Raw genomic sequence first — 57,671 nt, forward strand, 5'->3', positions numbered from 1 at the left:
CGCTCTGGTCATTCGCTTTTATAGCTTTTTGCTTTCAGCTTTATGCTTTCGGCTTCTACAATATTTCCCGCAGTTCCTTCAGATGTCCAATCACATAAGTGGGCTGAAAATCCACTGGTGGCTTGGCAGGGTTAAAATACACCTGATCCATTCCTACTGTGTGCGCCCCTTTGATATCCAGCTCCATCGCATCTCCGATCATAATACTTTCTCCTGCATGTGTCCCGGCTTTGCCGAGGGCAAAGTCGAAAATTTCCCGGTAAGGCTTAAGACTACCGGCCAGTTCGGAGGTAATGATGTGTGTAAAGAAGTGATCAATTCCTGCATTTTTCATTTTCAACAATTGGGTTTCTTCAAACCCATTGGTGATCATGTGCATGGGATATTCCTTTGCTGCCAGGTATTCCAGCGTTTCTTTTGCTTCCGGAAATAATGCTTTTTTATACGGCAATATTTGCAGGAACTCTTCACTGATCTGTTGGGTCAGCTTTTCATCTCCAATCTTGAAATCCACCAGGGTAAGGCGAAAACGCTTGTCGCGCAATTCACGGCGGGTAATGAATCCTTTGCGGAAACGATCCCACAAACGCTCGTTGTGCTCCACATAGGAAACGGAAAACGCCTCAAAAGATGGTATTCCTCTACGCTCTAAAGCATGGCTGTTGTACAGCTCCAGCAAGGTTTCCTGTTCGTTGGTTTCAAAGTCCCAGAGGGTATGATCCAGGTCAAAGAAAAGATGTTTGTACCTCATGACGCCGCAAAGGTACAAAATACCTCCCAGAAGGCAGGAAGCGCGGCCTTATGTTAACAGTAAATTGCTTATTTTACTGCACTAATCAACGACACTATGAATGCAGTAATTACAGGCGCCAGCAAAGGCATTGGAAAAGCCATTGCGGAAAAACTGGCGCTGGAAGGCTTTAATGTGGCCATTTGTGCAAGAAATGCCGCCACCCTGGAAATGGCTAAAGCAGATATTCAACAGCAAAATCCGGCAGTAACCGTGTTGGCGGAAGTGGTAGATATGGAAGATAAATCACAGGTACTGGCCTTCGCAGAAAAAATTAAATTCACGTTCCCTGCTGTAGATATCCTTGTAAATAATGCCGGCATATTTGTGCCTGGTAGTCTCCATGAAGAAGCTGAAGGCCTGCTGGAAAAGTTGATGGCAGTGAATGTTTACAGCGCTTATCATCTCACAAGATCCTTATTACCCGCTATGATCAGCGAACGCAAAGGTCATATCTTCAATATGTGCTCTACGGCCAGCTATGCCGCCTATCCTAACGGAGGCTCCTATAGCATCACCAAATATGCCCTGCTGGGCTTTACCAAAAACCTGCGGAAAGAATTAATGCCACATAATATCCGGGTTACTGCGGTAAGTCCCGGTCCAACCCTTACCGCTTCCTGGGAAGGCTTTGATGCACCTCCTGACAGGCTCATGCCAGCGGAAGACATCGCCAGCGTGATCTGGTCTGCCTGGACCCTCGCCAAACAAACCGTTATCGAGGAAATTATGCTCAGACCTATGCTGGGCGATATTTAACACCTTCCTTATTTCGGAAATATGTTATTTAGAGATACACATTCAAGACATATTATCTAAATAACTAAATAAGAACATATTAAAATGTTTTAACTAACTTTTAACGGCGGCGTACAGCGCTTCAGGCGCGGCTTTGGTTAAATTTGTTGACATAATTATGATGTACAGATATAGCATAAGGAAGTGTATTTACTCCATTTTGTTTTGTTTAGGACTGGTTGCCTGCGCCTCCGCGCAAGAGTTCCGCTTTACGACTACTGTGAGCAATAACACCGTGACGCAGGACGAACCTTTCCAGATCCAATTTATGCTGGAAAATGGGGTGAACGTTGCCAGCTTTACACCACCCAGCTTTAAAGACTTTGAAGTATTACAAGGTCCTTCGCAAATGCAGGGACAATCCATCTTCAATGGCAAACGTTCTGAATATATTGCATTAAGTTACCTGCTACAACCCAAGCACGTGGGCAGCTTTACCATCGCCGGCGCACAGGCCCGCGTAAACGGTAACATCGTTAAATCAAACCCGGTTTTAATTGAAGTAAGAAAAGGCAATGCGCAGCCACAACAGCAGCAATCGCCTTCACCATCTGCCGGATTCCCGCCACACCGCGGACAAAGCGGTGGAGAAGACCTCCCGGAAGGCTTCCTGAAGAAAGGAGAAGATATCAATGAAAAACTGAAGAAAAATATTTTCCTGAAGGTAGATGTAGATAAAACCAATTTATACGAAGGCGAACAACTAACGGCCACGTATAAACTGTATACCCGTCTCCCAACGAATTCAAGCGTTACAAAAGTTCCGGCATTCAAAGGCTTCTCCGCTAAAGATATTGAACTGCCGAACCCACCACAGGCCACCGAAGAAAGGATCAACGGCATCCCATATAAGGTATTCACTATCCGCAAAACACTCCTGTTCCCACTACAGTCCGGAACCCTGGAGCTGGACCCGGTGGAAGTAGATAACCAGGTACGACTCGTGAAACTGGTAAGCAAAAAAGGAGGTAATCGCCCAAAAGATCCGTTTGAAGATTTCTTCAATGACCCGGCTTTTAAAGATCCCTTCTTTGATGACTTCTTTAACCGTCCCGAAACAGAATACCAGGACGTTCCGTACAAAATACAGAGCGCCCCGATTAAAATAAACGTGAAACCCGTTCCTGTTGAAGATCGCCCGGTGAGCTACAATGGCGCCGTTGGTAAATTCAACATGACCGCCGTTATCGATAAAAACAAATTAACAACTGACGATGCACTGACCCTTAAAGTTACCGTCAGTGGCCAGGGTAACGTAAACCTGCTCAACTCTCCTAAAATAGAGGTGCCTACCGGCTTCGACAAATACGATCCTAAAGTAACAGACAATATAGAAAAGAACAGCAACCCACTCTCCGGCAGCCGTACTTTCGAATATGTACTGATGCCGCAGGAAGCGGGTGATCATACTATTCCGGCAGTGGAATTCTCTTACTTCGATCCGGTAGCCAACAGCTATAAAACACTGCGCTCCCAACCATTCCCGGTACACATCGAGCAAGGCAAACATATTAAACAGGATAAACAGGACTTCAGCGCCGGCAAAAATGAACTGGTGAGAAACAGTACGGGTATACCCGATTGGACCCGGAATCATAGCTGGTTCCTGCTCAGCCCATGGTTCTACATCTTACTGTTGCTGCCAGTACTGATTGCTGCAGGCCTTATCTTCTACAAACGCAGAAAAGATTACAATACCACCAATGCTGCCATGCTGAAGCATCGCTACGCCAACAAAGTAGCACTGAAAAGACTTGAACTGGCTGCCCGTTACCTGAAAGAAGGAAAGGATAAAGCATTTTACGAAGAAACCTCCCGCGCCGTTTGGGGATACCTCAGTTCCAAACTGAAAATACCCATGGCCGATCTGAGTAAACAACTGGTACAGGATAAATTGAGCGCCCGCAGCATTAACGGTAGCAATACCCACGACCTGTTTAACCTGATAGATAACTGTGAAGTGGCCCTTTATGCGCCAGGGCAGGACAATCGCAAAATGCAGGGTACCTACGAACAGGCGGTGACCATTATCACTAACCTGGAAGGAGCATTGAAGAATTAACTACTTAATGAAAGGCGAAAATGCGGAACTACCCACATACTAAATCATTCTTTTTAGCAATAGCCTGGCTGCTGACAGCCATCGTTAGCCAGGCACAAACAACTCAAAGCAGCCCGCAGCAACGCTTTGAGCAGGCCAACCAGCTTTTCAGTCAAAGCAAGTATACCGAAGCTGCCAAAACCTATCAACAGTTGCTGGATGAAGGACATACTCAAAAAGAGCTGTACTTCAATGCCGGCAATGCCTGGTACAAAGCAGGCAAAAACGGGCAGGCGATATATAACTATGAAAAAGCATTGCAGTTGTCGCCCAACGATGCAGCTGTAAAACATAATCTCGCTATTGCCAACCAGAAAGTAAATGGCTTTGTAGAAGAATTGCCGTTGGTATTTTTCCAACAGTGGTGGCTACAGTTACAACATCTTCATAAAGCCAATGGATGGGCAATAGGCACGGTGCTGTTCTGGTGGTTGCTGATAGCTGGTATCTTACTCAATACTTATGTTCCCGGGTGGAAAAATAAATTCCTGCGCTGGGGCAACTATGCGCTGGGCGCTTTATTTGCGCTGTATCTGCTCATGGCTGTTGATACTTATCTTACCTCCAACAATCATCAATCTGGTATTGTGATGAACAGCAATATCAAGGCAAAAACATCCCCTGATGAAAACAGTCGTGATGCGTTTGAAGTAGGAGAGGGCATGAAAGTACATATTACCGATGCCACCGCAGATTTCTGTAAAATAGAGCTGGCAGACGGCAAAAACGGATGGATCAGTTGCGCTTATATCAAGCGTTTATAACCGTTCTATACGCAGGAGGAAGTCGTGTTTCTTTTCGCGGGCGACCGGAATGCTAAAACCATCGCACATAATTATTTCGCCGCCATCTCCTTTAATATACTTATCCATAAAGGACAGGTTTACCAGGAAGCTGCTATGCACCCTGAAAAAGCCTTTATCAGACAGCCATTCCTCCATTTCAGGGAGGGTGCGGCATACCATCACAGACATATCTGGGTTCTGTAAATGCAGCCGGGTTTGGCTACCGGCAGATTTGCAATAAATAATATTCCGGGCAGATACCATACGCAGTCCATCGAGGGTTGGCAGGGCCAGTCTTTCCTGCTGATGCAACTGCTCCTGCAGGAACTGCAGCAATGCCGCCACCTTTTCCCGGCTACCGGCACGGGCTTGCTGGCCGGCTTTCTCCACGGCCTGTTTCAGCTCTGTAATGTCAATGGGTTTAAGAAGATAATCCAATGCGCTGTGGTGAATGGCTTGCAGGGCGTACTGGTCGTAAGCAGTAATAAAAATCACGATAAAGTCGTGATGACTGCAGGATTCCAGTACTTCGAATCCGTCCATACCGGGCATTTCCACGTCGAGGAAAATCAGCTGAGGGCGTAGTTCATTAATAGCGGAAACGGCAGAAACACCGTTATTACAAACTGCCAGGACTTGCACGTGCGGGCAATATCTCTCCAGCATCATTTGCAATGCATCCCGACTATGTTTTTCGTCGTCCACGATAATGGTACGCATTTGAGTCAGATTATATGAGTGTTCCCGGTATTACAGATTGTAGGTATCTGCCAGTATGGTCGTTTTATTCAAAAAAAATCCATGTAGAAATTAAGCAATTACCTGCATATTACCAATTAAAGACTCAGCCCGCCAGGGATTGACGGGTGCCAACGTGTTGCATGCTGATAATGAGGCGGTTACCGGTAGGGCGCTGTTCGGCGTTATATACCTGTAAGGCTTTTATGCTGGCCTGCATATGGTATTTTTCGCTCATCATGTATAATCGTTCCGCGGCAATGTCAATCCCGGAGGCTTGCCGCTCGCCGGTGCTGTCCAGTACTTCTGTGATCAGGATACCATTGTCTTCCAACTGGATAAACAGCCGGTCTTTTTCTTTGCAGATGGTAATCACCAGTTCTCCGCCGGTTTTTTCGGGCCGTAGCAGAATACGGTGCCAGATAGCATATTGCACATATGGCTGGATGATCAGGGGAGGGATGAGCGTGAATTGTTTGTTGACCTCTGGTTGTACATTCAATTGGTATTTGAATTGTTCATCGAAGCGCAACTGTTCCAGCTGTATATACAATTCAAGGGCATCCAGCTCATCCTGCAGGGATATCCATTCTTTATTGAAATTGCCGATCATCAGCCGCATCAGGCGGGAAAACCGGGTCAGATACAGGGAGGCCATATCTGTACTGGTAGTAAGAATATAATGATGAATAGCGTTGAGGCTATTGAATATAAAATGCGGGTCCATTTGCGCCTGGAAGGCATGTAGTTCCAGGTTGATCAGTGCATGGTGTTTGGTTATTTCTTTCGCTGAGGCTCTCCTGATTTTTCTTTCCCGGAGGATAAAAAAGACGATTAGGGTAACGAGACTTAACAAAAAAAACAGCCAGAACGGCCACTCCGCCGCAAAGACTATTTCTAAGTAGTAATGTGCCACGTTTTAGGTTTACCGGAAGATTATCTTCTCATATAAGCGAAATAAATATCGGCTAATTAATCTCCGTAAGAAAGGGGGATTTACTACGAGGTAGAAATTTAAAGGAAAACGGGGAGAATGGGGTGAAAAGTGGCGGAATAGCTTTTAGCTGTTAGGCATTAGCTTTTAGTAAATTTTGCAGCTATCATGATAGGTTTGTTATTCGCTGCATTTACCAAAAGCTAACTGCTAAAAGCTCTTTTTATGCTTCTGTAAATTTATATCCAACACCTCTTACTGAGTGGAAGTAGCGGGAGTTACGGCTGTCTTCTTCGAAGTATTTCCGGAAGTTGAGAATAAAGTTATCGATGGTACGTGTGGTAGGGTATACGTTGTAGCCCCAAACCACCTGCAGTATCTTTTCACGGGTAACTACTTCTCCTTTGTTTTCGATCAGCAATTTCAACAACATGGCTTCTTTCTTACTCAGCTCATAGTGCTTGCCGTCTTTACCTACGCATTCCTGTGCGGCAAAGTCGATCATATTATCTCCGAAGCGGTATACATTGGGAACGCTGTCTTTATCCTGGATCTTCTTATTTTTTACAATGAGTTTTTCCACGCGCAGCAGCAGTTCTTCCAGGTTAAACGGCTTGGTCATATAGTCGTCGCCACCTTTTTTGAGTCCAAGTACCCGGTCGGCGCTACTATTTTTAGCGCTGAGGAACAGGATGGGTATTTCGTTATTTTGGATGCGGATATTTTCGCATACCGCGATGCCATCCATCTCCGGCAACATAATATCCAGTATAATGAGATCGAAATATTCGTTTTTAACTGCTTTCAGCGCAGCTGTGCCGTTGTCGACTGCTGTTACCTCATATCCTTCCAGCTCCAGGTTCAGCTTCAGCGCTTCCTGAAGATTTTCTTCATCCTCCACCAGCAGTATTGATGCCTTTGTCGCTTCCTTCATGTGTTATTGTTTGATGTTACATCGAATCCGGATTCTCTGGTATTCCTCAATTCGTTATCTAATTTACGCCGTTTGCACGGAATATTCAGGCAAGGTTATTTCAAAGCAGCTACCGGCAGGTGTATTATCCTTCACGATGATATTGCCACCATGTTGTTCCACTATTTTGGCGGTGAGGAACAGGCCCAGGCCAGATCCTTTGGCTTTGCGGGTGTTTTCATTTCCTACCCGGTAAAATTTCAGGAAGATTCTTGCTTTTTCTTCCTCCGGTATCCCCGGTCCTTCATCGATTACCTGCAACTTTAGGTTTCCGCCGCTTTCAAAGAGTTTTACAATGATGGTGGTATTCTTAGGTGCATACTTCGCGGCATTTTCCACCAGGTTACTCAGTATAATCTGCAACGTTAGTTTGTCGCCCTCAAGCCATACATCTGGTAAAATCTGGGCTTGTATCTGGTGGGTACCAATACGGCCGTCCAGGTCTTTGATGCTGTTGGTTACCAGTGCTGAAAAGTCGAGTGGTTCTTTATACAGCTGATACTTATGTGTTTCCAGTTGCGCTGCCAGCAGAATATTATTACAGAGCTGATCCAGGCGATTGGTTTCACGAATGGTATTATTAATGAGCTTCAACTGCTTTTCCTCATCCAGCCGGTGTTTCCGGATGGTTTCAAGATTGAGCTTAGCGGCGGCAATGGGTGATTTCAGTTCATGCGTTACTGCCATCATAAAGTTTTGCTGCTGCCGGCTGAGCTTCATATATTTCCACACGGCCCTATATACAAAGAGTGCGCCGAGTAAAATGATACCCAGGAAGATAACGCCTTCGCCCAGGTATTTGAAAGAGCGCATGTGCTCTTCCTTGTTAATCCGCTGTAGTTCCAGCTGATGTTCAACAGGCTGGGCTAGACTATCTACCCGTAAATAAAGATTTTTTCGTTCAAAGCCGCTGATCTGTTCACTTTGCCTGAACAGCAGAATGCCCCACCATACCAGGGCAGCGATGGTATATGCCAGTACTAAAAAATAAACGAGGGAAACAGATTTGCCCTCCTGCATTTTATGGAAAATCTTCTTCATCATTGCCTGGTACCGGCTTTCTCAACCCGCAAGCCAACATTCATCACATGGGGTAGCGGGTTTTGCCGCATATTCTGTTCAAAGGTAAACTTGTAAATACCTGGTTTATTGAGAATGGCGCGCTGTTGTATGAAAACCCGGTGTTCATAAATATCATCCAGACCAGAACCTGCCCATTTACCTGTTACATCGGCGAGGGGCAGCTCTACGCGTTGCTCCTTCACCGTACTATCGCCCGGCGTTTGCGTGCCTACCACCAGCCAGATATTGCTATAAGGATAGGCGTCTGTATGCCGGATATTGACGTAAATATTGTACAGGTTTGCGGTGTCTTCCGGTGTTATTTTTACTTCAAAAGACGGTTTATAATCATAGGACCACTCATGCCCCGGAATCTCCAGGTTCTTCTCATAAGTGTCTAATTTAGGCGGCTTGCAGGCTGCAGCCAATAATAACAACCCTGCTGTGGCCAGAAATAGTTTGTTCATATGGTATTCGCCTTACTATAAAACGTTTAAAACTTGTTCTTTGGCTTTTTCCAATTCATCCTTCATCAGCACCACCCATTGTTGTATCCCGGCATCATTGGCTTTGGAGCCGGTGGTATTTATTTCACGACCTATTTCCTGTAAAACAAATCCCAGTTTCTTGCCTTTGGCTGCATCTGTGTCTTTCAATATTTCCATGAAATAGCGCAGGTGATTTTCCAGGCGGGACAATTCTTCTGAGATATCAAGTTTTTCCAGATAGAAGATGAGTTCCTGTTCAAGACGGTTGCTGTCTACGTTTTCCTTGCCCACATGCTCTGCCAGCAAGCCTTCCAGGCGTTGACGGATACGGTCTTTACGCAACGGATCCAGTTCACGTACCTTTTGCATAGACGCGTCAATATTTTCTATGCGCTGTTTCAGATCCGCTTCCAGCATCTGTCCTTCATCAATACGATGAGTATCCAGATCTGTTAATGCCTGACGCAATGTGCTTTCCACATCTTTCCACTCTTCGTCTGTCATTTGCTCTGTAGCCGGGCTTACCACTTCCGGTAACTTCATCAGCACATTAAGCATATCACTCTGTGGTAAATCCAGTTGGTCGGCCAGCGTGGTGATAGACTGGTAATAATATTTTGCGAGATCAGTATTAATCACAACCGGTCGGGTAGCGCCATTCTGACGGATATTGATCGTTGCATCCAGGGTACCGCGTTGCAGGGTTTGTTGCATCAGGGTACGGATGTCGAATTCATAGGGTTTCAACAAAGGAGAAAACTTCAGATTCACTTCAAACTGCTTACCATTCAGCGATTTGATCTCCACTACGATACTAGTTTCGCCTCTTGTGCTTTCCGCCCTTCCGAAGCCGGTCATTGATTTCAGCATAATAGAAATTTGTAGGTGACAAACCTAGTTAAAAAAGCTGAAAGCGGAAAGCCTAAAGCAAAAAGCTATTGAAGCGAAGATCAGAGCAGATCTTCGCTTCAATAGCTTTTTGCCCGGAGCTTTATGCTTTCAGCTTTCTATAAATCTCTTCCCGGCTCAACTGGATGATATCTCCCGACTGCATGCCAGCGATGGTAATGTCTTCCATGCGGTAACGGACAAGCCTCAACGTAGGAAAGCCAACGGCCGCGGTCATACGTCTTACCTGCCGGTTCTTCCCCTCTGTCAGCACCATCCGGATCCAGGGGGCGGGGATGCTTTTACGAAAGCGGATAGGAGGGTTGCGGGGCGGCAACACGGGTTCTTCGGTAAAGATGGCTGCTTTACAACGTTTGGTACGATACAGCTTTCCATCCACATTAATCTGCACTCCCGCCTGTAGTTGGTGTATGGCTTCCGGAGTAACGGCGCCATCTACCTGTACCCAATATTCTCTTTCGTGAGCCCGGCTGGGCAGGAGCAGCCTTTGATTAAGCGCTTTATCATTGGTGAGGATAAGCAGGCCTTCACTGTCGTAATCCAGTCGTCCTACAGGATACACATCTGACGGCACTTTGAAATAATCTGCCAGGCAAGCCTTATTCCCTTCGGGGGTAAAGCGTGTCAACACCTCATATGGTTTATATATAATATAATAATTAAGCGCCACGAATACTTTGCTTTGGTTAAGGAGCCGTAAATTAGTACTTTTGCAAATTGATTATGGCTACATCGTTCCACAATCCTTCGTGCCAACACTGTAAGGATCGTTTTTCATCAATATTCTGCAAAGCGGAACTATGCAATCTGGAGCAAATTTCAGAGGCAAAGGTATGCTCTGTCTATAAAAAAGGACAGGTCATCTTCCACGAAGGAGCTTATCCCTTCGGCGTTTATTGTATTAACGATGGCAAAATCAAACTCTCCCACAGTGGCGACGATGGACGCGAACAAATTATCCGCCTGGTCAAAGCCGGTGATATCATGGGTTATAAAGCACTGCTGAGTAACGAACGATATACCGCCACCGCTACCGCACTGGAAGATTCTTCTATCTGCTTCGTACCTAAAGATCTGTTTCTCAGCGTACTACAGAAAGATGCGTCCCTTTCCTTTGAAATGATGCGCATCCTATCCAGTGAATTACGCAAAGCAGAACTGAGAATTACTCACCTGGCCCAGAAACCGGTAAGAGAACGTCTTGCAGAAACCATCCTCTTTATCAGGGAAACCTACGGCCTCGAAGCCGATGGCCAAACCCTCAGCGTACGCCTCTCCCGCGAAGAAATCGCCAACCTTGTAGGCACCGCCACCGAATCCGCTATCCGCCTGCTCTCCGAATTCAGGAAAGATGGCATGATAGAACTCGAAGGCAAAAAAATCCGCCTGCTCAACCTCACTGAAATTATCAGGACCGCCAACCTACAGGACTAACCACGTCCTTTCCTTTCGCTAACCCCATAATGGGCCAGCTAATGTGATAAATATCATATTCTTCCTTGACGCATGTCATTGTACCCCCTCGCGGCTACCGATACTTTTGTATCAGTAAAACATCTGCCATGTTCTCTTATGCTATCATCAATTTTCACAAACGCCCGCCCGGAAACCTGTGCCGTGTAATTGCCAATAAATTCCATTTTCCTACCTGCCGCTCTCACGGACATACGATGATCATCTCCCAACAAAATATTAACTACGTAATTATAAACTAATGGCTACCTCTTCGCATACGCAAACGTCTGTCACCTGCTACCATTGCGGGGAAGACTGCACCGATCCCGATATTACACTACAGGAAAAAGTATTCTGCTGCCAGGGCTGTAAAACGGTGTATGAAATATTACACCAGTACGACCTTTGCGAGTACTACGATCTTAATAACAAACCCGGTGTGAATCAACGTATCACTGTGCGAAGCGATAAGTTTGCCTTTTTGGATGATGAAAAAATTGCACAGCAGTTATACTTATACAAAGACGATACACAAGCGCACGTAAATTTCTATATCCCACAAATCCACTGCAGCTCCTGCTTGTGGCTGCTGGAAAATTTACACAAACTGGAAGCAGGCGTACAACGTGTAACCGTTAACTTTAGTAAGAAAGAAGTACTGATCATCTTCTCTCATCCGGCTACTTCACTACGGAAGGTAGCGGAAACACTCACTGCTATTGGATATGAACCCTATATCAGCTTGCAGGACCTGCAACATAAAAAGCCGGGGCCCAATCGTACACTGGTATATCAGCTGGGGGTAGCCGGATTTTGTTTCGGTAATATCATGCTGCTAAGCTTCCCGGACTATTTTGCCAGCGCCGGGGGACTGGACGCCACCTTCAACAGTCTTTTCCGTTATATGAACCTGGCACTGGCGCTGCCCGTACTCCTCTACAGTGCACAAGCCTTTTATAAATCCGCCTGGAGCGGATTAAAACACGGTTTCCTGAACATCGATGTTCCTATTGTACTGGCCATCTTCGTTACTTTTACCCGCAGCCTGGTAGAAGTAATACAGGGAAATGCCGGTTACTTTGATTCTATGACAGGCATCGTTTTCTTTATGCTGATAGGGAGGGTTTTACAAGACAAGACCTACCAGGGGCTTTCCTTTGACAGAGATTATACCGCCTATTTTCCTATAGCCGTCAGCGTTATTAAAGACGACCAGGAGATACCCACCACCTTACCTGCCATCAAAACCGGCGATACCATCCTGGTTCATAACAATGAACTGATTCCGGCTGATGGCATCATTGTAAGGGGCAAAGCCCTGATCGATTACAGCTTTGTTACCGGCGAATCTGCCCCCGTCAGTAAAGCCATCGGCGAAATTATTTATGCCGGCGGGCGACAACTGGAAGGCAATCTTGAAATACTGACCATTAAAGAAGTGGCCCAAAGCTATCTGACCAGCTTGTGGAACCGCGATGAGCTGAAACAAAAGGCGGTGGAACCCATGTCGTTTGTTCATTTACTAAGCCGGTATTTTACCTGGGTAGTATTATCCATTGCCGCTATCACAGCTGGCTACTGGGCTATTCACGAACCAGCGCGTATATGGCCTGCCGTTACCGCGATCCTGATCATTGCCTGTCCATGTGCGTTGTTATTGGCCTCTTCATTTACCAACGGACATATACTACGCATCCTCAGCCGCCAAAAACTTTACCTGCGTAATGCGCAGGCTATCGAAAACATGGCGGACACCACGCATATCATCTTCGATAAAACAGGTACGCTCACCGGCAAAGCTGGTAGCTCGGTCATGTATTATGGTACCCGGCTAACACCTGAACAGGAACAACAAATTGCAGTATTGGCCACACACTCCACCCATCCACTCAGCCAGGCGATTGTACAATATTGCGGCACCCCAGCCAACAATACAGTAGATGATTTTCAACACTTTACAGGTAAGGGCGTATGCGGTTGGGTAAATGGATTTTTTATTCGCCTCGGTAACGCCAACTTCACCGGCGCTTATAAAAAAAACGAGCCCGATGGTAGCGTTGTATATGTATCCATTAACGAAAAATTTTTGGGGTCATTCACTATCCAAAACACGTATCGTAGCGGATTACGGCAACTGATGCAACAACTGCAAACACAGTATCCGCTGTCTGTACTTTCCGGAGATAATAATAACACGGCCTCACAGCTACGAAAACTCATGGGCGGCCACGCGATCTTACGCTTTGAACAACAACCTGCCGATAAACTTGCCTATGTGATTTCTCTTCAACAACAAGGGAAAAAGGTGATGATGATTGGCGATGGGCTCAATGATGCCGGAGCACTAAAACAAGCTGATATCGGCATTTCTTTAACGGAAGACAGTAACAATTTCACACCTGCCAGCGATGGTATTATGGCGGCGGAACAACTGCCCTTACTATTCAATTTCATACAGTTATGTAAAGCCAACAAGCGAATTATCCTGGTGAGTTTTGCTTTATCTCTCCTATATAATATTACTGGGTTATACTTTGCGGTACAAGGGATTTTATCTCCGTTAGTTGCCGCTATCCTAATGCCTGCCAGCTCTATCAGCATTATACTGATCACTTATGCCTGCAGCGAATGGCAGGGCAAAAAGCTTAACCACGGCGCGTTACGCCAAAGGGATGATAAAAATCATATTCCTGATTGAGTAAAGTCATAGTAGTGGCCGGTAGCAGGAATTACCTTTGCTATCACACGAAACATACATAGTATAATCTAAGCAAACCTCAATTAAGCTCGCATGAAATGAGCGTGTAAACAGTCACTAAAAAAAGACGACTGTTTACACGCAGCGGGTGAGGCATGCCGGGAATGCAACATTGTATTACCTCACAACAAATTGTAAATGAAAGGTATGAACGTAATGCAGGTAGCAGGAAATGAAAGAGTGAAGAGTTGTGCTATTCTGAAAACCAATCGCTTTGATGCCACGCTGCTCATTATGCAGCAGGGGCACCAGATTCCACCACATACATCGCCGCAAAATGCGATGGTATTAATACTCGAAGGGAAAGTCGCTTTTATGCTAAATGAAGAAATAACAATTTTAGAAACCGGGGATGTTTTCTCTTTCCAGGCCAACGAAATACACGCTTTGCAGGCACTGGAAACAACCCGGTTTATTCTCATTAAATAACATAACCATGGGCGTTATCATCATTTTATTAGGAGTCAGCTTACTGGTAGCAATGGGGTTTCTGGCCGCTTTTATCTGGTCTGTAAAAAACGGGCAGTTCGAAGATGATTTCTCGCCGGCACACCGCATCCTGTTTGATGAAAAGAAAGATAACGTAAACGAATAAACGCATTTATCAACACCTTTAAATACCACTATGTCTCTCGAAAAATTTTATTACGACAACCGCACGGTAAAATGGTTTGCCTACGCCTGTGTGTTCTGGGGTTTAATAGGCATGCTGGCAGGTCTGTGGGCCGCCCTGGAGCTGGTGATCCCCGGTCTTAACGCTGGATTTGCCCCAATTACTTTTGGCAGGCTGAGACCCGTACACACCAATGCCGTGATCTTTGCCTTTGTGGGTAATGGTATATTCATGGGCGTGTACTACTCGTTGCAACGGCTGTGTAAAGCCCGTATGTTCAGCGATCTCCTGAGCAAAATACATTTCTGGGGATGGCAGGCCATCATTGCCGGTGGCGCGCTCACCTTGTTCCTCGGCTACACCACCGGTAAAGAATATGCAGAACTGGAATGGCCGTTTGATATCGCTATTACGCTGATCTGGCTGGTGTTTGGTGCAAATATGCTCGGTACTATTCTGCGCAGGCGCGAGTCGCATTTATACGTGGCCATCTGGTTCTTTATCGGCACCTGGGTAGCCATTGCGATGTTACATATTATTAACTCTTTCGAATTCCCTTTATCCCTGTTCAAAAGTTACAGTTGGTATGCGGGTGTACAGGATGCGCTGGTGCAATGGTGGTATGGACACAATGCGGTGGCCTTCTTCCTCACTACGCCCTACCTCGGCCTGATGTATTACTTCGTTCCCAAAGCGGCTAACAGACCAGTATATTCTTATCGCTGGTCTATTATTCACTTCTGGTCACTGATTTTTATTTACATCTGGGCGGGCCCGCATCACCTGCTGTATACAGCCTTACCTGAATGGGCGCAGTCGCTGGGAACGGCCTTTAGTGTCATGCTCATTGCACCATCCTGGGGAGGTATGCTCAATGGTTTACTCACGCTTCGCGGCGCCTGGGACCGGGTAAGAGAAGATGCTATTCTTAAGTTCTTTGTGGTAGCGCTTACCTGCTATGGTATGGCCACTTTCGAAGGACCAATGTTATCATTGAAAAATGTAAATGCTATCAGTCATTATACCGACTGGACCATTGCCCACGTACATGTTGGCGCCCTGGGCTGGAATGGTTTCCTGACCTTCGGTATTCTCTACTGGCTGATTCCACGCATATTTGCTACACAGCTATATTCCCGTAAATGGGCTAACACCCACTTCTGGATTGGTACCCTCGGCATTATCTTTTATGTAATTCCGCTTTACTGGGCAGCCTTTACACAAAGTATGATGTGGAAACAGTTTACAGAAGAAGGACAACTGAAATACCAGTTCCTGGAAACCGTTACTACTATCGTCCCTATGTATGCGCTGCGTGCAGTAGGAGGTGTGTTATATCTCAGTGGGTTGACGCTGATGATTGTGAATCTTACCAAAACCATTCGCCGTGGCTCTTTCGTAGCCAATGAAGCGGCTGAAGCGGCGCCATTGCCAAAAGTAATTCCCACACATGGTAAAGCACACTGGCATAACTGGATAGAACGCCGTCCGCTGCAACTGGTGGTATTCAGTCTCATCGTAGTAGCCATTGGAGGCATACTGGAAATGATGCCCACCTTCCTCATCAACAGCAATGTACCTACTATCAGCAGTGTGAAACCATATACACCATTGGAGCTACATGGCCGTGATATCTACCTGAGAGAAGGTTGTTATACCTGTCACTCTCAAATGATACGTCCTTTCCGTGATGAAGTGGCCCGTTATGGCGAATACTCCAAAGCTGGTGAGTTTGTATATGACCACCCTTTCCAATGGGGCTCCAAACGTACCGGCCCGGATTTGGCGCGCATAGGCGGTAAATACCCGGACTCCTGGCACTTTAACCACATGCTGGATCCTACGTCAATGTCGCCTGGTTCTATCATGCCTGCCTATCCCTGGCTGTTTGAAGACCGGGTAGATAAAAGTAAAACACCGGCGATGATCAATGTAATGCGCAAGCTGGGCGTGCCCTATACAGCAGGTTATGAGCGACAAGCCATCACCGATCTCGACAAACAGGCACAGGACATAGCGGCCTCCCTGCAGAAAGATAAACTTCCTATCAAAGCAGATCGTGAAATCATTGCATTGATTGCCTATCTGCAGCGCATGGGTAAAGATATTAAGCTGGCGCCCAAACCTGCTCCAGTCACCGATAATGCAACCTTTTAAATAACGCATCATGAAGTTCATTAACTATCTGGAATCCATAGCTGGTATCAGCGTATATCCGATGACGTCGCTGCTGCTGTTGTTTACCTTCTTTATAGGTGCTTCTCTATGGGCTTTTAAAGCAGATAAGAAAATGGTGGATCGGATCAGCCGAATTCCTTTAGACAATGATGAGACTAATCCCTTGTAAAAGAAAATGTATGAATAAACGATTTATACAGCTACTTGCCGGCTGTTTATCAGGCGCACTGCCGGCTTTTGCAGATAGCGGAAGCAATGTTCCTTCTGAATTATATGATCCGGTGGCGTTGTTGCTGCTGGTGGTTATTGGTGGGTTATTGCTGGCCATTATTATTCTTGGTAATGCCGTATTGGGAGCAATGGATATTTTTAGGGAGAAGATGAAGAAAGATGCCGGAAAAGCGTTGATCACCATCGGCGTTATCTCCCTGGTATTCCTTAGCCAGTCGGCGTTTGCAACGTCAGTGGTTACTACCGAAGCTAATCCTTATTTCACCCGTTTATCATCTACCTCTTTTTACCTGATGATATCTGTGATCATCGTGGAACTGGCCGTGATCATCAGCCTGCTGTTTGTATTGCGCTTCCTGGCAGGTATCAAACGGAAACGTAAACCTGCGAAGGCAACAGTACCAGGTAAACCTAAAGTGTCCTGGTTTGAAAAATTAAACAATACCAAAACCCTGGATGCGGCCGCAGAAGCAGATGAGGACATGGGCCATGATTTTGACGGCATCCATGAACTGAATAATCCAACACCACCATGGTGGAAGTGGGGATTCATTTTCACCGTATGCTTTGGTATCGTATACTTCTGGCGTACAGAAATCACCCACTCTGCGCCCAATCAACTGGAGGAACTGGCAGTCGCAGAAGAAAAAGCAGCTATTGCCAAAGAAGAATACCTGAAGAAGGCGGCCAATAATATCGATGAAAACAATGTGGTGTTGCTGACAGACGCCAACGATATCGCCGCCGGCCAAAAAATATTTGTGGCCAGTTGTGCACCCTGTCATGGGCCACAGGGGCAAGGAGTAGTGGGTCCTAACTTAACGGACGACTACTGGCTTCATGGCGGTAAAATCAACGACGTGTTCAAAACTATTAAATATGGTGTAGCGGATAAAGGGATGAAATCCTGGCAGGAAGACTTTTCACCGAAGCAACTGGCGCAGCTGGCCAGCTTTGTCAAGTCGATCCATGGCAGCAATCCGCCTAATCCCAAAGAAGCACAGGGACAGAAAGAATAAGCAGGCAAGCAGGGATAAAAAAGTACAAACATGAGTAACAGCACATTCAGAGATACGATAGCCACCGTTGATAAGCAAGGCAAGCGCAACTGGATTTTTGCGAAGCAGCCTAAAGGCCGCTGGTATAATATCCGTAGTTGGGTGAGTCTTTTCTATTTTAGTGTTTTCTTTAGCCTGCCGTTTATTTCCATAAATGGCAGGCCCTTATTCCTGCTGAATGTGATAGAGGGAAAATTCATTCTCTTCGGTGCCATCTTCTGGCCACAGGACTTCTTCATCTTTGGGCTGGCCATGCTGGCTTTCATTATTTTCATTGTAGTATTTACCATGGCTTTCGGACGGCTTTTCTGTGGCTGGATGTGCCCACAAACCATCTTCATGGAAATGCTGTTCCGCCGCCTGGAATACTGGATAGAAGGCGATGCCGCGGCACAGCGGATGCTGCAGCAATCGCCCTGGAACACCAATAAAATTATTCGTAAAACAGGTAAGCACCTGGCTTTTTACGCATTGTCGTTTTTGATAGCCAATATGTTCCTGGCATATATCATTGGTGCAAAAGCACTGGGCCGTATCATCACCGAGCCACTATCCGCACATACAGGAGGCTTTATTGCGTTGCTGGTATTTTCCGGTGTGTTCTATGGCGTGTTTGCTTTTATGCGGGAACAGATCTGTACCATTGTATGCCCATACGGCCGCCTACAGGGTGTATTACTGGATAAAAACTCCATACTGGTAGCCTACGACTACGAAAGGGGAGAACCCCGTGCTAAGTTCCGCAAAACCGATACAAGTGCACATGGCGATTGCATCGACTGTATGCAATGCGTGAAAGTATGCCCAACAGGCATAGACATACGAAATGGTACCCAGCTGGAATGCGTAAACTGTACCGCCTGTATTGATGCCTGCGATTTTATGATGGAACAAACCGGTCGGGCAAAGGGGCTGATACGCTATGCTTCCGAAAATGGTATCGCTCAAAAACAACCTTTACGCTTCACTACCAGGCTGAAAGTATATAGCACCATACTGGCATTACTGCTGATAGTGATCACCTTTATGCTGGGCAGCCGTAAGCCGGTAAGTGGTACCATTATGCGCACTGCAGGCATGCTGTACCAGGAACAGGGCACAGATAGTCTCTCCAATCTCTACCGCATTAAACTGGTTAATAAAACCACGAAAGATATCCCGATAGAACTGAAGCTGGAAGATGAAAACGGCATAGTGTCCATGATAGGCAACCCCGTAATTCATGTGAAGGCAGAAGGACAGGGAGAAGGTACCTTTTTCATTGTATTACCCAAAACAAGGGTGCATCAACGCAAGTCCACTTTCTACATAGGACTCTATGAACATAACGAAAGAATTACACGTTTACGTACCACCTTTCTGGGACCGGTACAATAAACAGGTATCGATATAAACATCTTTTAAAACAGATTATCATGAACTGGGGACACAAGATTATCATTGTATTTGTAGTGTTTGCTGCTGGTATCCTGACACTGGTCACCAAAAGCATGCGGACCAAAATAGACATGGTGACGCCGGACTATTATGGGGAAGAATTAAAATACCAGCAGGTGATAGACGGCAAACAAAATGCGGCTGGTCTTTCTTCACTTATTATCATTACCCAACCGGAAGAAGGCGTGCTGCTCACCTTTCCTCATGAGCTGCAAGGGAGGAAGATTACCGGCCAACTCACCTTTTACCGGCCTTCAGATTCCGGCAAAGATATACACCTCCCATTACAGGCAGACGATGCAGGTCATCAATTGATAAACAGGCAGTTATTTACCAAAGGTCAGTATCGTTTAAAGGTACAATGGACCATGAACGATCGCCCGTTTTACCAGGAACAAGCCATCCATATTAACTAACCCAAAATGAATGATATGATCGCCTCTTTTATGCTTGGTTTTGTAGGTAGTTTTCACTGCATTGGTATGTGTGGGCCTATTGCCCTCACGCTACCCGTCCAGCACCTTACCGGCGGCAAAAAGATGGCTGGCATCCTGCTATATAATGCAGGCCGTGTCAGCGCCTATGCCATCATGGGACTCATCTTTGGATGGTTGGGTAAACAATTGTACCTGGGAGGCCTGCAGCAGTGGCTATCTATTATTACTGGTAGTCTTCTATTGCTGGTGGCTATTTTAAAGTATAGCGGTATCCGTTGGACCAGGGGGCCACAACCACCTAATGCCTTTACGCAAAAGATTAAGTTACACCTGGGTCAACTGTTACAACAACGGCGATTTCGCACACTATACGCTATCGGATTTTTGAACGGACTCCTGCCATGTGGACTTGTATACCTGGCCATTGCCGGCGCCATTGCCACCGGCGATGTGGTAAAGGGGACCTTGTTCATGGCCGCCTTTGGCGCCGGTACCATGCCTGCGATGATTGGCGTTGCTTCATTCAGTCACCTGATCACGCTCTCCGTAAGAAATAAAATGCGCCGTATGATACCGGTAGTAGTGAGCCTGATGGGAGTTCTATTAATTCTCCGGGGCCTTAACCTGGGCATTCCCTACATCAGTCCTACCATGGTACCACACAGCGAACATGTTGTTAAAAATTGTTGTCATAAATCATAAGTCATCATGAGCCTCATCAGTAAATATAACGTAGCAGCCCCCCGATATACCAGTTACCCTACCGTACCCTACTGGGAAGAAAACACCTTTAATGCCGACAGTTGGAAAGCGTTGTTAAAAAAATCTTTCCAGGAGTCTAATGGCAGGGATGGTATCAGCATCTATATTCATCTTCCATTTTGCGAAAGCATGTGTACCTACTGTGGTTGCAATAAGTATATCACCGTTAACCATGGCGTAGAAGCACCTTATATAGCAGCGTTGCTGAAAGAGTGGGAGCTGTATGTAAATACCTTCGGCAGCAAACCCCGCATCCGTGAATTGCATCTGGGAGGAGGAACACCCACCTTCTTCAGCGCCGAAAATTTATCGGCCTTACTCAAAGGCATTTACAGCCATGCAGAACTACTTCCGGATGCTTCCCTTAGTTTTGAAGGACATCCAGGCAATACCACACCGGAGCATCTGCAAACATTATACAATCTCGGCTTCCGCAGAATCAGCCTGGGTATACAGGACTTCGACAGGCGGGTACAGGAAATCATCAACCGCATCCAACCTTTTGAAATGGTAGCCTCTGTAGTTGAGAACGCCAGGAAGATCGGCTTTACTTCTATCAACTTTGATCTGATCTATGGCCTGCCATTGCAAACACTCAACAGCATACAAAACACCATCGACAAGGTGGTGAGATTACGGCCTGACCGTATCTCTTTCTACAGTTATGCACATGTACCCTGGATCAAGGGAACAGGACAACGCCGGTATACAGAAGCCGACTTACCCGGAGATGAAGAGAAAAGACAACTGTATGAACTGGGTAAGTTGCTATTAGACAGCAACGGTTATACTGAAATAGGTATGGACCATTTCGCATTGCCGGGAGAAGCCCTGCATACTGCTTTTAAACAGGGAAGATTACATCGCAACTTCATGGGGTATACTGTTACACATACCTCCCTGCTGGTAGGTTTGGGAGCATCTTCCATTGGCGATAACTGGTACGCGTATGTGCAAAATGAAAAGAAGATTGATGTCTGGCAGGAGCTGGTTAACAAAGGCGAGTTCCCTATAGTACGGGGGCATATACTCAGTGAAGAAGATCTCTTGTTAAGAAAGCATATCCAGGACCTGATGTGCCACTTCGAAACTACCTGGCAGAAGGCAGATACACAATGTGAAGCGGTGATAGAGGGGATAGAAAGATTGCAGGAGTTGGAGAAGGATGAACTGGTAACTGTACTTCCTCAAAAGGTGATGGTAACCTCTAAGGGCAAGCCTTTTATACGTAATATCTGTATGGCTTTCGACGCCCGCCTGTGGCGACAAGTACCACATTCACAATTGTTTAGCAAGTCTATCTAAACAGTACATTTACTGTTTGGATACATCATCGGAGTAGTTGGAAAGCGTGATAAAGAATTGTTGCTGTTCTGACTACTCCGGTGAGCGATAAAAAAATGGAAAAAAATTTGGGTGCAGCCGGATAAAAAAACCTTGTTAGCGGGTAAAATTCCCAAAAAGTATAAAAAATGAGGGGAGGTGTCCTGTTACCTTCCTGCCATGAAAATGGTAAAAAGAGGAAGAGGCGATGGAGATAGTTTTTAGTAAGATAAAAATGTGATTCGCTGTAACGCTTTATTCGCGCGGGTTTCAGAGGCAATAAAAAAAGTCTGACCGTTTAAACAATCAGACTTTCTTGTTATGTGAATGGGTTAGTAAGTACAGGGAAACAAAATTCCCTACACAATATTAAAAAGAATTTCATCACAAAAGAAAAATTTTACAAAAAAATTTATTCACACCACTAAAATAATTGTGGATAACAGCAGATTGAAACTTCCCCAACGATGTTATCATCTCCCCAAATTTTGATTATTGGAATTGTTGATTCACTACCTTTGTTACTCTTTAACATTATTTAATAATTCAGAGTATATGAAGTTCGAAGCACCTGTTGCAGTAACTGAAATAGCAGCATATATAGGCGCAGAGCTGATTGGCAACAGTCAATTGATGGCCACCGGCATCAATGAAATACATAAGGTAACACCAGGAGATATCTCCTTTGTTGACTTTGAGAAATACTATGCCGCCAGTCTTAATTCTGCAGCAACCATTATCATCATTAACAAAAAGGTAGATTGTCCCGAAGGCAAGGCGATTTTGGTGCTTGATGACCCGTTCAGTGCTTATGTGAAACTGGTAAAAAGATTCAGACCTTTTGAACCGGCAACCAAAGCCATCAGCGATAGCGCGGTGATAGGAGAGGGCACAGTGGTGCAACCCAACGTATTCATTGGTAACCATGTGCGCATTGGACGTAACTGCCTCATACATCCCAACGTTACTATTTATGATCACTGTGTGATTGGCGATAACGTCATCATTCACGCCGGTACCGTGCTGGGTGGTGATGCTTTTTACTTTAAGAAAAGAGCAGAGCGGGAAGTGATGTACGATAAGCTGGAAAGCTGTGGCAGAGTAATCATAGAAGACAGTGTGGAAATAGGCGCTGGCTGTACCATCGACAAAGGAGTGAGTGGCGATACTATCATCGGTCGCGGTACCAAACTGGATAACATGATCCATATCGGGCACGGTACGGTAGTAGGCAAGAACTGCCTCATTGCTGCACAGGTAGGTATTGCCGGTAAAGCACATATTGAAGACAACGTAATCCTCTGGGGACAGGTAGGCGTGAACAAAGACCTCACCATCGGAAAAGGTGCAGTGGTACTGGCGCAAAGCGGTGTACCTTCCAGCCTCGAAGGAGGTAAAGTATACTTTGGTTACCCGGTAGAAGATGCCCGTGCAAAAAAGAAAGAGCTTAGCTGGATCAAACGTATTCCTGAAATCTGGGAAAAGGTAAAAGATCTCAAATAACATACTCAACAACGGTTGTTTATCTGCCGGCAGTGCAGATAAACAACCTTCCACCACTAATGCCCCCGTCATTCTAAACCCACTCACTTCATGAAACCATTCTTTGCCGCTTTAATGGGTATGCTGCTCTGGAGTTGCAGCACCCCTAACAACACCCATACCACCCCTTCACTATATAGCAATGATCAGCAATGGACCACCGGGGTAAAAGATAGTTGGCTATCTGCCAAAACGCTCTCTTTAGGGGCATATACCACTACTTCCCGCAAAAACGGAGTGGCGGAGGCCACCTTCATCAAGGATCCTAAAAATGCCTTTAATTTCTACCTGGATGGCAATGATGAGCATCTCCTGGTGCAAACCATGAATACAACTGCCATTGCTTTTGCCAATCGCAATTTGCCGGCTTATTTAAGTAGTTTGCCGGGCAATACGGACCTTCGCTACACTTTGATCAATGGCACCAAAAATGAGCCGCTAAAGCGCTGGGAAATGATTGTTAAATCCCCTCACTACCTGGAGCTAAATGATAATAAACCAGTAGGTGTACTCAGGTCAGCCGATATAGATATACGTATCACTGCCCATAATCGTTTTGGCAAGGTCAATTCTTATGAAAACATCTGCTATGAATTCCAGTATCGCGGACAACCTGTAGCAGCAGTAAAGCCGGGTGATAAATCAACAGGCAGTAAGCCCAAAGTATGGGTAAGTAAGGAGGCAGATCCTGAAATGACGAAAACACTGTCGGCTGCAATGGCCGCATTTTTATGGTGATGTTGCGTTAGCTGTTATTTGCCGGCACGTTCTGCTAAGAAAGCGGAAGCAATTTGCTGGATCGTTTGTTCTAATGGCCGGAACCGGAAACCCGGCAGTGCATTCAGCACCTTGGTATTTTCATAGGTAACTTTCATTTGTGCTGTGCGGGCTGTTTCTTTTGTTACCAGCGGATGCTTGCCGGTTAGCATCCCCTTTATTTTCTCCAGGCGCCACACCACTTCTGCCATCCAGGGCTTCGCAGCAATATGAGGAGGCTTTTTGCCCAGGGCATGTGCCATCGTGGTAAAAAGACGCTGATAATCCCAATTGTCGGCAGAAAGGATAAAGCGCTCTCCCTGGATATCACTATCCATCAGCAGTATCATGGCTTTCACTACATCTGCTACATCAACAAAGCCATTCACCCCTGTTGTATAGTAAGGGAACTCCTTCCAGGCGTTCTTCAGCAATGCCCCGGAACCATCGTCCCAGAAGCCGGCACCGAGAATAATAGAAGGATTTACAATTACGGCATCCAGCCCTTCCGCCATCCCTCTCCACACTTCCATTTCTCCCTGGAACTTACTGATGCTATAGCGCGAGTTATTTTTGCTGTCTTCCCATTCACAGGCTTCATTTACGGCCGCATTCTCTCTTGCACGGCCAATAGCAGCCACAGAGCTTACATAAAGCAGTTTCTTTACACCAGCATCCAGCGCCATATTGACTACATTAGCCGTTCCTTCTACGTTAATCTTCAGCAGGCGGTCTTTGTCGGCCGACTGAAACGACACCATCGCCGCACAGTGATATACCTGCGTAACGTCTACCAGGGCGTCTTCCAGGGTGAAGATATCCAGGATGTCGCCCGGAACCCATTCTATTTTATCGGCAATATCCTGCAACCGGGGAGAAGGTTGTTGCCGGTACAATGCCCTTACAGGTTTACCTGCAGCAACTAATGCCCGAATTAAATGACTACCTAAAAACCCTGTTCCGCCGGTTACTAAAATCATGAAGACTAAATTCTAATGCTATAAGAGGTCCAAAAGTAATAAAACTATTGTTCGTACCTGTAAAAACCCAATCCTGTTTTGCGTCCCAGCTTACCATCTTTCACCCGTTGCTCCTGTAACACGTTCGGCTTAAAGCGGGGAGCATGTGCAAAGGCATCGTATAACGACTGCGTTACTGCCAGGTTCACATCATTGCCGATCAGGTCCATTAATGCGAAAGGCCCCATTTTAAAGCCCACACTCTCCAACAGCTGATCAATAGTGCTGAAGTCGGCCGCACCTTGTTCTGCCACATGCATGGCTTCCAGGTAATAATGCCTGGCCACCCTGTTAACAATAAACCCGGGGGCATCTTTCACCCGTACCGGCACTTTACCCATCTGCATCGCCAGCGTATACACTGCTTCTGCCACTTCGGGCGCCGTATGTTTTCCACTCACCACTTCCACCAGCTTCATCAGGTGTGCCGGGTTAAAAAAGTGCATCCCTACCACCCTGGATGCATGGCTATCCACGGCCGCCGCAATGTCTGATACAGACAGGGAGGAGGTATTGGTAGCAAAAATAGTATCTGGTGAATTGATGGCTGCCAGTTGGGTAAACAGGGCTGTTTTAGCGGCTATCTTCTCTACAATTGCCTCAATGATGATGTCGGCTACACAATCTTCCAGCACCGTGGTAAAACGAAGCCGCTGCAAGGTGGCCGCCTGTTCTTCCGCTGTCAGCTTGCCTTTTGTTACGGCTACAGCCAGGCTCTTCTCTATTTGCGATTTCGCTTTATCCAGTCCTTCCTGCCGGATATCGAACAACAGTGTATTAAATCCGCTATAAGCTGCTATTTGTGCTATTCCGGCACCCATGGTACCTGCGCCACATACGGCTATAGATTGTATCACTATCTGAGGTTTTTTCGTACAGAAAAAAAGCTATTGCAGCGACCAATGACCCGCTACAATAGCTTTTGCTTTATACATTTCGCTTTTTGCTTCATAGTTTATACCGCACCTTCGAATTGCTCCAGGAAACGGGTATCGTTTTCAGAGAACAGGCGTAAATCTTTAATCTGGTATTTCAACATGGTAATACGCTCTATTCCCATACCGAAGGCAAAACCGGTATATTTTTCCGGATCAATACCGCAATTAGCCAGCACTTTTGGATGTACCATTCCACAACCGAGGATCTCTACCCAGCCGGTTTGCTTACACACCGGGCAACCTGTACCTCCGCAAATGAAGCACACAATGTCCATTTCAGCACTTGGCTCTGTGAATGGAAAGTAGGAAGGACGGAAACGGATACCTGTATTTTCGCCAAACATCTCTTTTACGAAGTGATACAGCGTTTGCTTAAGATCCGCGAAAGATACATTTTCATCGATATACAATCCTTCTACCTGGTGGAAGAAGCAGTGTGCACGGGCTGAAATGGTTTCATTCCGGTATACTCTTCCCGGGCTGATAATGCGGATAGGCAGCTTGCCTGCTTCCATTACCCTTACCTGGGCAGAAGAAGTTTGGGTACGCAGCAACCAATCCGGGTTCTTGCTGATGAAGAAAGTATCCTGCATGTCACGGGCCGGATGGTTTTCCGGTAAGTTCAATGCGGTGAAGTTATGCCAGTCGTCCTCAATTTCTGGTCCCTCTGCAATGCTGAAGCCCAGACGCTCAAAAATGCGGATAATTTTATTCCGCACCAGGCTGATAGGATGACGGGTACCCAGGCGGTGTGGCGCCGCGGGTAAAGTATAATCAATATCGCCAGCATCTGCGCCGGTAGCATCTTTCAGATCACTGAACTGCTCATAGCGCGACTCCGCGAGTTGTTTAAATTCGTTTAATATCTGCCCAAATTCTTTCTTACGGTCATTCGGTACCTGCTTCATCTCCCCGAAAAGAGCTTTCACGATACCTTTTGTACCCAGGAATTTTATGCGGTACTGTTCCAGATCCGCGGCGCCCGCAGGCGTAAAAGCCGCTATTTCTTCTTTGTAGGTGGCTATTTGCTGTACTAACTGTTCCATAAACGACAAAGATAAGCGATTAGGAGTAAACTGTTGTGGGGGAGATAACCCATATTTGCCCGAAATAACGTATATTTCATGAGCAAATCAGCGAGGGTATGTCTGTCACGATACACATTACCTGGTTATTACTGGCCATAGCCATATCTGGCGCCTTTCTACTCCTTTTCGTCCATTACCGATCCCGTTACCTTCTTATCAAAGGCAATGAAAGAACTATGGTGTTACACACCAACCAGCAGGAGAAAGAGTTGCTATTACTCCGTAAACAACTATCAGAACTAAAACTCCGCAGCCTCAAATCACAGGTAAATCCACATTTCCAGTTCAATTGCCTGAATGGCATCTACACCGCGCTGCTGACCGGCGAAACCACCCTGGCCCAGGAATATATCTGCGGATTTGCTCTTCTGCTCAGGAAAGTACTCCAGCTGGCCGACAAAAATTTCATCTCCCTGCAGGAAGAATCTGATATGCTGGAACTATACCTGAAACTGGAGCAACTACGCACCAACAAAGGATTTGAATATACTCTCAAAACGGATCCACGGATTTCACCATCTGCCCTGCAGGTACCTTGTATGCTGGTACAGCCATTTGTGGAAAACGCCATCTGGCACGGGTTAATGCATAAGGCAACAGATCGCCGGCTGCATATTGAATGGATGCAGCTGCAACAAAATTTATATGCATGTGAGGTTATCGACAACGGAATAGGCCGGGTACAGGCGCAGCAATACCATCATGAAGGCTTAAAAACGCACAGTCATCACTCCAGGGGAATGGAAATATGCATGGAACGGGCTTCACTTTACCGCTCTATGTACCACACCCAATTCAATATAGAAATTACAGACCTGTCAGGAAAAGAAAACACCATACAAGGCACCCGCGTATGCATCACCTTTGAAATAGCCCCTGCTATGAATATACCGGGCTAAAAAATCAACTTATACCCAACACCGCGAATATTCACAATCTGTACCCTGGAATCATCTTTCAGGTACCGGCGCAACTTGGTGATGAAAACGTCCATGCTGCGGGCATTAAAGAAGTTATCATCTCCCCATAAATCCAGTAATACTGCCTTCCGCTCCATTACCTCATTCTTGTTGTTGTACAACCGCTGCAAAATAGCGGCCTCGCGGTGGGATAGAAATTCTACGGTATTATTGCGGGTTAGTGTTTGCTTGGTATAGTTGAATACATATTGACCAATAGATACGGCACCTTCTTCCACTTCACGGGTGCCGGGGTTGTCCGCAAAACGCTTTAGTAATGCGGTAATGCGTACAATCAGTTCATCCATACTGAAAGGCTTCTTCAGGTAATCATTGCCGCCCAGTTCAAAGCCCTTTACTACATCCACAGTCTGCGATTTAGCCGTGAGAAAAATAATCGGGGTGAATTTATCCTGCTTACGGATTTCGGACGTCACCGTAAATCCATCCATGTTCGGCATCATGATATCCAGCACCACCACATCCGGGTGTTCCTGCTGATATAAACGTAGTCCTTCTCTGCCATCGGCTGCATACAACATTTCGAAGCCCCGCATTTCAAGGCTGTCTTTTACGATCTGTCCAAGCTGTACTTCGTCTTCTATCAATAATACTTTTGCCATAGTTTCTTTATTTACGATGATTATGCAGAAGGAATGATAAGGGTAAATTCACTGCCTTTGTCAGGCTCGCTATGCACCTGGATGGTACCATTGTGCATTTCCACAATCTTCTGCACATAACTTAAGCCTAAACCAAAACCCTTTACATTATGCAGGTCGCCGGTAGGTACGCGGAAAAATTTATCAAAGATATTCCCCTGGTATACCTTCGGAATACCAATGCCGTTATCCTTCACCTTAATCTTTAAGATACCATTTTCCAGGCTGGTTTGTATATATAACTGCACCTGTTCTCCGGAATATTTAATGGCATTATCTACCAGGTTGTTGATAGCATTCGATAAATGTGTTTTATCTACCTGTACCATTTTACCTGCCAGGTTATTATCATAGCGCAACTGCAACTGCTTCGTGGCTTTCAGCTGGTGATTGGAAAGGATGTTATCAATCACTTCATTCAGATCTGTTTCTTCGCGAAACAGTTCAATATCTTCTTTTTCCTCTGCAGCAATATGCAGTACTTTTTCTACCAGGTCGGACAGGCGCTGTAATTCGTTTTTGGAGATGTCCAGGTACGTTTGCGTTTTTCGCTGATCATTCAACGCATTGAAATTCTGCAACGCTTCTACAGCCGCAGATACAGTAGCAATCGGCGTTTTCAGCTCATGCGTCATATTGTTGATAAAGTCGTTCTTTACTTCCGACAGCCGCTTCTGCTTCAGGATCGTTCGCAGCATATATATAAAACAGAGCGTTGTAAGCACCAGTAGCACCACAGAACTCAGGAGGGTCCAGATCATTTTCTGCAGGATAAACTGCAGGGGAGAATCGAAGCTGGCCTGCACGAAGAGGTTGCTGGCCGGGTTAAAAGGAATCTTGGAGGTTTGGCGGGGCTCCCGTTTCCGGATACTATCCCGGAAGGTTTCCCTTTCAAAGCCACTATAGCTGAAGTGGAACGTGTCCAGTTTATAGGGGGTGGCTATTTGGCGGTTCGCCAGCTCTACTTTGAATACAGAATCCAGTTTAATAAGGTTGGTGCTATCATTATGTAAGTTGCTGGTGATAAGGAATTCTGAAATTTGCCTGGCCAGGGTATCTGCATATACTTTGTTGGGAGAATCGCCGTGGAAAGCTTCTGGTGGGGGAGATCCCGGGAAGCGGTCAAACTCCCGCTGCCCACGGAATCGTTTTCCTTTGGGCACGCCAATTTCTTCCAATTGTTCCGCCAATCCACGCATCGGCTTGTTCAACGAATCTTTATCTTTTCCAAAATAGCGGATATAACGCCGCACATCTGAAAACTGCTTATTAAATACTGCCTGGCGCAGCGACTCATTAATTTCCTTGCTAAACTGCTCCTGTCTTAGCTTATAAGAATTATACAGCCAATACCCCTGGAATAGAAATATACCCAGTATACAAACAGACATCAGGATGAGGATATTTCTAATTCGTTGTCTCATGGAAGATTTTAAGATCCGTACAAAACTATCCATTCCGGGCTGAATACCGGCTAATCCCTTAACAGTAATTAACAGTAAATAAGGAAGATTAACGGTTACCAACCAGCCTTAACAGTAAATAACAGTAAATAAAGCTTTTTAACCGAAAAAACGAACCTGAAAGAGCAATTTTGTTGTAACAAAAACAACCAGGTATGAACCGAACTATCCGTTTACTTTTTGCAGCAGCTACGCTGCTTTCCGCCAGCAGCCCTGTATTAGCCCAGCAATCAGGCACTATTGAATATGAAGTAACTGCTAAAACAGATCCTGAACGCATGCGTGGCTTTCAACGCGGAAGCGATGATGCGCCGGAAATTCCCGATGTCATCACCTTTAAACAAACTTTTACCTTCAATAACAACATCGGTAAAATCACCACCGAACGCCCCGACTTCGGCGGCGGCCGCAGGCAGCGGCCGGAAGGCGACACCAGCAACCGCTTTGGCCGCCGGCCCGGCATGGGCGGAGGTATGGGTTTCCGTGGCAACAACGCCCAATACGTAGACCTGGCCAACAAAAAATATGAGCAGGTTTTCAGCACCTTTGGCGATGATAAAAAAACATACTACACAGAAGAGGATTTTATTTTTACCGCTAATACCAAGTCGTCTGATAAAACTAAAAAAATAGCCGGATACAACTGTAAAAAGGCCACCATACAGCTTAAAGACGACACCTACACCGTATGGTATACCACTGAACTGCCGTTTAGCTTCGCTCCGGTGAACGGTTTGTTACCCGAAAATAATGCCGTAGTACTGTCGGCAGAAGGCAGCAAACGTTCTTTCGTGGCCAAGAGCGTAAACCTGAAACCTGTTACAGATGCAGATCTTAGCCTCCCTGCCGGTGCAGAAAAAGTAACACAGGAACAAATGAGAGAGATCAGAAAACAGGAGATGGATAAATTACGTAAGCGGCAACAACAATAATAAATTTCATCCTAACTTCCCCTCCGCTGTTAAATTCATTTATGAAGAAACTTATACAACTCTTGCTGGTACTGGGATTGAGCATACTGTATGCACAAGCCCAGGCCCAGCAAGGAAAGATTAAAGGCCAATTGACTGATTCCACCACGAAGGAGGCCATGCCCGCCGCCACCGTGGCGTTACTGAACGCGAAAGACTCCAGCGTTGCCAGTACCACCATGACAGATACTAAAGGTAATTTTGAACTGACCAATGTAGCAGATGGCGCCTACCGGCTCTACGTGAGCTTCCTGGGCTACAAACCCCTCAACAAACAAATACAAATCACTCCCGACCGCAGAGATATTGCCCTCGGCAACATCGCCATGGGACATAAAGGCGTAGACCTGAACACAGTGGAAATTGAAGGTGAAAAACCACCCATCGTAGTAAAAAAAGATACGCTTGAATTTAATGCCGATGCCTTCAAAACTCGCGAAAACGCTGTAGTGGAAGACCTTCTGAAAAAATTACCCGGCGTCACCGTGGATAAAGACGGCGCCATCACCGCACAGGGTGAAACCGTTACAAAAGTATTGGTAGACGGCAAACCTTTCTTTGGCAGCGACCCAAAACTGGCTACTAAAAACCTTCCCGCCAACATCATTGATAAAGTACAACTGATAGATAAAAAGTCGGACCAGGCGCAGTTCACTGGTATTGACGATGGACAAACAGAAAAAACCATCAATATCACCATCAAAAAAGATAAGAAGAAAGGCATGTTTGGCCGGGCTACTGCCGGATATGGTACCGATGACCGCTTCGGTAGCTCCATCAGCTTAAACCGCTTCCGGGAAAACCAACAGGTATCGCTGTTAGGTGGCGGTAATAACGTGAACAATACAGGTTATACCGTACAGGATCAGATGAGCTTCAACTCTGCCGGCGGTGGTAGAGGAGGGGGCAGAGGCGGTGGTGGCGGCATGCGTGGCATGGCTTCGGGTATGGGCGCCAATAATCCCGGTATTACCCGCAACTGGAATGCAGGTCTGAACTTTAACCAGGACTTCAATAAAAACCTGATCGTAAACGGCAGCTACTTTTTTAATGATACCAAAACGGATATAGAACAAAAGCAAGCCAGGCAAACCTTTTCCCAGGATCAACACAAAAATCCTACCACCACCAACGACTATTCTACCTCTGCGTCGCAGACAGATAACAGCAACAACCGCATTTCTGCCCGCATAGAATATACAATCGATTCATTGCACTCGCTGATTTTTTCACCTACCTATTCCCTCACCAATGGGAATAGCTATAGTGTTACCAACAGTTCATCGCTTCTTAATAACAAAGATTCTATCAACAGAGGCAGTACTATCAACGACGGACAGGGCACCAACACCAACATCGGTGGAAGCCTGTTATTCCGTAAAAAATTTAAAAAACAAGGCCGTTCACTCAGTGCGAACTTCAACTATAACAATAGTAGTAATGATCAGCAAAACTTTGTGAAGTCCAATTTCTTCTTCTTCAAAAATGACAGCATCAGTGCTTTTAACCAAAGAAACCAGGTCAATACCGACAGCCGCAACGCAGGCGTAAACCTGACTTATACAGAGCCCGTTGGAAGAGACCGGTACCTGGAAGCTAACTATGGGCTGACCAAATACACCAATACCAGCACGAAGTATACGTATGATTATGATGCTTCCAACAAGGATTACAATATCATGAATGACTCGCTCAGTAATGTTTTCACCAACAATACGCTGAATCAGCAGGCTGGCCTGTCTTTGCGTACTACCAAACTGAAATACGACTACTCATTTGGATTAAACGTACTGTTCAACAACCTGGATAATACTACCCATTCCTTCCTTACGGGAAAGGATACACTCATCCAGCAACATACCATTAATTTCGCGCCACAGGCGTCTTTTAATTATATGTTTTCCAAGAGCAAACGGTTACGCATCAACTACAACGGAAATACACAGCAGCCGAGTGTACAGCAACTGGCGCCCGTTCCGGATAACAGCAACCCATTGTACATTCAGTTGGGTAACCCGGATTTGAAGCCTTCTTTCAATAATAACCTGAACATTAACTTCAATCAGTTTAACAACATTACTTTCCGTGGTATGTTTGCTTTCCTGAGTGGGTCTTATGCAGTGAATAAAATTATTAATGCCACCACGCTGGATACCAGCACCGGCAAGCAAATGGTAAAACCTGTTAACGTAAATGGTTACTTCAGTTTACGTGGTATGGTGCACAACTCCATTCCTTTGTCGAAAACGCCGGGGCAAAACCTAAACACCGGCACCAACATAGGTTATACGCGGGATGTTACCATCGTAAACGGCAATACCAGCTATACCGGGACATTACAGATATCTCAATCTGCCAATGTAAATTATATGTACAAGGAGTTATTGGATGTATCAGTAGGTGGCAGCATTAATTATAACGGGGTCCACTATACGCAGGCGACTAATGTAAACCAGCAGGATACCCGCTACCTGGATTATAACATCAATGCGGATTTCAATATCAACCTGCCGAAAGGATTTATGATTGGCAGTGATATTACCTGCACCATGAACCGTAACCGGCCGGTGGGGTATAATCTTACCTCTACCATGTGGAATGCCAATATAGCGAAGTATGTATTCCCTAAAAAGCAGGGTATGATTAAGGTACAGGCTTTTGACCTGCTAAAACAGTACGTGAGCGTTACCCGTACGGTGGCGGATACTTATATACAGGATACGCAAAGCAACGTGCTGCAACAATATTTTATGGTGAGTTTTACTTATTTCCTGAACCGTTTTGGTGGCAACAACAAACCGGGAGAGGGAGGAAATCGTATGGGCTTCCCCGGTGGCCGGGGTGGCGGAGGATTCCGTCAAATGAGAGGCTTCTGATAACCACTATTTATCATCATGAGAAAGGGCTATTGTTCAGCAAAATAACTGCTAAACAATAGCCCTTCTTCTTTTAATCATTTTTTAGGCAGATACCGTACTCCTTCTTCCTGCTAATACCCGTTTCAATACCCATGAAATTGTAAATGTGGGGATGAAATCTGTTCCGGGAAATAATTCTTCCATAAAGTTAAAAACGCTACCAAAGGTACCCAACGAACCGCCAAACATCCGATAGAAAATAATGGCGGAAATGGGCGCCCAAATAAAATCGCTGACCTCTCCTAACACCGGCACCGCATAACTGGCGCATCCTAATAAATCCATCAGAATGCAAAACCATAAACTGGGAGTATATTTTTTTTCCATATCAACCTCCGCTTTTCAATACTTAAACAAATTACTTACCAACTTTCAGATATTACCTGCAATTTAATATATAAACGTAACCCGGCCGCGGATAGTTCTACGTGAAAAATTAAAATCCGTATTTCCACTCCTTTTTTTCTCCCTAGAGGTAGGAGGAGCTTGTAAGTACGCATAATTTCAACTACATTGATGGCTCTTAAAGCAATCCTTTTTATGCACCAGGAAAACTCACGCCGCGATATGATTAAAAAAGTAGCCACCATGGCTTTGGCATCCACTGCGCTATCTTCTCTCACTAACAGGGTTTCTGCCCATGAACGGGCCGTTGACGAGTCCTTGAAAGGCAAAATTAATCACTCGGTTTGCGCCTGGTGTTATAGCATGCCTTTGGATGAACTCTGTAAAGCCGCTAAAAAAATCGGCATTCATTCTATTGATCTCGTGGATCCGAAAGACTTCTCCATTCTGAAAAAGAATGATATGATTACCGCCATGGTAGCCAGCAATGGCCCGGAATGGGGGATTAGCAAAGGATTTAATACCATTGCACACCACGATAAACTGGAAGAATATTTCAAGCACTACATCGATGAAACGGCCAAAGCAGGTTTCTCAAATCTCATCTGCTTTTCAGGCAACCGCAATGGCATGAGCGATTCGGAAGGCATCGCAAACTGCACAAAAGGCCTGCAGCGCATCATTGGCTATGCAGAAAAGAAAAAAGTAACCCTGGTGATGGAACTGCTGAATAGTAAAGTAGATCATCATGATTACCAGTGCGACCACACCGCATGGGGCGTAGAGCTCTGTAAATCAGTGGGTTCCCCTAACTTTAAGCTGCTATATGACATCTACCATATGCAGATTATGGAGGGAGATGTGATCCGCAATATCCGTGATCACCATGAATATATTGCCCACTACCACACTGGTGGAGTACCGGGCCGTCATGAAATTGATGAAACCCAGGAATTATTCTACCCTGCTATTATGAAAGCGATTTATGAAACCGGCTTCAAAGGTCATGTGGCTCAGGAGTTTATCCCTGCACATAAAGACCAGATCGCCTCTCTCACTCAAGCCGTTGGCATTTGCGATATCGCTTAATTCATAAATATATCCTACTTTCGCGCAATAGTCCACCAAAACAGTAGGGTATATTAATGAAAGATTATTACAAAAAGCCTTTAGCATGGCTGCTTCAGGAGTCGGCCGAAGAAAATAAGCACACCCTGAAACGTACGCTGAATGGCTTCCAGCTCTTAATGCTGGGACTAGGTGTTATTATCGGAGCAGGATTGTTTTCCTTAACAGGACCAGCTGCCGGTAATAACGCCGGACCAGCCATCACTCTTTCCTTTATAGTAGCCGGCGTTGGTTGCGCTTTTGCGGGCCTCTGTTACGCTGAATTTGCCTCTATGATACCAGTGGCCGGTAGCGCATATACATACGCGTATACCACCATGGGAGAGCGACTGGCATGGATTATCGGCTGGGACCTGGTATTGGAGTTTTCCGTAGGCGCTGCCACGGTAGCCATTAGCTGGTCTAACTATCTCGTAGCCTTCCTGGCTAAATACGATATCTATATCCCGGCACAATTTGTCCATTCTCCGTTCGAAACCATAACCCTGGCCAATGGAGTTACCACACACGGGTATTTTAACCTGCCGGCGGCCCTGATCATTATCCTGATGTCTGCCATCCTGATACGCGGCACCAAAGGATCTGCCCTGTGGAACGCAGTAGTGGTGTCGCTGAAAGTAGGTGTAGTCCTCGTTTTTATTATCCTTGGCTGGAAGTATATACAGCCGGCTAATCTCACCCCTTACATTCCAAAAAATACCGGCAATTTCGGCGAATATGGCATTTCCGGCATATTAAGAGGAGCAGGCGTTATTTTCTTTGTATATCTGGGCTTTGATATTGTAAGCACTGCCGCACAGGAAACCAGGAACCCGCGTCGCAATATGCCTATTGGCATCCTGGGTTCATTGGCGGTATGTACTGTCCTTTTCATTCTTTTTGCCCATGTACTCACTGGTCTCGCACCATACCAGGAGTTTAAAAACAACGCCGCGCCGGTGGCAGTGGCCATTGCACATACACCGTTTCACTGGCTGGGGCAAATGATCATCCTGGCTATTATTGTGGGCTATACTTCCGTAATACTGGTGGATTTATGGGGACAATCGCGGGTATTTTATGCGATGTCTAAAGATGGGCTGTTGCCGAAAATATTTTCGGAGGTGCATCCCCGTTACCGTACACCGTGGAAAAGCAATATACTCTTTTGTGTATTTGTAAGCTTGTTTGCCGCACTGGTACCAATAAGGGTAGTAGGGGAGATGACCAGCATCGGCACCCTGCTGGCTTTTGTAATCGTATGCGCAGGAGTATGGATCATGCGGTATTCTATGCCGGATGCACCGCGTGCCTTCAAAACACCCTGGGTACCTTTTGTTCCCATTATGGGCATTCTTTGCTGCGCCGTAATGATGGCATTTCTTCCCTGGGATACCTGGTTGCGCCTCATTATCTGGATGGCCATTGGAATGCTGATTTACGAGTTTTACGGTAAAAAACACAGTAAAGTGCGGCAATCCCAACTGCCTTAGGCTTTCCAGTCGGACCGCAGTATCCCCATTACTACCATATCCACATACTGTCCATGCAGTTTGGCACTATGGCGCAGGATACCTTCTTTGGCAAATCCCAGCTTAATTGGGATTTGCCCGCTTCGCTCATTCTGCAGCACAAAGCGGATCTCAATCTTATTCAGGTGTAACTTTTTAAATGCGAAGGTGATCAGGCCCCTGCAGGCCATGGTGGCAATACCTTTACGTTGAAAGGCTTCTGCTATCCAATACCCGATTTCCGCTTTCTGTAGCTGATGATCCCAGCCGTGCAAGTCTATCACACCACAAAACTGTTGCTGGTACCATATACCCAATGCAACAGCTTCCTGTTCTTCCGCCTTGCGGAGCATGAGTTGAATAAAACGCAGGGAATGTTCTTCATTGGTATTGTAATCTACCCAGGGTAAAAATTTACGCAGACTTTTCCGCGACTGGTCCAGCTGCTTATATACCTGTGGAGCATCCTGCAGTTGCAACTGCCGCAGGTATATGTTTTCATTGACTGTTATTTCGAACATAGCTGGATTTAAAAGGGGCGTTAAACTTACATCGATTTAACGTAAAATCCAACCTGCATTTATTAATTAGCCGCTGGCCTTTAGCGTCGCTTACGAGCAACCTAAAAACCAACGGCTAAATCCGGAGCACTGATTCCCGTATTATTGTTTCGCCAGTAACTGTTGTCTGGCCATATCTTTCACTACCTGTTGTGCATACAAAACTGCCATTCTTTCTGTGGTTGGCGGATCGAAAGACTGTGACTGCACAGAATATAACATCTGTCCGCTCTTCAGGTCATACAAATTACCTTCCCACTGATATTTAGTGTTGTAGGTATAGTATCCGGGTGCATACATCCTGGAGTACCACATAGAGTAATAAGGCCAGAATCCATAGTAGCCATAAGGCTGATAATTAGGCACAAAAGTTCTTTCTCTGCCTCTGTCCAGCATTACAATGGTCATCACCTGGTTTACGTCACTCCCTTGTAATTGCTTCACCACTTCCTTCTCGGTCATTTTTCCTAATTCCTGGGGGCCATAAGTCTGTAGCGCCGATATTGCGTTGTATCCTTTCTTCCTAAGCTCTGCCACTGTATAATTTTCCATCTGGCTACGCAGGGTACGATCTCTCTGAGGTACCAGCGCCATTACCATTATTTTGTTATCCTTCTGCAACTGTTGCGCATCATTAGAACGCCAGGAAGACGTTACTTTGGTGCTTGTACAGGCTGCCATGGCGAGGATTGCTAATCCTGCCATGAAAAGTCCCAGCTTTTTCATATTCCCTCCTTTAGTTTAATTAGTTCTACCAGTTAGACGTAGCAGGAGGCTTTTTGTAACATGTACAAGACAGTTTTAACAATTCTTTCTCAGTTGTTAATGATTTGCTAATGAATTGTTTATAAAAAGAAAAAGGCATCCCGGATGCCGGGATGCCTTTTTCATATAAATAACAGTTTCTAGTAGTTGATCACCTGCTCTTCTATAGCAGCGGGGAGCTCTCTGAATTTGTAAAGCTGGGTGCGGAGCTGTGGTTCGAAACCAGCTTCACGTATCGCCTCCTGCATAGTCCGATAGGTAAACCGGTGTGGAGCGCCAGCAGCACTTACCACGTTTTCTTCAATCATAATAGAACCGAAGTCGTTCGCACCAGCATGTAAACACAGTTGTGCTACCTGTTTACCAACAGTAAGCCAGGATGCCTGGATGTTCTTGATATTCGGCAACATGATACGGCTCATTGCAATCATGCGGATATACTCTTCAGCGGTAGTCATGTTGTGTACACCACGAATCTTTGCCAGCAACGTATCTACGTCCTGGAATGTCCAGGGTATAAAGGCGGTAAAGCCATAGTGACCTTCCGGTTTTTCGCTTTGCACCTGCCGAATGTCTACCAGGTGTTCAAAGCGTTCCAATACGGTTTCCACGTGACCAAACATCATGGTAGCGGAAGAAGCAATATTCAGTTTATGGGCTGCACGCATTACGTCCAGCCATTCCTGTGCACCGCATTTACCTTTGGAGATTAAACGACGTACACGATCATTCAATATCTCCGCACCTGCGCCGGGCAAACTATCCATACCCGCTTCCTGTAAGGCGCGGAGTACTTCAATATGCGTACTCTTTTCCAGCTTGGTAATGTGTGCCACTTCGGGGGGGCCGAGGGTATGCAATCTTAATTCCGGATATAATTGTTTCAGCTCTTTGAAGAGATCTACATAGAAACTAAGGCCCAATTCAGGGTGATGCCCACCTTGCAATAACAGCTGATCGCCGCCATACTTCAGCGTTTCCTCAATCTTCTTTTTATACTCTTCAATGGGGGTAATATATGCCTCCTTATGGCCGGGAATGCGATAGAAGTTACAGAATTTGCAGTTGGCGGTACACACGTTGGTGGTATTCACGTTTCTGTCTATCTGCCAGGTAACCTTACCATGCGGTACCTGTTGTTTTCGTAGCTCGTTGGCTATCTCCATCAGTTCCGCCAGCGGTGCGTTCTCAAACATATAAACACCCTCTGCTGCTGTCAGAAATCCGAAATCCTGCGCTTTCTTGTATAAATCCTGAAGTTCCATTTGCTATGTTTCTAACCGGGAATAAACTTTAGCAAAGGTAGTATTTAGGTAAATAACCGCCCGTAATAAATATATTTTATACGAACACTTTTTAATGTTAAATTTAGAATTATATACATCCCTGCATCCCCCAGTATGCTTAGACCAATTCTGTTACACGTTATGCTGCTATTGGCAGCCATCACCGGCACTTCAACCATGACCTCAGCCGGTGTAGCAACACCCTGCGCTGATAGTACCCGCGATGCGGTGTTGATCACCCGCTTTCACTTTAAACAATACTATGGTGGCGTAGTTGTAGTACAGGCACAGGTTGGCGATTATCCGGATACGTTGCAGTTTATTCTCGACACCGGTAGCGCAGGCATTTCCCTCGATACCAGTACCTGCACACGACTGGGCATTAAAATGGAACCTTCCGACCGGATCATTAAAGGCCTGGGAAGCTCAAAACCAGTATCCTTTGCCCGCAACCATGCCCTCAGATTACCCGGCCTGACCGTAGATAGCCTCGACTTCCATATCAATGATTATGAACTGATTAGCCAGGTATATGGAATTCAGGTAGATGGGATTATGGGATTTAGCCTCCTGAGCAGGTTTATTGTGACCATAGACTATGACACGGAAGAGATTCTCATTTATTCCAAGGGAAAGTTTACGTACCCAAGAGGCGGACAGCTGCTGAAACCTTCGCTCACACAAATCCCGCTGATATCAGCTCCTTTAAGAACCAGCTTAAGAACCATCAATAACCGTTACTACTTTGATACCGGCGCCGGCATGTGCCTTTTACTGTCATCACAGTTTGTGAACGACAGCAGCGTGCTGCAAGGCAAAAGACGCCGTACCAAAAAAATGATTCAAACAGAAGCCCAGGGGCTGGGAGGGAAGATGAGTATGTCACTTACCACCCTCAATGAATTCCGTATTGGTAACTACAGCTTCCGGAATGTACCTACCTACATCTTTGATGATCAAACTAACGTTACCGCCTATCCTTTTTTGGGAGGAATGATTGGTAACGACTTGCTGAGACGCTTCAATATCACCCTCAACTACAGTAAGAAGGAAATATACATGATCCCGAATTCGCATTTCCGTGATATGTTCGATTACTCCTACACCGGTTTAATCATTTACCTGATCAATGGCCGGGTAGAAGTCACCGATATTATCAAAGGCTCTCCCGCAGAAAAGGCCGGGTTCAGGAAAGGCGATATCCTCATGGCGGTCAACAATAACCTGGGACCCAATCTACAGCTGTTCAGGGAGTTGTTAAAAAATATCGGCACCAAAGCCGTTTGCCTGATCAGCCGTGATAATGACCTAATCATCAAAAAGTTGCCAATAAAAAGCATACTTTGACGTTATTTGTGTCATGTGGCGTTTTTTATGGATAGTAACCGTAATTTCTTGTAGCACCCTCCTGTATGCCCATGCACAGCGTAAAAGCACTACATCGGCAGATGCAGGGGAAAATAAGAAACCGGTAGCAGTGATCCCTTTTCAATTGGTGGACAAGCATGTGATTATTCCTGTACTGACTTCCGGCAGTACAGATACCCTTCATTTTATTTTCGACAGCGGGGCAGAAGTAACCGTGTTACACACTAATACCGCTGCCCGGCTACATCTCAAAGGCGGCACAAACGCCTATATGAGCGGTATTAATAACGCGATGGCACAAACGTCGGTGGCCACCCTTAATGTGCTATACTTCGGAGACCAACGCCTCCCTTATGTAAAGGCTTACCTGGAAAACCTGGATGACCTCGGACCGGTAGACGGCATTATAGGCGTGGCTTTGATGAAGACTTTTATTGTAAAAATTGACTACCGCCAACAGCAACTAGTCTTGTATAAAGCCGGGAAAACTCCTACTAACAACGCCGGACGCTTACTGCATTTCCAGCTTAACTATACTACACCGATAATAGACGCTTCTATACAGTTGCCGAATGGCACCAGGCTTTCAGGTAATTACCACATCACCACTGGCGGCGACTATGGCATCCTTTTCAACTGGCCTTATGTTGATAAAAACAAACTCAATACCCTGCTACCCACCATCAATACCGACCGCGTACAGGATATGCTGAAAGTATTATACTACATCAATAGTTCGGTTCCCTCACTGGAAGTAGGTGGTCGCAGTTTAAAAAATGTACCTATCAGCTATAGCAAAGACATCGACGATCTGGGTGTTTTCACGGAAATGGCCGGCTCCATTGGCTATGACGTGTGGAAAGACTTTACTCTCACCATCAACTATGATCGTAAAGAACTATATCTCGAATAAACTGTTAACCGTTAGCTATTAGCTAATAACCAATTGGCAAATGCAGCAGATAATAACGGCTGTACTGCCAATTTTTTGCTAAAAGCTAAAAGCTTGATGCTAAAAGCTGTCAAAAGCTACCCGTAATTCCCTATTTTTACCATATTGACCAACAAAAAGATATGATCCATTATAATAAGTTTACGCTGGCAAACGGACTAAGAGTTATTGTTCACGAAGACCACACCACGCCTATGGCGGTCTTAAATGTACTGTATGACGTAGGCGCCAGGGATGAAAACCCTGCACAAACGGGATTTGCCCACCTCTTCGAACACCTGATGTTTGGTGGTTCCATCAACATTCCATCGTACGATGAACCCCTGCAAATGGCTGGTGGCGAGAATAACGCCTATACCACCAGCGATCTGACCAACTACTATATACAGCTACCGGCAGAAAATATTGAAACTGCCTTCTGGCTGGAAAGCGATCGCATGCTCTCCCTGGCCTTTGATGAAAAAAGCCTGGATGTACAACGCAAAGTAGTTTCCGAAGAATTTAAAGAACACTATATCAATAAGCCTTATGGCGATGTATGGCATAAGATGCGGGAGCTGTCTTACAGCACTCACCCCTATCGCTGGATGACTATTGGTAAAGAGTTATCACATATTGAAAATGCAAAGCTGGAAGATGTAAAAGCATTTTTCTTTAAATACTACCGCCCGGCAAATGCAATCCTGACAGTTGCCGGTAATGTAACACCAGAACAGGTGAAAGCCCTTGCAGAGAAATGGTTTGGAGACATTCCATCCGGCGAGAAATATCAGCGTAACCTGCCGGTAGAACCACCACAAACAGCCGCACATAAATTGGAGGTAAAAGCCAATGTGCCACTGGATGCGCTGTACAAATGTTATCATATGTACTCCCGCACAGACAAACGTTACTACACCGCAGACCTTCTCTCTGATATCCTGGGTGGGGGTAGTTCTTCCCGCCTGCACCAGGTGTTGGTAAAAGAAAAGAAACTATTCAGTAATATTGAGTGTTATCATTTTGGAAGCCTGGATGCCGGATTACTGACTATTGAAGGTAAGCTGGTGAAAGGGGTAAAAATGAAAGATGCGGAAAAAGCCATTCAACTGGAGCTGGAAAAATTACAAAATGAAGTGATCTCGGAGCGGGAGCTGCAAAAAGTTAAAAACCGCGTAGAAAGCCTCCTCGCTTTTGAAGATATGAGCTTATTAAGCCGCGCCAACAACTTGGCATTTTATGAATTGCTCGGCGATGCAGCCCTGATGAACCAGGAGTTTAAAAATTATGACGTAGTAACGGCGGCCGAATTACATGAAGAAGCAAAGCTGCTTTTTGACGAAAAAAATTCAAATACCATTTACTATTACGCTGCAAACTAAATCTGTGGCTTGTTTACAGCCCATTACCGTTTAAATACGACTCATGAACAGAACGATAGCCCCTCCCATTAAAGATGCGGTGGAATTTGATATAAAGCTGAAGCCATATGAACAGTTCAAACTGGACAATGGCATCCCCGTATATGTGATGAAATCCGATGAGCAGGAAACGCTGCAACTGGAACTGGTATTTCCAGCCGGCAGCTGGTATGAGAGCGAAAGCCTCGAAGCCGCTGCCACCAACTTTCTCATGAAAAATGGTACCAGCAAACATACTGCCCAGGAAATAAATGAAAATATCGATTATCATGGTGCTTACCTTAACCGTAATGCCTACCATGAAAATGCAACTTATACCCTGCACTGCCTGACCAAACATGCGGAAGTATTGTTACCTATGCTGCAGGAAGTAATAATGGATCCTATATTTCCGGAAGAAGAGCTGAGTCTTTACAAACAAAACCAGAAGCAAAAGCTGGCAGTAAACCTCTTGAAATGCGACTTTGTTGCCAACCGTTTTATTGATAAATACCTTTTCGGCGATTTCCATCCATATGGCCGCGTAAGCACCATGATGGCCTATGACGCACTGCAAACAGAAGGCTTGAAGGCCTTTTACAAGAAACATTATACTTACAATAACTGCAAAATATTTGTGGCGGGTAACCTGCCGGCCAACATGATTGCGTTGCTGAATAAATTTTTCGGCAGCACGCCATGGAATGGAGAAACCAACCTGATAAAGCTGGATCTTCCTATTCAACCCGCAGAAGAAAAGAAGTTCAGGATTTTCAATGATGAAAATGGCGTTCAGGGTGCTGTGCGGGTAGCCCGACATTTCCCGAACCGTTATCATCCTGACTTCCCTAAGATGCTGGTGTTAAACACCATTTTCGGTGGCTACTTCGGTTCCCGTTTAATGAGTAACATCCGGGAAGAAAAGGGCTATACATATGGCATCTATTCCCAGCTTTACAACTTCCGTCAAACCAGTGCGCTGAATATCCAAACAGAAGCGGGCCGGGATGTGTGTGAGGCCACCATTGCAGAGATCTACAAAGAGTTGACCCGCCTGCAGGAAGAGCCTGTACCACAGGAAGAACTGGACCTGGTACGCAACTACATGATCGGATCCATCCTGGGCGACCTGGACGGCGCATTCCAGCTTATTCAACGCTGGAAAAACCTGATCCTGAACGACCTCGATGAAAATTATTTCTATAATAATATTCAAACCATCAAGACAATTACTGCAGAAGAATTGCAACAACTGGCTAAACAATATTTTACGCCTGGTGATTTTTATGAATTGGTGGTGATTTAAGAGTTATCTAAAAAAGAAAGTGCTCGAGAAAGTTTCCATAAATGGAAACTTTCTTTATTTTTGGGTAAACCATATCATCCATGTTTGACCCCAGATTTAAAGTGCTCTTTTTAGAGCCTGCAGCTCACTTTCTTGACATAGTACATGCGAAAGTCAGAGAAAAAATTTACGCTAATATCTATAAAAGCAGATATGCTACAGATCCTGAGTTACTAAAGAAAGTACGGGATGATATCTGGGAATTCAGAACCCATTATGGAGGCATTCAATACAGAATACTAGCGTTTTGGGACAATACTACCATAGCAGAGACATTGGTTATTGCCACGCACGGCTTTATTAAAAAAACAGACAAAATCCCTAAGAAAGAAATCAATCGCGCCATAGCGCTTAGACGACATTATTTTCAAAGTAAGTACTAAACCGCAAAAAAATGAAAAAGAAACCATTGAAAACCTTCACGCTGGAAGAACAACTAGACAAACACATTGGCCCCGTAGGCTCTGCTCCAAGAGAAAAATTCGAATTCGACCTTCAAATGGACCTACTCGGTGATATCATCAAAAAAGCACGGGAAACCCAACACCTTACGCAGGAACAATTAGGCAGCCTGGTAGGCGTACAGAAAGCACAAATTTCAAAGTTAGAAAACAACACTACCAGTGCCCGTCTTGACACTATTTTGAAAGTATTCAATGCCCTGAAAGCAAAAGTTACTTTCAAGGTACAAATGGAAAATGAAGAGTATCTTTTCATATAAATGAACAGGCATGGAAATTTCTGAAGACTATCTGTCAACGAATAAAGAGCTCTGGAATAAACGTACGGGCGTACATGTTACTTCTGATTTTTACGATGTTCCCGGCTTCCTGAATGGCAATACTTCCTTAAAAGAAATAGAGTTGCAGCTGCTGGGAAACGTAAGTGGGCAAAACATCTTACACCTGCAATGCCACTTTGGGCAGGATAGCCTTTCGCTGGCCAGAATGGGAGCCAACGTTACCGGCATAGACCTTTCAGATGCCGCTATACAACAGGCCAATGCTCTTACAAAGCAATTACAACTGGAAAACAACGCTCGTTTTATTTGCTGTGATCTCTATAGCGCACCGGCGCATTTAACGGGCTCATTTGACCGCGTATTTACGTCTTACGGCACTATTGGATGGCTCCCTGACCTGGATAAATGGGCAACAGTGATCAATCACTTTCTGAAGCCCGGAGGTGATTTTATTATGGTCGATTTCCACCCGGTATTGTGGATGTTGGATGATCAGTTTCAAAAAATTGCCTACGATTACTTCAATACAGAAACAATCATAGAAGAAACGACCGGCACTTATACCGACCGTAGCAGCAATATTAGAAACAAGTCTTATTCCTGGAACCACCCACTGAGTGACATCATTACGGCATTACTTGCCCGGGGACTGCAGCTACAGGTATTTCAGGAGTTCAATTATTCTCCTTATAATTGTTTTCCTAACACGGTAGAGAAGGAGGGACGTTTCTACATCCGGGGACTGGAAGAAAAACTACCCATGGTATATGCATTTAAATTCTTCAAACCTTAGCATATGAAATCACTTTTAATTTTCCTGCTATTGATGATGACCGGAGGCTTCGCTGCATTCTCGCAATCCCAGGGTGAGCTGAATAAACAAGCGGCACAGGAATATAAAGATGCAGATAAAAAGCTGAATGAAATTTATCAGCTTATTCTGAAAGATTATGCCGCCAACAAAACGTTTATTCAAAACCTGAAAGACGCACAGCGTTTGTGGATACAGTTCCGGGATGCACAGGTAAAAGCCATGTATCCGGCATCTGCCAAAAGTTATGGTAGCGTGTTTCCTATGTGCAAAGCCAACTACCTGGCTGAACTTACTCACCAGCGAACAGATGCTCTCAGGGCATGGCTCAACGGACTCCCGCAAGGAGAGGTATGCACCGGCTCTATTGGCGATAAAGAGGATCACTAATAATCCGGCCATTTTATATAATATAAATTTCGTATATTTACTGTTCACACAGTACCTATGCGAAACCTAATCCTATTCCTATTGGTTTTCCTGTGCACCGAAGCATATTCGCAAACCCGGCAATCAGCACTGGACACACTTGAAAACCGTTACCAGCAGTGCCTCGGCAATAGCCATACTATGTACAACTGTGCAGTGATTTATTACAAACAGCTGGATAGCCTGTTAAATCACACCCTGCAAAACCTCTATTCCAACCTGGCACCCGGCCGGCAGCAACAGCTACAAGCCGAACAAGGCGCCTGGGAAGAGAAAAAAGAAGAGTATTTTAAGAAGATAGATGAACGCGTGGAAAAGATGCATAAACGCACGATGGAAGGCCTCGACGATGATATGATTTCTACTGATAACAAAGCTGCTTTCCTGAAAGCTCGTCTGTTAACATTACTTGCGATATAGCGCATAAAGCATAAAGCACAAAGCAAAAAGCTATTGAAGCGAGTGATTAACGCGGATCATAAGAGTGGTTCTACGCGTTAATCACTCGCTTCAATAGCTTTTTGCTTTGTGCTTTATGCTTTATGCTTAATTTACTAGAGTCTTTCCTGGTGCCGCAACCATCTCTCTGGCATTTCATTGTTGCTGGCCATGAGATAATCGTTATAAGCACAGGGAACAAATTCCCGGTCGGGTAATTGCATCCACCAGCGGCCTGTTTTTTTACTTTTCAGAAATACGGTTTCTATATCGGAAAAGGCTATATGAAATTCCCAGAAAGCGTCTCTGTCTTCCAGCAGCGCTTCTTTATTTTTCACCGCACGTCCATCCATAAAGTACCAGAGCATTTGGGCTATTTGTCGCGCTGTCAGTTGTTCCTTATCCTTCTCGGGGCGATATCCGTAAATACCGAAAGAGGAGAGGCGACTGCTCATACCAGCGTAACGAGCCAGGGAGCAGGCTTCTTCGCCGCTAAATCCATTAGGGGAAAGCTGATTGGCTGGCGCATCTGTATGCCTGATAATGTTAATATCCAGGCTGAATAAATCAGAGTGTCGCAATACCGGTTCTGCCTCTTCCATATTCTCCCGGATACGTCCCAGGCGATAGCAATCAAAACGTAATTTATCCAACGTTTCTAACATGCGGGGATGTACGAAATAGCTTTGAAAACCAAGGTGGTTGTAATGGCGGAGATAATTGGGTTGTTCTGTTAGAATATCCATTAAAAAACGTTCACTGCGCACGTTGGAGTCTTCTTTCAGATCAATCAGGGCATCCGCTACGGTAGCCTCAATAATTAATTGCTGGGAAGCGTAAGCTTTATATTGTGCATAAGTAAGATCATGCGATCCTCCTAAAATAATTACGGTTTTATTCGCCGCCAATAGCTCTGCCAATACTGTTTTCATGGCGGCATATGCATCTGCCAGGAAGGCGCCGGATTGCAGGTTACCTACATCAGCCAACTTAATATTACGGTGCCAGTTATATAACCGGTAAAATTCACGGCGTATGGCGTCAGGTCCGCCGGTAGCGGATTTGCCGGAAGTGCTTCCCCTTTCTTCTCCAACACCTAATAAAATGATATCAGCTTCATCTATGTCTGGCTGGTGATTGTCTTCATACACATCTATCACACCGCCAACCTGGAATGGGTCATATTCCTGGTCATCGTTGAGAAAAGCTTTAGAAACAGGATACAGAAAATCCTGCAGGTGTGAAAAATCTGCCATCAGTAAATTAGATTTAATTGATGGCGAACTTACAACAAGAATTTAAAAAAGCAAGTCGGACAGATAAGACTGCGGGTCAAAACTATTATAACGGGAATTTTGTAGAGGTAAAGCTACTAGTTCTTGTGAATAATAAATTCGAAAGGCTTATGTGACTTACGTGAAATTGCTTTTTCCAGCACAGATCGTTTGCTGGTAATACGGCTTTTGTTACAATCCATAACTTCCATAACTGCACAGAGATAATCCATCGTTTCAATCAACGAAAGCATTTCGCTGATTTGTCTCACCGCAGATTGTATCTGCTGCTCCGTGTACCTATCTTCATGTAGCAGGATTAGTAAATCTCTATCTACAGGTTTCATGAATAAAAAATTTGACTGTTCCCCGAAATATTGTTTGGCCAGGTATCAAGGATAATCTCAAAAGATAAGGTAAAATTGTTTGTTGTCAGTCGTTGCTAAAGTCTTCGTTAGTTGTCAAACAGATCGCTATCAGTGCATTCTTTTTTTATTCATGGTGGGACATCCGCAATCGTTCTTCTTAAAAACTTTACACCCCTCCATTGCTAAACTTCCACAAAGAAAAATGATCACCATCCATTTTATACTTTTCATACTGCAGTTTAATATACTTAGCTGTGATTAAAATCCTGTCTAAAAGAGTTTACTGTTTCTTAACAATCCCCTTTTGTAATTTAAGCTAAATTCGTAAAAAATATTAAATTATTTGTCCACAATCCGAACCGACCGAAAAATTCTTGTAGTTCCCCTTGATTGGGGCCTTGGCCACGCCACCCGAGATATTCCCTTGATCCATGAGATGCTAAACGCAGGTTGTCAGGTATTTATTGCGGCAGAAGGTAAGCATGCTGCCTTGTTACAGCAGGAATTTCCGCAACTGACCGTACTTCCGCTGCCGGGTTATCGTATTCAATACGCGCAAAAAGGAAAGTTCTTTGGGCTGAAAATTATTCAGCAAATCCCCAAAATTTACCGGGCTATACAGTATGAACAACGCTGGCTAAAAAAGATAGTCGCTGAGTATCAAATAAATGCAGTGATTTCCGACAATCGCTTCGGGTTGTATCATAAAAAGATTCCCACCGTTTTTATCACCCACCAACTACTGATAAAAACACCTTTCGGCGGATGGATAGAGCGGACCCTGCAAAAAATAAATTATCGTTTTATTAACAAATACAGCGCCTGTTGGATCCCGGATTTTGCGGGCGACAACCACCTTTCCGGTGAACTCGCACACCCGGCCCAATTACCGCCACATACCACCTACATTGGCTGCCTGAGCCGCTTTGAGCCCCGCAACAATGTGGAAAAGAAATACGATCTGCTGGTACTGATCTCCGGACCTGAACCACAACGTTCTAACCTGGAAAAAATGATCCTGGATCAGATTAAGTCCCTGCAAATCACTGCTTTGATAGTAAGTGGCAAACCCGGTACGCCACAACATGAACAGATAGCTCCCGGCGTAAAACAGGTAAACCACCTGAATGCAAGCGAATTGAATGAAGCCATGCTGGCATCCGATATGGTGTTAAGCCGCTCTGGTTATACTACCCTCATGGATCTCGCGAAACTGAATAAAAAAGCAATTCTTATTCCTACCCCCGGGCAATCTGAACAGGTATACCTGGGTGAATACCTGATGGAAAAAGGATATTTTTATTCGCTTCCGCAAGAACAATTCAACCTGAAAACAGCACTGGAAGCAGCATCCCGCTTTCCGTTCCGTTCTTTTCATCACGACCAGGACATGTTCCAGTATAAAAAAGTAGTGCAGGAATTTGTACAATCCCTTTAACCAATACGAAAAGAGGCTGCCTGTAATTAAAACAGACAGCCTCCTCTTAGTTGGCATAAGGATGATATCATTATTGATTCATTTGCTGCAGTGCAAATTCAAAATTCGCAAAACCCGCTGCGGTATTGCTACTGCGGGAAAAAATAATGATCATCTTCCTAAATATTTTTTACTTCTGCTCCTATAAAAATTTTATCTCCTACAATAGCCACCGGACGTTTCAAAAAAGAATATTCCTGTAAAATCAAATCGCGATAATCCGATTCTTTTAACTCTTTCTCGTGTAAACCCATAGGGCGGTACTGCTGGGACCTGCGACTAAACAGCGACTCATAACTGCCAGACAATGCATGCATTTCGTCGATTTGCGCAGGGGTAATTTTGTCTTTCTTGATATCCTGTAAAACAAATCCACGCGCTTTGGCATCCGTTTCTTCCAATATTTTTTTGCAGGTACTGCAGGTCGACAAATAATAAATTTTATTCATTCCTTTCTTTTTTTCTGTGCTAAAGTTACACCCTCACCGTATATTGTGGTACTATCTTAATTTTGCAGATTAAAATTAAATCTTGTAGGTTTAGCGATGGAAAAGAAATTATTTTTACTGGACGCCATGGCGCTGATATACAGGGCTTATTACGCCCTTATCAGGAATCCCCGCATCACCAGCGCGGGTCGGAATACCAATGCGCAGTTTGGATTTACCACTACTTTACTGGATCTCATCAATAAAGAAAAACCTACTCATATAGCCGTTGCGTTTGACACGCACGCACCTACAGAGCGACATACTACCTACACGGATTATAAAGCCAATCGTCAGGATGCTCCGGAAGACCTGCTCGATGCATTACCCGATATTAAGCGCATCATTGAAGGATTTAATATCCCGGTAGTAGAGCTGGATGGTTATGAAGCGGATGATGTAATTGGTACCCTGGCCTGGCAGGCCGCCGATGCAGGATATACAGTATACATGGTAACCCCGGATAAAGATTACGGACAATTGGTTAGAGATAATGTATTTATCTACAAACCGCCGTACATGGGCAACAAAGAGGAAATCATGGGCCCTAAAGAGGTTTGTGAAAAATGGCAGATCCAGGATGTACATCAGGTCATTGATATCCTCGGCCTCATGGGAGATGCTGTTGATAACATTCCCGGAATTGCCGGTATCGGTGAAAAAACAGCCATGAAACTCCTGGCCCAGTATCATTCTTTAGAAAACATACTGGAAAACGCCGATAATATTGGCGGGAAAATGGGCGAGAAAATCAAAGCCGGCCGCGAAGCTGCTATCCTGTCGAAAGAACTGGCCACCATCATTACCGATGTACCGGTAACTTTCCACGAAGAAGATTTCTGCATTACCGACTGTGATAAAGAAAAACTGACCAGCATCTTTACGGAACTGGAGTTTAAAACCCTTGGTAAAAGGATTTTGGGAGATGGATTTGGCGGTAGTAGCGCTGCTGAAGCCAAACCAAAGGTCGTGCAAACAGACCTGTTTGGAACCGCTATTATAACAGAAGAAGTTACGATCACTACTGAAGTGATTGAAACAGGCAACATCCTGATGGCGGATAAAAATATTCATAACACGCCCCACCAGTACGATGTAATAGATACCGCCGAAAAGAGAGCCGCTTTACTGCAACAATTGTTACAGCAGAAGGAAGTGTCTTTTGATACGGAAACCACCGGTACCGATGCCAATGAAGCGGAGATCGTAGGTATGAGTTTCGCCTTTAAAAAGGGAGAGGCCTACTACATTCCTTTACCGGCCGACCAGGCCGCTGCCCGTGCCATTATTCATGAATTTATCCCGTTGTTTCAGCATAAAAGCATTGTGTTGGTAGGACAAAATGTGAAGTATGATATGCTGATCCTGAAATGGTATGGTGTAGATATTACCACCACGGTGTTTGATACCATGCTGGCGCATTACCTGATTGAGCCCGAAGGCCGCCGGAGCATGGACGTGTTAAGTGCCCAATACCTCGGCTACGAACCGGTTTCCATAGAAACCCTCATTGGTAAAAAAGGAAAGGGACAAGGCAATATGCGGGATGTGGAAATAGAAAAGATTAAAGAATATGCTGCGGAAGATGCCGATGTTACACTCCAGTTAAAAGACAAATTTTTGCCCATGCTGCCTGAAAAAGGGGTGGACAAAGTATTTTACGATATAGAAAATCCGCTGGTACCGGTACTCACGGATATGGAGTACGAAGGTATCGCCCTCGATACCCTTGCACTGGCTGACTATTCGAAAGAACTGGAAACAGAAATCAAGCGGGCAGAAGAAAGTGTATATGAACAGGCGGGCGTACGTTTCAAACTGGCATCTCCCAAACAGTTGGGAGAAGTATTATTTGAAAAATTACAACTGGATCCTAAAGCCAAAAAAACACGTACCGGCCAGTATGCTACCGGCGAAGACGTGCTGCAAAAACTTTCCAACAAACATAAAATTGTAGAGGATATCCTCATTTTCAGGGAGCTGAGTAAGTTGAAATCTACCTACGTAGATTCGTTACCGTTATTGCTTAACAAGCGGACTAACCGGGTACATACTTCCTATAACCAGGCGGTAGCTGTGACCGGGCGCTTAAGCTCCAATAATCCCAACCTGCAAAACATTCCTATTCGTACAGACAGGGGCCGTGAAATTCGCAAGGCCTTTATTCCGCGCAACGAGGAATACGTGTTACTGTCTGCCGACTATTCACAGATAGAGCTACGTATTATTGCGGCTATCAGTGGAGATAAAGAGATGTCTGCTGCTTTTCAGAATGGGATAGATATCCACACCGCCACAGCGGCCAAAGTATACAATGTAGCGTTGGATGCAGTTACGTCAGACATGCGTCGTAATGCGAAAAGCGTAAACTTCGGTATCATTTACGGCGTGAGTGCTTTTGGGTTATCAGAAAACCTGGGAATTCCGCGTGCGGAGGCGAAAACACTGATCGATAATTATTTCGCACAGTATCCGTCTATTAAGCAATACATGGAAGACCAGGTGAAGTTTGCGCAGGAAAACGGTTATGTACAAACGTTATTGGGGAGGAAAAGATGGTTAAAAGACATCAATTCATCCAATGCGGTAGTACGTGGTTTTGCAGAGCGGAACGCCATCAACATGCCTATTCAGGGTACGGCGGCCGACATGATTAAGCTGGCCATGATATCCATTCATAAAGCCTTTAAAGAACGGAACTTCAAGTCCCGTATGCTGTTGCAGGTACATGATGAATTGGTATTTGATGCCCATCGTTCAGAATTAGAGATGATTAAACCCCTTATATTAGATCTTATGCGCAATGCCTTACCATTATCTGTTCCGGTAGAAGCGGAACTGGGTACTGGTAATAACTGGCTGGAGGCGCACTAATACAGCTTTTAGCCATTAGCTTTTAGCTTTTAGGAAATGCAGCGAAAACTATCCGCTACATTTCCTAAAAGCTAAAAGCTAATGGCTAAAAGCTATTTTAATGCTAATGACTAATGGTAAGTGCTGGCATACTTGTATTTCCCAAAACAGTTTACTAGTTTTCAAACATGATCCAAACACCTCGACTACAATTGTTGCCGTGCTCACTGGAGCATTTCGAATTGCTATTACAGGGCAACGATCACCTGGCCGACCTGCTTGGTATTTCTATACAGGAAGGGTGGACCGAGTATCCGGAGATGGTCCTGGTAGCATATGATAAGTTACGGAATGATCCGGCCATGCTGGGCTGGTTCTTTTATCTCGTTGTGCATCGCGCAGACCAGCGTCTTATTGGGGCCGGTGGCTTTAAAGGCAAACCCAATGATGAGGGCCTCGTAGAGATGGGGTATGAAATTACCGCTGACTACCGGGAACAGGGATTAGGCACCGAAATGGCCGAAGCCCTGATACGCTTTGCATTCGGACACTCTTACGTAAAGCGCGTTATTGCCCATACAGAAGAAGAATACAATGCTTCCGTTAAAATATTACAAAAAGCAGGAATGCGATTTGTGGGAACAATAAAAAATAAAGAAGGAGAAGATCTTTGGGAGTGGGAGATTACCCGGGATCAATACCAGGAAAGATAGCACCAATTCCCCCGAAAGCTGTAGCAAGCTCCGTTCATCCATCTTTTCGCCGGTCAAATACCTGCTTTCCCTTATTTTTGGTCCTTGTTTTTAAAACTTATCATTTTACACTCATGAAGAAATGGATGATGTGTGCAGCCATGCTTTGCAGCGTAGGCGCATTTGCACAAAACAGTACCAATGTGGAGGGAAGTAAATACCAGTTCACAGTAGTTAAAAACCTGGATGCAGGAGATGTACAAAATCAGGGACGCACCGGTACTTGCTGGTCTTTCTCCGGTTTGTCCTTTTTTGAATCAGAATTACTGCGTAACGGTAAAAACAAGGGGCTGAATCTCAGTGAAATGTTTGTGGTACGTAAAATGTATCCGTTGAAAGCAGCTAATTATGTACGCATGCACGGTAAAGCCAACTTCGGTGAAGGTGGTGGATTCCCGGATGATCTGTTGTGCCTCCGTGAATACGGCCTGGTTCCACAGAGCGTATACGATGGTAACAAAGACAAAATGTATAACCATGCTGAAATGGAAAGCCTCCTGGAAGGTATGGTCAATAAAATAGGCAATGCCAACGGCACTATCAACCCTAACTGGAGCAAAGCATTTGATGGTGTACTGAATGCCTATATGGGAGAAGCACCTGAAAAATTCCAGTATAACGGTAAAAGCTACACGCCGCAGTCTTTTGCTAAAGAGCTGGGGCTCAATGCTGACGACTATGTGCTGATTTCTTCTTTTACACATCATCCTTACAATTCACAGTTTGTTCTGGAAGTACCGGACAACTGGAATTGGGAGAAAGTATACAACGTAAACCTGAATGACTTTACCAACATCGCCGAAAATGCGATCCTGAATGGTTACACCATTGCATGGGCTGCCGATGTAAGCGAAAAAGGTTTCAACTTTAAAGATGGACTGGCTATTGTTCCGGAAAAAGACTGGGCCGATATGTCAGCTGAAGAAAGAAGAAACGCTTTCCTAGAGCCTGGTAAAGAAAAAACCATCACTCCGGAACTGCGTCAGCAGGCATTTGATAATTTTGAAACACAGGACGATCACGGTATGCACATTGTAGGCCTGGTAAAAGATCAGAATGGCAACAAATACTTCCGTGTGAAAAACTCCTGGGGTACTGATAATCCAGGATCCGGATACTTCTACGCTTCTGAACCTTACTTCGCTTATAAAACCACCTGCTTCATGGTAAACAAAAAAGCGTTGCCTGCAGATGTAGCTAAGAAACTGGGTATAAAATAATCGCTTTTAAAAAGCAGCAAAGAGGTGGTTCGGTAATACCGGGCCACCTCTTTTTCGTTAGCGCCAAACGACTCTTCTCCCCGGTCGCTAACCGCATTTTTAGCATCTTCCAAAGGTATTTATCTCCCGAAAAATATATTTGCTATAGGCAAATATATTTACTTGACTTAGTCAATTTTTACCGGCCAACATCAATATAGTAAAAGATTTTAATGTTTCCCTTCGAGTTGTTGTGTGTAAGAATAGTTGCCTAAACGGAGTTTTACAGGCAGCCCGGTACTCTTTTGCCAAACCCATTCCTTTTTACAAAAAAAACCGAAATGTTGTTGGTAATAAGCATCCGGAGAAAGCCTGTAAACAGGATAAACCGGCGGAGGAGCAGGAGGAATATGAGCGGGTTTGGGAGGCGGCAATAACTTCACCGGCTTCAGGGCAAAGGTTTGCGCGCCGGCTGCGTAACCGGTCAACAAAAGTCCTGTCATCCATATCCATCCTCGCCTTTTCATAAAAAAATTTTATCAGGAGATTTCTTCAAAACTGCCAATTCCTTCACGAATCAGCACCGGTTCTGGTCCGGTGCAATCTACTACCGTTGAAAAACCCATTCCACCAGGACCACCATCTATCACGATGTCCACCTGTTTTCCGAACTTCTCATAAATAATTTCCGGGTCCGTATACTCTTCCACGTAGTGATCTATTGGAAGGGTAGTACTCATCAGCGGATTGTCCAGCTCCTTCACAATGGTGCGGCAAATATTATTATCCGGCACCCTGATACCTACCGTATCTTTCTTTGTTTTTAACAACTTTGGCACCATCCGGCTGGCGGGCAAAATAAATGTATATGGTCCCGGCAATGCTTTTTTCAGCATCCTGAATACAGGCGTATCCACACTTTTAGCGTAGTCAGATAAATGACTGAGATCATAACAGATAAAAGAGAAGTTTGCTTTTTTGGGATCTATCTGTTTAATCCGCGCTATCCGCTCTATGGCTTTGTGTTGCGTAATATCACAGCCCAAACCATATACCGTATCAGTGGGGTATATAATAATCCCTCCATCCTTCAGACATTCGATGATTGTTTTTAAATGGCGCGGATTCGGGTTATCTGGGTGTACGTTTAATAGCATATATAAAGTTAATGATTGTGTTTCACTTTCAGCTTTTTAGCCTACCTTTCGTCCCGATTTTTCTAAACCTACGCGATGAATTTAAAAGGCATTGTTCCCAGAACGTGGAGGAGATTGAAGAGGGTACTACTGGTTTTAATTGTTGCACAATTTATTTATATCATCCTGTTGAAATGGGTGAATCCGCCTATTACCATTACTGAAATCGCCAGCTGGTTCAGCCTCTGGGGCACAGATAAAAAACTGCACAAAACATGGGTGAGCTATGATGAAATATCACAACATGCCAAGCTCGCTGTAATTGCCAGTGAAGATCAGCTCTTCACCGATCACAATGGCTTCGACTTTAAGTCTATCGAAAAAGCCATGAAGCATAACCAACAAAGTAAAAAGATAAAAGGTGCCAGCACTATCAGTCAGCAGGTTGCTAAAAACGTATTCCTGTGGCAGGGCCGTAGCTGGTTCCGCAAAGGGCTGGAGGTATATTTCACGTTTATGATTGAGAAGATTTGGGGGAAACAACGCATTCTTGAAGTATATCTCAACGTAGCTGAAATGGGAGAGGGCATATTTGGCGTAGAAGCCGCCGCCCAGGCCAATTACAATAAAAATGCGGCCAGTCTTAACCGTGAAGAGGCTGCCATGATCGCTGCCTGCTTACCTAACCCGATTAAATACACGATTAATCCGCCTGCCCGGATTACCAGTTATCGTCAACGAAAAATCCTGATACAAATGCGCAACCTGGCGCCGGATCCGGATATTATGGAACTGGTAGTGGGCACAAAATAAAATCACCTATTGCAGCAATGCCTGTACACCTGCTATGGCAAGGGCTTCGCGCTCCTCGTAAGTTCCTTTGATTTCCAACCATGGAACACCGGAGGCAGTAACAATGTCTTTATAAACCTGGTAGAAA

58 protein-coding genes (1 of these 58 running past the window's edge) are annotated in these 57,671 nt (G+C 45.1%); 35 read left to right on the top strand and 23 right to left on the bottom strand.

What is annotated here, in order from left to right:
- Positions 1-55: 55 nt before the first annotated feature.
- Positions 56-751, bottom strand: coding sequence for a YjjG family noncanonical pyrimidine nucleotidase (locus J7623_RS00005; protein ID WP_291915676.1), 696 nt, complete (start codon positions 749-751; stop codon positions 56-58).
- Positions 752-847: 96 nt separating this feature from the next.
- Between J7623_RS00005 and J7623_RS00010 the strand changes: the two genes are divergently transcribed.
- The 3 genes from J7623_RS00010 (at position 848) to J7623_RS00020 (ending at position 4,453) form a co-directional block, all read left to right on the top strand.
- Entirely contained in the window at positions 848-1,549 is a 702-nt protein-coding gene (locus J7623_RS00010; protein WP_291915678.1) for an SDR family oxidoreductase, read from the top strand.
- 157 nt (positions 1,550-1,706) lie between these two features.
- A complete protein-coding gene (locus J7623_RS00015; RefSeq protein WP_291915680.1) occupies positions 1,707-3,650 on the top strand; it encodes a BatD family protein in 1,944 nt (647 codons plus the stop codon).
- A 20-nt stretch (positions 3,651-3,670) separates the two neighbouring features.
- Entirely contained in the window at positions 3,671-4,453 is a 783-nt protein-coding gene (locus J7623_RS00020; protein ID WP_291915684.1) for a tetratricopeptide repeat protein, read from the top strand.
- Here the strand turns inward: J7623_RS00020 and J7623_RS00025 are convergent.
- From J7623_RS00025 to J7623_RS00055, 7 genes are all read right to left on the bottom strand, one after another.
- Positions 4,448-5,194 carry a response regulator gene (locus J7623_RS00025; protein ID WP_291915687.1) on the bottom strand — a complete coding sequence of 249 codons (747 nt, stop codon included), beginning with the start codon at positions 5,192-5,194 and terminating at the stop codon, positions 4,448-4,450. The genes J7623_RS00020 and J7623_RS00025 overlap by 6 nt on opposite strands.
- A gap of 124 nt (positions 5,195-5,318) precedes the next feature.
- Positions 5,319-6,128, bottom strand: coding sequence for a histidine kinase (locus tag J7623_RS00030; protein WP_291915689.1), 810 nt, complete (start codon positions 6,126-6,128; stop codon positions 5,319-5,321).
- Positions 6,129-6,369: 241 nt separating this feature from the next.
- On the bottom strand, positions 6,370-7,080 hold the full coding sequence (locus J7623_RS00035) for a response regulator transcription factor (protein ID WP_291915691.1): 711 nt from the start codon (positions 7,078-7,080) through the stop codon (positions 6,370-6,372).
- Between the two features lie 63 nt (positions 7,081-7,143).
- Positions 7,144-8,163, bottom strand: coding sequence for an ATP-binding protein (locus J7623_RS00040; RefSeq protein ID WP_291915694.1), 1,020 nt, complete (start codon positions 8,161-8,163; stop codon positions 7,144-7,146).
- A complete protein-coding gene (locus J7623_RS00045) occupies positions 8,160-8,648 on the bottom strand; it encodes a gliding motility lipoprotein GldH (protein WP_291915696.1) in 489 nt (162 codons plus the stop codon). The genes J7623_RS00040 and J7623_RS00045 overlap by 4 nt, the downstream gene beginning before the upstream one ends.
- Before the next feature lie 15 nt (positions 8,649-8,663).
- Positions 8,664-9,539 carry a YicC/YloC family endoribonuclease gene (locus tag J7623_RS00050; RefSeq protein ID WP_291915697.1) on the bottom strand — a complete coding sequence of 292 codons (876 nt, stop codon included), beginning with the start codon at positions 9,537-9,539 and terminating at the stop codon, positions 8,664-8,666.
- A 121-nt stretch (positions 9,540-9,660) separates the two neighbouring features.
- Complete coding sequence (locus J7623_RS00055) at positions 9,661-10,248, bottom strand: pseudouridine synthase (RefSeq protein WP_291915700.1); 588 nt, start codon at positions 10,246-10,248, stop codon at positions 9,661-9,663.
- 53 nt (positions 10,249-10,301) lie between these two features.
- Here J7623_RS00055 and J7623_RS00060 point away from each other — a divergent pair, with 53 nt between their 5' ends.
- From J7623_RS00060 to J7623_RS00120, 13 genes are all read left to right on the top strand, one after another.
- On the top strand, positions 10,302-11,012 hold the full coding sequence (locus J7623_RS00060; RefSeq protein WP_291915701.1) for a Crp/Fnr family transcriptional regulator: 711 nt from the start codon (positions 10,302-10,304) through the stop codon (positions 11,010-11,012).
- A gap of 280 nt (positions 11,013-11,292) precedes the next feature.
- A complete protein-coding gene (locus tag J7623_RS00065) occupies positions 11,293-13,731 on the top strand; it encodes a heavy metal translocating P-type ATPase metal-binding domain-containing protein (RefSeq protein ID WP_291915704.1) in 2,439 nt (812 codons plus the stop codon).
- 198 nt (positions 13,732-13,929) lie between these two features.
- Complete coding sequence (locus tag J7623_RS00070; RefSeq protein WP_291915707.1) at positions 13,930-14,220, top strand: cupin domain-containing protein; 291 nt, start codon at positions 13,930-13,932, stop codon at positions 14,218-14,220.
- Between the two features lie 7 nt (positions 14,221-14,227).
- The gene (gene ccoS, locus J7623_RS00075; RefSeq protein ID WP_291915710.1) at positions 14,228-14,386 is read left to right on the top strand and encodes a cbb3-type cytochrome oxidase assembly protein CcoS; all 159 of its coding nucleotides are present in this window, start codon (positions 14,228-14,230) and stop codon (positions 14,384-14,386) included.
- A 30-nt stretch (positions 14,387-14,416) separates the two neighbouring features.
- Positions 14,417-16,561 carry a cytochrome-c oxidase, cbb3-type subunit I gene (gene ccoN, locus J7623_RS00080; protein WP_291915712.1) on the top strand — a complete coding sequence of 715 codons (2,145 nt, stop codon included), beginning with the start codon at positions 14,417-14,419 and terminating at the stop codon, positions 16,559-16,561.
- Positions 16,562-16,571: 10 nt separating this feature from the next.
- Positions 16,572-16,751: a CcoQ/FixQ family Cbb3-type cytochrome c oxidase assembly chaperone gene (locus tag J7623_RS00085; RefSeq protein WP_291915715.1), complete on the top strand. Its 180-nt coding sequence runs from the start codon at positions 16,572-16,574 to the stop codon at positions 16,749-16,751.
- 10 nt (positions 16,752-16,761) lie between these two features.
- Positions 16,762-17,832 (top strand): cbb3-type cytochrome c oxidase N-terminal domain-containing protein, encoded by a 1,071-nt coding sequence (locus J7623_RS00090; RefSeq protein WP_291915718.1) that lies wholly within the window; start codon positions 16,762-16,764, stop codon positions 17,830-17,832.
- Positions 17,833-17,862: 30 nt separating this feature from the next.
- Positions 17,863-19,248: a cytochrome c oxidase accessory protein CcoG gene (gene ccoG, locus J7623_RS00095; RefSeq protein WP_291915722.1), complete on the top strand. Its 1,386-nt coding sequence runs from the start codon at positions 17,863-17,865 to the stop codon at positions 19,246-19,248.
- A 38-nt stretch (positions 19,249-19,286) separates the two neighbouring features.
- Entirely contained in the window at positions 19,287-19,724 is a 438-nt protein-coding gene (locus tag J7623_RS00100; RefSeq protein ID WP_291915725.1) for a FixH family protein, read from the top strand.
- Between the two features lie 6 nt (positions 19,725-19,730).
- A complete protein-coding gene (locus J7623_RS00105; RefSeq protein WP_291915728.1) occupies positions 19,731-20,447 on the top strand; it encodes a sulfite exporter TauE/SafE family protein in 717 nt (238 codons plus the stop codon).
- Positions 20,448-20,453: 6 nt separating this feature from the next.
- A complete protein-coding gene (gene hemN / locus J7623_RS00110; protein WP_291915731.1) occupies positions 20,454-21,812 on the top strand; it encodes an oxygen-independent coproporphyrinogen III oxidase in 1,359 nt (452 codons plus the stop codon).
- Between the two features lie 573 nt (positions 21,813-22,385).
- A complete protein-coding gene (locus J7623_RS00115; protein WP_291915734.1) occupies positions 22,386-23,333 on the top strand; it encodes a UDP-3-O-(3-hydroxymyristoyl)glucosamine N-acyltransferase in 948 nt (315 codons plus the stop codon).
- Between the two features lie 90 nt (positions 23,334-23,423).
- Positions 23,424-24,110, top strand: coding sequence for a hypothetical protein (locus J7623_RS00120; protein WP_291915737.1), 687 nt, complete (start codon positions 23,424-23,426; stop codon positions 24,108-24,110).
- 14 nt (positions 24,111-24,124) lie between these two features.
- On the opposite strand, the gene J7623_RS00125 is transcribed toward J7623_RS00120, so the two are convergent.
- The 3 genes from J7623_RS00125 to pheS form a co-directional block, all read right to left on the bottom strand.
- The gene (locus J7623_RS00125) at positions 24,125-25,108 is read right to left on the bottom strand and encodes an NAD-dependent epimerase/dehydratase family protein (protein ID WP_291915741.1); all 984 of its coding nucleotides are present in this window, start codon (positions 25,106-25,108) and stop codon (positions 24,125-24,127) included.
- Positions 25,109-25,152: 44 nt separating this feature from the next.
- Positions 25,153-26,004 (bottom strand): 3-hydroxyacyl-CoA dehydrogenase NAD-binding domain-containing protein, encoded by an 852-nt coding sequence (locus J7623_RS00130; RefSeq protein WP_291915744.1) that lies wholly within the window; start codon positions 26,002-26,004, stop codon positions 25,153-25,155.
- 98 nt (positions 26,005-26,102) lie between these two features.
- Positions 26,103-27,131, bottom strand: coding sequence for a phenylalanine--tRNA ligase subunit alpha (pheS, locus tag J7623_RS00135; RefSeq protein ID WP_291915747.1), 1,029 nt, complete (start codon positions 27,129-27,131; stop codon positions 26,103-26,105).
- Positions 27,132-27,229: 98 nt separating this feature from the next.
- On the opposite strand from pheS, the gene J7623_RS00140 reads away from it, so the two are divergent.
- A complete protein-coding gene (locus tag J7623_RS00140) occupies positions 27,230-28,072 on the top strand; it encodes a histidine kinase (protein WP_291915749.1) in 843 nt (280 codons plus the stop codon).
- On the opposite strand, the gene J7623_RS00145 is transcribed toward J7623_RS00140, so the two are convergent.
- Positions 28,069-28,755 (bottom strand): response regulator transcription factor, encoded by a 687-nt coding sequence (locus tag J7623_RS00145; protein WP_291915752.1) that lies wholly within the window; start codon positions 28,753-28,755, stop codon positions 28,069-28,071. The two genes, J7623_RS00140 and J7623_RS00145, sit on opposite strands and share 4 nt — an antisense overlap.
- Before the next feature lie 20 nt (positions 28,756-28,775).
- Complete coding sequence (locus J7623_RS00150; RefSeq protein WP_291915754.1) at positions 28,776-30,218, bottom strand: HAMP domain-containing sensor histidine kinase; 1,443 nt, start codon at positions 30,216-30,218, stop codon at positions 28,776-28,778.
- Positions 30,219-30,412: 194 nt separating this feature from the next.
- Between J7623_RS00150 and J7623_RS00155 the strand changes: the two genes are divergently transcribed.
- The gene (locus J7623_RS00155; RefSeq protein ID WP_291915757.1) at positions 30,413-31,189 is read left to right on the top strand and encodes a GLPGLI family protein; all 777 of its coding nucleotides are present in this window, start codon (positions 30,413-30,415) and stop codon (positions 31,187-31,189) included.
- A gap of 41 nt (positions 31,190-31,230) precedes the next feature.
- Complete coding sequence (locus J7623_RS00160) at positions 31,231-34,104, top strand: TonB-dependent receptor (protein ID WP_291915759.1); 2,874 nt, start codon at positions 31,231-31,233, stop codon at positions 34,102-34,104.
- An 84-nt stretch (positions 34,105-34,188) separates the two neighbouring features.
- Here the strand turns inward: J7623_RS00160 and J7623_RS00165 are convergent, their stop codons facing one another.
- Positions 34,189-34,473, bottom strand: coding sequence for a hypothetical protein (locus J7623_RS00165; protein ID WP_291915762.1), 285 nt, complete (start codon positions 34,471-34,473; stop codon positions 34,189-34,191).
- Positions 34,474-34,686: 213 nt separating this feature from the next.
- Here J7623_RS00165 and J7623_RS00170 point away from each other — a divergent pair, with 213 nt between their 5' ends.
- Together J7623_RS00170 and J7623_RS00175 are read left to right on the top strand one after the other, a co-directional pair.
- Positions 34,687-35,580, top strand: coding sequence for a TIM barrel protein (locus tag J7623_RS00170; protein WP_291915765.1), 894 nt, complete (start codon positions 34,687-34,689; stop codon positions 35,578-35,580).
- 56 nt (positions 35,581-35,636) lie between these two features.
- Positions 35,637-37,091: an amino acid permease gene (locus J7623_RS00175; RefSeq protein ID WP_291915767.1), complete on the top strand. Its 1,455-nt coding sequence runs from the start codon at positions 35,637-35,639 to the stop codon at positions 37,089-37,091.
- Here the strand turns inward: J7623_RS00175 and J7623_RS00180 are convergent.
- The 3 genes from J7623_RS00180 to mqnC form a co-directional block, all read right to left on the bottom strand.
- Positions 37,088-37,630: a GNAT family protein gene (locus J7623_RS00180; RefSeq protein WP_291915769.1), complete on the bottom strand. Its 543-nt coding sequence runs from the start codon at positions 37,628-37,630 to the stop codon at positions 37,088-37,090. The two genes, J7623_RS00175 and J7623_RS00180, sit on opposite strands and share 4 nt — an antisense overlap.
- A gap of 141 nt (positions 37,631-37,771) precedes the next feature.
- On the bottom strand, positions 37,772-38,395 hold the full coding sequence (locus J7623_RS00185) for a hypothetical protein (protein ID WP_291915771.1): 624 nt from the start codon (positions 38,393-38,395) through the stop codon (positions 37,772-37,774).
- A gap of 179 nt (positions 38,396-38,574) precedes the next feature.
- The gene (gene mqnC / locus J7623_RS00190; protein WP_291915772.1) at positions 38,575-39,699 is read right to left on the bottom strand and encodes a cyclic dehypoxanthinyl futalosine synthase; all 1,125 of its coding nucleotides are present in this window, start codon (positions 39,697-39,699) and stop codon (positions 38,575-38,577) included.
- Between the two features lie 135 nt (positions 39,700-39,834).
- Here mqnC and J7623_RS00195 point away from each other — a divergent pair, with 135 nt between their 5' ends.
- The 9 genes from J7623_RS00195 (at position 39,835) to J7623_RS00235 (ending at position 47,166) form a co-directional block, all read left to right on the top strand.
- The gene (locus tag J7623_RS00195) at positions 39,835-41,067 is read left to right on the top strand and encodes an aspartyl protease family protein (protein WP_291915774.1); all 1,233 of its coding nucleotides are present in this window, start codon (positions 39,835-39,837) and stop codon (positions 41,065-41,067) included.
- 13 nt (positions 41,068-41,080) lie between these two features.
- The gene (locus tag J7623_RS00200) at positions 41,081-42,001 is read left to right on the top strand and encodes an aspartyl protease family protein (protein WP_291915777.1); all 921 of its coding nucleotides are present in this window, start codon (positions 41,081-41,083) and stop codon (positions 41,999-42,001) included.
- A 161-nt stretch (positions 42,002-42,162) separates the two neighbouring features.
- Positions 42,163-43,401 (top strand): pitrilysin family protein, encoded by a 1,239-nt coding sequence (locus J7623_RS00205; protein WP_291915780.1) that lies wholly within the window; start codon positions 42,163-42,165, stop codon positions 43,399-43,401.
- A 43-nt stretch (positions 43,402-43,444) separates the two neighbouring features.
- Complete coding sequence (locus tag J7623_RS00210; protein ID WP_291915784.1) at positions 43,445-44,725, top strand: pitrilysin family protein; 1,281 nt, start codon at positions 43,445-43,447, stop codon at positions 44,723-44,725.
- Between the two features lie 80 nt (positions 44,726-44,805).
- Positions 44,806-45,147, top strand: coding sequence for a type II toxin-antitoxin system RelE/ParE family toxin (locus tag J7623_RS00215; protein WP_291915787.1), 342 nt, complete (start codon positions 44,806-44,808; stop codon positions 45,145-45,147).
- 11 nt (positions 45,148-45,158) lie between these two features.
- Complete coding sequence (locus J7623_RS00220; protein ID WP_291915789.1) at positions 45,159-45,485, top strand: helix-turn-helix transcriptional regulator; 327 nt, start codon at positions 45,159-45,161, stop codon at positions 45,483-45,485.
- 10 nt (positions 45,486-45,495) lie between these two features.
- Complete coding sequence (locus tag J7623_RS00225) at positions 45,496-46,299, top strand: class I SAM-dependent methyltransferase (RefSeq protein WP_291915791.1); 804 nt, start codon at positions 45,496-45,498, stop codon at positions 46,297-46,299.
- Positions 46,300-46,302: 3 nt separating this feature from the next.
- On the top strand, positions 46,303-46,707 hold the full coding sequence (locus J7623_RS00230) for a lysozyme inhibitor LprI family protein (protein WP_291915793.1): 405 nt from the start codon (positions 46,303-46,305) through the stop codon (positions 46,705-46,707).
- Between the two features lie 57 nt (positions 46,708-46,764).
- A complete protein-coding gene (locus J7623_RS00235; protein WP_291915794.1) occupies positions 46,765-47,166 on the top strand; it encodes a lysozyme inhibitor LprI family protein in 402 nt (133 codons plus the stop codon).
- Positions 47,167-47,300: 134 nt separating this feature from the next.
- On the opposite strand, the gene J7623_RS00240 is transcribed toward J7623_RS00235, so the two are convergent.
- Positions 47,301-48,440 (bottom strand): formimidoylglutamase, encoded by a 1,140-nt coding sequence (locus tag J7623_RS00240; protein WP_291915796.1) that lies wholly within the window; start codon positions 48,438-48,440, stop codon positions 47,301-47,303.
- A 116-nt stretch (positions 48,441-48,556) separates the two neighbouring features.
- Positions 48,557-48,805: a hypothetical protein gene (locus J7623_RS00245; protein WP_089764628.1), complete on the bottom strand. Its 249-nt coding sequence runs from the start codon at positions 48,803-48,805 to the stop codon at positions 48,557-48,559.
- A gap of 457 nt (positions 48,806-49,262) precedes the next feature.
- On the opposite strand from J7623_RS00245, the gene J7623_RS00250 reads away from it, so the two are divergent.
- Positions 49,263-50,264: a glycosyltransferase gene (locus tag J7623_RS00250; RefSeq protein ID WP_291915801.1), complete on the top strand. Its 1,002-nt coding sequence runs from the start codon at positions 49,263-49,265 to the stop codon at positions 50,262-50,264.
- Between the two features lie 158 nt (positions 50,265-50,422).
- Here the strand turns inward: J7623_RS00250 and J7623_RS00255 are convergent, their stop codons facing one another.
- Positions 50,423-50,752, bottom strand: coding sequence for an ArsC/Spx/MgsR family protein (locus tag J7623_RS00255; RefSeq protein ID WP_291915805.1), 330 nt, complete (start codon positions 50,750-50,752; stop codon positions 50,423-50,425).
- Positions 50,753-50,848: 96 nt separating this feature from the next.
- On the opposite strand from J7623_RS00255, the gene polA reads away from it, so the two are divergent.
- The 3 genes from polA (at position 50,849) to J7623_RS00270 (ending at position 55,616) form a co-directional block, all read left to right on the top strand.
- Positions 50,849-53,665, top strand: a complete 2,817-nt coding sequence (gene polA / locus J7623_RS00260) for a DNA polymerase I (RefSeq protein ID WP_291915808.1) — start codon at positions 50,849-50,851, stop codon at positions 53,663-53,665.
- A gap of 167 nt (positions 53,666-53,832) precedes the next feature.
- On the top strand, positions 53,833-54,357 hold the full coding sequence (locus tag J7623_RS00265; protein WP_291915810.1) for a GNAT family N-acetyltransferase: 525 nt from the start codon (positions 53,833-53,835) through the stop codon (positions 54,355-54,357).
- 113 nt (positions 54,358-54,470) lie between these two features.
- On the top strand, positions 54,471-55,616 hold the full coding sequence (locus tag J7623_RS00270) for a C1 family peptidase (protein ID WP_291915813.1): 1,146 nt from the start codon (positions 54,471-54,473) through the stop codon (positions 55,614-55,616).
- A gap of 209 nt (positions 55,617-55,825) precedes the next feature.
- Here the strand turns inward: J7623_RS00270 and J7623_RS00275 are convergent, their stop codons facing one another.
- Both J7623_RS00275 and J7623_RS00280 read right to left on the bottom strand, forming a co-directional pair.
- Positions 55,826-56,122 carry a hypothetical protein gene (locus J7623_RS00275; protein WP_291915815.1) on the bottom strand — a complete coding sequence of 99 codons (297 nt, stop codon included), beginning with the start codon at positions 56,120-56,122 and terminating at the stop codon, positions 55,826-55,828.
- Between the two features lie 12 nt (positions 56,123-56,134).
- Positions 56,135-56,752 carry an L-threonylcarbamoyladenylate synthase gene (locus J7623_RS00280; RefSeq protein ID WP_291915818.1) on the bottom strand — a complete coding sequence of 206 codons (618 nt, stop codon included), beginning with the start codon at positions 56,750-56,752 and terminating at the stop codon, positions 56,135-56,137.
- A 75-nt stretch (positions 56,753-56,827) separates the two neighbouring features.
- Between J7623_RS00280 and mtgA the strand changes: the two genes are divergently transcribed.
- Positions 56,828-57,544, top strand: coding sequence for a monofunctional biosynthetic peptidoglycan transglycosylase (gene mtgA / locus J7623_RS00285; protein ID WP_291915821.1), 717 nt, complete (start codon positions 56,828-56,830; stop codon positions 57,542-57,544).
- 6 nt (positions 57,545-57,550) lie between these two features.
- Here the strand turns inward: mtgA and J7623_RS00290 are convergent, their stop codons facing one another.
- Positions 57,551-57,671 carry the final stretch of an ATP-binding protein gene (locus tag J7623_RS00290; protein WP_291915824.1) on the bottom strand. Its footprint extends 398 nt past the window's final position, so the window shows 121 of its 519 coding nt (coding positions 399-519); its start codon lies beyond the right edge, outside the window — the gene reads right to left on this strand; its stop codon occupies positions 57,551-57,553.

It is taken from the genome of Chitinophaga sp. (genome assembly GCF_017745275.1).
Taxonomy (GTDB): domain Bacteria; phylum Bacteroidota; class Bacteroidia; order Chitinophagales; family Chitinophagaceae; genus Chitinophaga.

Coding starts and splice junctions, on each gene's coding strand:
- J7623_RS00160 (WP_291915759.1), top strand. CDS start 31,231: ATGAAGAAACTTATACAACTCTTGCTGGTACTGGGATTGAGCATACTG.
- J7623_RS00205 (WP_291915780.1), top strand. CDS start 42,163: ATGATCCATTATAATAAGTTTACGCTGGCAAACGGACTAAGAGTTATT.
- J7623_RS00045 (WP_291915696.1), bottom strand. CDS start 8,648: ATGAACAAACTATTTCTGGCCACAGCAGGGTTGTTATTATTGGCTGCA.
- J7623_RS00050 (WP_291915697.1), bottom strand. CDS start 9,539: ATGCTGAAATCAATGACCGGCTTCGGAAGGGCGGAAAGCACAAGAGGC.
- ccoN (WP_291915712.1), top strand. CDS start 14,417: ATGTCTCTCGAAAAATTTTATTACGACAACCGCACGGTAAAATGGTTT.
- J7623_RS00140 (WP_291915749.1), top strand. CDS start 27,230: ATGTCTGTCACGATACACATTACCTGGTTATTACTGGCCATAGCCATA.
- J7623_RS00040 (WP_291915694.1), bottom strand. CDS start 8,163: ATGATGAAGAAGATTTTCCATAAAATGCAGGAGGGCAAATCTGTTTCC.
- J7623_RS00250 (WP_291915801.1), top strand. CDS start 49,263: ATGCTAAACGCAGGTTGTCAGGTATTTATTGCGGCAGAAGGTAAGCAT.
- J7623_RS00105 (WP_291915728.1), top strand. CDS start 19,731: ATGAATGATATGATCGCCTCTTTTATGCTTGGTTTTGTAGGTAGTTTT.
- J7623_RS00235 (WP_291915794.1), top strand. CDS start 46,765: ATGCGAAACCTAATCCTATTCCTATTGGTTTTCCTGTGCACCGAAGCA.
- J7623_RS00120 (WP_291915737.1), top strand. CDS start 23,424: ATGAAACCATTCTTTGCCGCTTTAATGGGTATGCTGCTCTGGAGTTGC.
- J7623_RS00065 (WP_291915704.1), top strand. CDS start 11,293: ATGGCTACCTCTTCGCATACGCAAACGTCTGTCACCTGCTACCATTGC.
- J7623_RS00125 (WP_291915741.1), bottom strand. CDS start 25,108: ATGATTTTAGTAACCGGCGGAACAGGGTTTTTAGGTAGTCATTTAATT.
- J7623_RS00035 (WP_291915691.1), bottom strand. CDS start 7,080: ATGAAGGAAGCGACAAAGGCATCAATACTGCTGGTGGAGGATGAAGAA.
- J7623_RS00165 (WP_291915762.1), bottom strand. CDS start 34,473: ATGGAAAAAAAATATACTCCCAGTTTATGGTTTTGCATTCTGATGGAT.
- ccoS (WP_291915710.1), top strand. CDS start 14,228: ATGGGCGTTATCATCATTTTATTAGGAGTCAGCTTACTGGTAGCAATG.
- J7623_RS00195 (WP_291915774.1), top strand. CDS start 39,835: ATGCTTAGACCAATTCTGTTACACGTTATGCTGCTATTGGCAGCCATC.
- J7623_RS00280 (WP_291915818.1), bottom strand. CDS start 56,752: ATGCTATTAAACGTACACCCAGATAACCCGAATCCGCGCCATTTAAAA.
- J7623_RS00185 (WP_291915771.1), bottom strand. CDS start 38,395: ATGAAAAAGCTGGGACTTTTCATGGCAGGATTAGCAATCCTCGCCATG.
- ccoG (WP_291915722.1), top strand. CDS start 17,863: ATGAGTAACAGCACATTCAGAGATACGATAGCCACCGTTGATAAGCAA.
- J7623_RS00100 (WP_291915725.1), top strand. CDS start 19,287: ATGAACTGGGGACACAAGATTATCATTGTATTTGTAGTGTTTGCTGCT.
- J7623_RS00210 (WP_291915784.1), top strand. CDS start 43,445: ATGAACAGAACGATAGCCCCTCCCATTAAAGATGCGGTGGAATTTGAT.
- J7623_RS00150 (WP_291915754.1), bottom strand. CDS start 30,218: ATGAGACAACGAATTAGAAATATCCTCATCCTGATGTCTGTTTGTATA.
- J7623_RS00275 (WP_291915815.1), bottom strand. CDS start 56,122: ATGAAAAGGCGAGGATGGATATGGATGACAGGACTTTTGTTGACCGGT.
- J7623_RS00115 (WP_291915734.1), top strand. CDS start 22,386: ATGAAGTTCGAAGCACCTGTTGCAGTAACTGAAATAGCAGCATATATA.
- J7623_RS00225 (WP_291915791.1), top strand. CDS start 45,496: ATGGAAATTTCTGAAGACTATCTGTCAACGAATAAAGAGCTCTGGAAT.
- J7623_RS00145 (WP_291915752.1), bottom strand. CDS start 28,755: ATGGCAAAAGTATTATTGATAGAAGACGAAGTACAGCTTGGACAGATC.
- J7623_RS00240 (WP_291915796.1), bottom strand. CDS start 48,440: ATGGCAGATTTTTCACACCTGCAGGATTTTCTGTATCCTGTTTCTAAA.
- J7623_RS00070 (WP_291915707.1), top strand. CDS start 13,930: ATGAAAGGTATGAACGTAATGCAGGTAGCAGGAAATGAAAGAGTGAAG.
- J7623_RS00090 (WP_291915718.1), top strand. CDS start 16,762: ATGAATAAACGATTTATACAGCTACTTGCCGGCTGTTTATCAGGCGCA.
- J7623_RS00200 (WP_291915777.1), top strand. CDS start 41,081: ATGTGGCGTTTTTTATGGATAGTAACCGTAATTTCTTGTAGCACCCTC.
- J7623_RS00020 (WP_291915684.1), top strand. CDS start 3,671: ATGCGGAACTACCCACATACTAAATCATTCTTTTTAGCAATAGCCTGG.
- J7623_RS00155 (WP_291915757.1), top strand. CDS start 30,413: ATGAACCGAACTATCCGTTTACTTTTTGCAGCAGCTACGCTGCTTTCC.
- J7623_RS00085 (WP_291915715.1), top strand. CDS start 16,572: ATGAAGTTCATTAACTATCTGGAATCCATAGCTGGTATCAGCGTATAT.
- J7623_RS00230 (WP_291915793.1), top strand. CDS start 46,303: ATGAAATCACTTTTAATTTTCCTGCTATTGATGATGACCGGAGGCTTC.
- J7623_RS00015 (WP_291915680.1), top strand. CDS start 1,707: ATGATGTACAGATATAGCATAAGGAAGTGTATTTACTCCATTTTGTTT.
- polA (WP_291915808.1), top strand. CDS start 50,849: ATGGAAAAGAAATTATTTTTACTGGACGCCATGGCGCTGATATACAGG.
- mtgA (WP_291915821.1), top strand. CDS start 56,828: ATGAATTTAAAAGGCATTGTTCCCAGAACGTGGAGGAGATTGAAGAGG.
- J7623_RS00170 (WP_291915765.1), top strand. CDS start 34,687: ATGCACCAGGAAAACTCACGCCGCGATATGATTAAAAAAGTAGCCACC.
- J7623_RS00060 (WP_291915701.1), top strand. CDS start 10,302: ATGGCTACATCGTTCCACAATCCTTCGTGCCAACACTGTAAGGATCGT.
- J7623_RS00270 (WP_291915813.1), top strand. CDS start 54,471: ATGAAGAAATGGATGATGTGTGCAGCCATGCTTTGCAGCGTAGGCGCA.
- J7623_RS00025 (WP_291915687.1), bottom strand. CDS start 5,194: ATGCGTACCATTATCGTGGACGACGAAAAACATAGTCGGGATGCATTG.
- J7623_RS00175 (WP_291915767.1), top strand. CDS start 35,637: ATGAAAGATTATTACAAAAAGCCTTTAGCATGGCTGCTTCAGGAGTCG.
- J7623_RS00255 (WP_291915805.1), bottom strand. CDS start 50,752: ATGAATAAAATTTATTATTTGTCGACCTGCAGTACCTGCAAAAAAATA.
- J7623_RS00220 (WP_291915789.1), top strand. CDS start 45,159: ATGAAAAAGAAACCATTGAAAACCTTCACGCTGGAAGAACAACTAGAC.
- J7623_RS00215 (WP_291915787.1), top strand. CDS start 44,806: ATGTTTGACCCCAGATTTAAAGTGCTCTTTTTAGAGCCTGCAGCTCAC.
- J7623_RS00245 (WP_089764628.1), bottom strand. CDS start 48,805: ATGAAACCTGTAGATAGAGATTTACTAATCCTGCTACATGAAGATAGG.
- J7623_RS00010 (WP_291915678.1), top strand. CDS start 848: ATGAATGCAGTAATTACAGGCGCCAGCAAAGGCATTGGAAAAGCCATT.
- J7623_RS00005 (WP_291915676.1), bottom strand. CDS start 751: ATGAGGTACAAACATCTTTTCTTTGACCTGGATCATACCCTCTGGGAC.
- mqnC (WP_291915772.1), bottom strand. CDS start 39,699: ATGGAACTTCAGGATTTATACAAGAAAGCGCAGGATTTCGGATTTCTG.
- J7623_RS00180 (WP_291915769.1), bottom strand. CDS start 37,630: ATGTTCGAAATAACAGTCAATGAAAACATATACCTGCGGCAGTTGCAA.
- pheS (WP_291915747.1), bottom strand. CDS start 27,131: ATGGAACAGTTAGTACAGCAAATAGCCACCTACAAAGAAGAAATAGCG.
- hemN (WP_291915731.1), top strand. CDS start 20,454: ATGAGCCTCATCAGTAAATATAACGTAGCAGCCCCCCGATATACCAGT.
- J7623_RS00265 (WP_291915810.1), top strand. CDS start 53,833: ATGATCCAAACACCTCGACTACAATTGTTGCCGTGCTCACTGGAGCAT.